The organism is Rhodococcus sp. LB1 (genome assembly GCF_001583455.1).
In the GTDB taxonomy this organism is placed as follows: Bacteria; Actinomycetota; Actinomycetes; order Mycobacteriales; family Mycobacteriaceae; genus Rhodococcus_F; species Rhodococcus_F opacus.
Window position 1 is genome coordinate 1 of record NZ_LTCZ01000148.1, and the last position, 41,449, is coordinate 41,449.

Annotated in this window: 37 protein-coding genes and 1 pseudogene; 27 read left to right on the forward strand and 11 right to left on the reverse strand. The window is 69.4% G+C overall.

Annotated elements, in window-relative coordinates:
• The 4 genes from AZG88_RS21015 to AZG88_RS21030 all read right to left on the reverse strand — a co-directional run.
• Positions 1-638: phytoene/squalene synthase family protein (locus AZG88_RS21015; protein ID WP_061698828.1), on the reverse strand; the 638-nt coding region annotated here is incomplete at its 3' end.
• A gap of 7 nt (positions 639-645) precedes the next feature.
• Positions 646-2,250: an alpha-(1->6)-mannopyranosyltransferase A gene (locus AZG88_RS21020; protein WP_005247659.1), complete on the reverse strand. Its 1,605-nt coding sequence runs from the start codon at positions 2,248-2,250 to the stop codon at positions 646-648.
• Positions 2,251-2,371: 121 nt separating this feature from the next.
• A complete protein-coding gene (crtI, locus tag AZG88_RS21025) occupies positions 2,372-3,997 on the reverse strand; it encodes a phytoene desaturase family protein (RefSeq protein WP_061698830.1) in 1,626 nt (541 codons plus the stop codon).
• Between the two features lie 9 nt (positions 3,998-4,006).
• Positions 4,007-5,104, reverse strand: a complete 1,098-nt coding sequence (locus tag AZG88_RS21030) for a polyprenyl synthetase family protein (RefSeq protein ID WP_179443394.1) — start codon at positions 5,102-5,104, stop codon at positions 4,007-4,009.
• Positions 5,105-5,293: 189 nt separating this feature from the next.
• On the opposite strand from AZG88_RS21030, the gene metF reads away from it, so the two are divergent.
• On the forward strand, positions 5,294-6,259 hold the full coding sequence (metF, locus tag AZG88_RS21035; protein WP_005247654.1) for a methylenetetrahydrofolate reductase [NAD(P)H]: 966 nt from the start codon (positions 5,294-5,296) through the stop codon (positions 6,257-6,259).
• Here metF and AZG88_RS21040 read toward each other — a convergent pair.
• From AZG88_RS21040 to AZG88_RS21060, 5 genes are read right to left on the reverse strand one after another with little or no spacing between them, the layout of a single operon-like run.
• Positions 6,252-7,412, reverse strand: coding sequence for a glycosyltransferase (locus AZG88_RS21040; RefSeq protein WP_061698834.1), 1,161 nt, complete (start codon positions 7,410-7,412; stop codon positions 6,252-6,254). The two genes, metF and AZG88_RS21040, sit on opposite strands and share 8 nt — an antisense overlap.
• On the reverse strand, positions 7,409-8,122 hold the full coding sequence (locus tag AZG88_RS21045) for an LppM family (lipo)protein (protein WP_005247649.1): 714 nt from the start codon (positions 8,120-8,122) through the stop codon (positions 7,409-7,411). Before AZG88_RS21045 ends, AZG88_RS21040 begins: the two co-directional genes overlap by 4 nt.
• A gap of 31 nt (positions 8,123-8,153) precedes the next feature.
• Positions 8,154-8,966: a carotenoid biosynthesis protein gene (locus tag AZG88_RS21050; protein WP_025432880.1), complete on the reverse strand. Its 813-nt coding sequence runs from the start codon at positions 8,964-8,966 to the stop codon at positions 8,154-8,156.
• Positions 8,963-10,537, reverse strand: a complete 1,575-nt coding sequence (locus AZG88_RS21055; protein ID WP_061698836.1) for a phytoene desaturase family protein — start codon at positions 10,535-10,537, stop codon at positions 8,963-8,965. The genes AZG88_RS21050 and AZG88_RS21055 overlap by 4 nt, the downstream gene beginning before the upstream one ends.
• Positions 10,534-11,145 (reverse strand): GNAT family N-acetyltransferase, encoded by a 612-nt coding sequence (locus tag AZG88_RS21060; RefSeq protein ID WP_025432878.1) that lies wholly within the window; start codon positions 11,143-11,145, stop codon positions 10,534-10,536. The genes AZG88_RS21055 and AZG88_RS21060 overlap by 4 nt, the downstream gene beginning before the upstream one ends.
• 173 nt (positions 11,146-11,318) lie before the next feature.
• Here AZG88_RS21060 and AZG88_RS21065 point away from each other — a divergent pair, with 173 nt between their 5' ends.
• The 24 genes from AZG88_RS21065 to AZG88_RS21180 all read left to right on the forward strand — a co-directional run bounded on the left by AZG88_RS21065 (position 11,319) and on the right by AZG88_RS21180 (position 38,850).
• A complete protein-coding gene (locus tag AZG88_RS21065) occupies positions 11,319-11,783 on the forward strand; it encodes an SAV_6107 family HEPN domain-containing protein (RefSeq protein WP_231914115.1) in 465 nt (154 codons plus the stop codon).
• A gap of 233 nt (positions 11,784-12,016) precedes the next feature.
• Positions 12,017-12,445, forward strand: a complete 429-nt coding sequence (locus AZG88_RS21070; RefSeq protein ID WP_005247640.1) for a DUF3040 domain-containing protein — start codon at positions 12,017-12,019, stop codon at positions 12,443-12,445.
• Positions 12,446-12,936: 491 nt separating this feature from the next.
• The gene (gene mraZ / locus AZG88_RS21075; RefSeq protein WP_005247637.1) at positions 12,937-13,368 is read left to right on the forward strand and encodes a division/cell wall cluster transcriptional repressor MraZ; all 432 of its coding nucleotides are present in this window, start codon (positions 12,937-12,939) and stop codon (positions 13,366-13,368) included.
• Positions 13,369-13,564: 196 nt separating this feature from the next.
• A complete protein-coding gene (gene rsmH, locus AZG88_RS21080; protein ID WP_005260190.1) occupies positions 13,565-14,581 on the forward strand; it encodes a 16S rRNA (cytosine(1402)-N(4))-methyltransferase RsmH in 1,017 nt (338 codons plus the stop codon).
• Positions 14,578-15,252: a hypothetical protein gene (locus tag AZG88_RS21085; protein ID WP_005247633.1), complete on the forward strand. Its 675-nt coding sequence runs from the start codon at positions 14,578-14,580 to the stop codon at positions 15,250-15,252. The genes rsmH and AZG88_RS21085 overlap by 4 nt, the downstream gene beginning before the upstream one ends.
• Positions 15,249-17,099: a peptidoglycan D,D-transpeptidase FtsI family protein gene (locus tag AZG88_RS21090; protein WP_005247630.1), complete on the forward strand. Its 1,851-nt coding sequence runs from the start codon at positions 15,249-15,251 to the stop codon at positions 17,097-17,099. Before AZG88_RS21085 ends, AZG88_RS21090 begins: the two co-directional genes overlap by 4 nt.
• Positions 17,100-17,268: 169 nt before the next feature.
• Entirely contained in the window at positions 17,269-18,882 is a 1,614-nt protein-coding gene (locus AZG88_RS21095; protein WP_061698842.1) for a UDP-N-acetylmuramoyl-L-alanyl-D-glutamate--2,6-diaminopimelate ligase, read from the forward strand.
• A complete protein-coding gene (locus AZG88_RS21100) occupies positions 18,879-20,393 on the forward strand; it encodes a UDP-N-acetylmuramoyl-tripeptide--D-alanyl-D-alanine ligase (protein WP_061698843.1) in 1,515 nt (504 codons plus the stop codon). The genes AZG88_RS21095 and AZG88_RS21100 overlap by 4 nt, the downstream gene beginning before the upstream one ends.
• Positions 20,390-21,469 (forward strand): phospho-N-acetylmuramoyl-pentapeptide-transferase, encoded by a 1,080-nt coding sequence (gene mraY, locus AZG88_RS21105; protein WP_005247625.1) that lies wholly within the window; start codon positions 20,390-20,392, stop codon positions 21,467-21,469. Before AZG88_RS21100 ends, mraY begins: the two co-directional genes overlap by 4 nt.
• 4 nt (positions 21,470-21,473) lie before the next feature.
• On the forward strand, positions 21,474-22,973 hold the full coding sequence (murD, locus tag AZG88_RS21110; protein ID WP_025432874.1) for a UDP-N-acetylmuramoyl-L-alanine--D-glutamate ligase: 1,500 nt from the start codon (positions 21,474-21,476) through the stop codon (positions 22,971-22,973).
• Positions 22,970-24,505, forward strand: coding sequence for a putative lipid II flippase FtsW (gene ftsW, locus AZG88_RS21115; protein ID WP_061698846.1), 1,536 nt, complete (start codon positions 22,970-22,972; stop codon positions 24,503-24,505). The genes murD and ftsW overlap by 4 nt, the downstream gene beginning before the upstream one ends.
• Positions 24,502-25,650 (forward strand): undecaprenyldiphospho-muramoylpentapeptide beta-N-acetylglucosaminyltransferase, encoded by a 1,149-nt coding sequence (gene murG, locus AZG88_RS21120; RefSeq protein ID WP_005247177.1) that lies wholly within the window; start codon positions 24,502-24,504, stop codon positions 25,648-25,650. The genes ftsW and murG overlap by 4 nt, the downstream gene beginning before the upstream one ends.
• Complete coding sequence (gene murC / locus AZG88_RS21125) at positions 25,647-27,158, forward strand: UDP-N-acetylmuramate--L-alanine ligase (protein ID WP_025432872.1); 1,512 nt, start codon at positions 25,647-25,649, stop codon at positions 27,156-27,158. The genes murG and murC overlap by 4 nt, the downstream gene beginning before the upstream one ends.
• Positions 27,155-28,042, forward strand: a complete 888-nt coding sequence (locus AZG88_RS21130) for a cell division protein FtsQ/DivIB (RefSeq protein ID WP_231914116.1) — start codon at positions 27,155-27,157, stop codon at positions 28,040-28,042. The genes murC and AZG88_RS21130 overlap by 4 nt, the downstream gene beginning before the upstream one ends.
• Positions 28,043-28,259: 217 nt before the next feature.
• A complete protein-coding gene (gene ftsZ, locus AZG88_RS21135) occupies positions 28,260-29,459 on the forward strand; it encodes a cell division protein FtsZ (protein WP_005247614.1) in 1,200 nt (399 codons plus the stop codon).
• On the forward strand, positions 29,456-30,199 hold the full coding sequence (pgeF, locus tag AZG88_RS21140) for a peptidoglycan editing factor PgeF (protein ID WP_061044199.1): 744 nt from the start codon (positions 29,456-29,458) through the stop codon (positions 30,197-30,199). Before ftsZ ends, pgeF begins: the two co-directional genes overlap by 4 nt.
• 38 nt (positions 30,200-30,237) lie before the next feature.
• Positions 30,238-30,972, forward strand: coding sequence for a YggS family pyridoxal phosphate-dependent enzyme (locus AZG88_RS21145; RefSeq protein ID WP_025432870.1), 735 nt, complete (start codon positions 30,238-30,240; stop codon positions 30,970-30,972).
• Between the two features lie 85 nt (positions 30,973-31,057).
• Positions 31,058-31,735 carry a cell division protein SepF gene (locus tag AZG88_RS21150; RefSeq protein ID WP_025432869.1) on the forward strand — a complete coding sequence of 226 codons (678 nt, stop codon included), beginning with the start codon at positions 31,058-31,060 and terminating at the stop codon, positions 31,733-31,735.
• A 133-nt stretch (positions 31,736-31,868) separates the two neighbouring features.
• Positions 31,869-32,171, forward strand: a complete 303-nt coding sequence (locus AZG88_RS21155) for a YggT family protein (RefSeq protein WP_005247609.1) — start codon at positions 31,869-31,871, stop codon at positions 32,169-32,171.
• Between the two features lie 102 nt (positions 32,172-32,273).
• On the forward strand, positions 32,274-33,119 hold the full coding sequence (gene wag31 / locus AZG88_RS21160; protein WP_005247608.1) for a DivIVA-like cell division protein Wag31: 846 nt from the start codon (positions 32,274-32,276) through the stop codon (positions 33,117-33,119).
• Positions 33,120-33,168: 49 nt separating this feature from the next.
• Positions 33,169-33,420, forward strand: a complete 252-nt coding sequence (locus AZG88_RS21165; RefSeq protein ID WP_005247607.1) for a hypothetical protein — start codon at positions 33,169-33,171, stop codon at positions 33,418-33,420.
• A gap of 261 nt (positions 33,421-33,681) precedes the next feature.
• Positions 33,682-36,816: an isoleucine--tRNA ligase gene (gene ileS, locus AZG88_RS21170; RefSeq protein WP_061698848.1), complete on the forward strand. Its 3,135-nt coding sequence runs from the start codon at positions 33,682-33,684 to the stop codon at positions 36,814-36,816.
• A 31-nt stretch (positions 36,817-36,847) separates the two neighbouring features.
• The gene (locus AZG88_RS21175; RefSeq protein WP_442971730.1) at positions 36,848-38,197 is read left to right on the forward strand and encodes a DNA polymerase IV; all 1,350 of its coding nucleotides are present in this window, start codon (positions 36,848-36,850) and stop codon (positions 38,195-38,197) included.
• 152 nt (positions 38,198-38,349) lie between these two features.
• Positions 38,350-38,850 (forward strand): hypothetical protein, encoded by a 501-nt coding sequence (locus AZG88_RS21180; protein ID WP_005247603.1) that lies wholly within the window; start codon positions 38,350-38,352, stop codon positions 38,848-38,850.
• A gap of 101 nt (positions 38,851-38,951) precedes the next feature.
• Here the strand turns inward: AZG88_RS21180 and AZG88_RS21185 are convergent, their stop codons facing one another.
• Both AZG88_RS21185 and AZG88_RS21190 read right to left on the reverse strand, forming a co-directional pair.
• Positions 38,952-39,704, reverse strand: coding sequence for a sensor domain-containing protein (locus AZG88_RS21185; RefSeq protein WP_005247601.1), 753 nt, complete (start codon positions 39,702-39,704; stop codon positions 38,952-38,954).
• The gene (locus AZG88_RS21190; protein ID WP_005247600.1) at positions 39,704-40,657 is read right to left on the reverse strand and encodes a hypothetical protein; all 954 of its coding nucleotides are present in this window, start codon (positions 40,655-40,657) and stop codon (positions 39,704-39,706) included. The genes AZG88_RS21185 and AZG88_RS21190 overlap by 1 nt, the downstream gene beginning before the upstream one ends.
• Before the next feature lie 51 nt (positions 40,658-40,708).
• On the opposite strand from AZG88_RS21190, the gene lspA reads away from it, so the two are divergent.
• Positions 40,709-41,305, forward strand: a complete 597-nt coding sequence (gene lspA, locus AZG88_RS21195) for a signal peptidase II (protein WP_179443385.1) — start codon at positions 40,709-40,711, stop codon at positions 41,303-41,305.
• Positions 41,302-41,449: pseudogene (locus AZG88_RS51870) on the forward strand (RluA family pseudouridine synthase); the annotation flags it as partial. The gene lspA and the pseudogene AZG88_RS51870, both read left to right, overlap by 4 nt.

The window sequence follows — 41,449 nt, forward strand, 5'->3', positions numbered from 1 at the left end:
ACTTCGGTGTCGACACCGAACGCGGCCAATTCGTCGGCCGGGAGGTAGACCCGGCCCCGATCCAGGTCCTCGCCGACGTCGCGAAGGAAATTGGTCAGCTGGAACGCCTCACCGAGAGCCGCAGCGTGCGGTTCGGCATCGGCGACGGGCCCGGTGGTTCCGAGGACGGGCAGCATCTGCAACCCGATCACGACGGCCGATCCGTACATGTACGTCCGGAGTTCGGTCATGGTGCCGTACTCGGCCCGATGCTCCGCGGTTCCCGGAACATCCATCCGCATGGACTCCAGGAACGCGAAGAAGTAGTCGTGGGGGATGTCGAAGGATGCCACGGTGTCGAGGAACGCGGGAAGGACCCGTCTCATCTCCGGTGCGCACGCATCCGGCCCGACCGCGTTCCGGTCGGTGAAGCCGAGTCGCAGTGCCGCATCGATCCGATCGAGTTCGGCGGCGCAGTCGCCCGCCGTCCGACCGGGATCGACGTCCACGATGTCGTCGACCGTGCGGGCGAACCCGTAGAGGGAATGCACGGCGGCCCGGCGGCGCTCGGGAAGCAACCGGGTCGCGAGATGGTAGGTGCGACCGTGCTCCGCCGTCACCGCGCCGCAGAACCGGTAACTGTCGGCCAGCTCGGTCATCGACCGGTCATTCGACGCGGGACGACGTCGCAGCACCTGCGAGGTCGTCGGTGCGCACTTCCTCGACGGGCCGGGGTGCGCGCAGCCGCAGCGGATCGACCGTGCGGAGCGAGACGGCCGCGACGACCGCGGCGAACGTCGCGAGCACGACGTGCGGGAACGTGTAGAGGCCGATCGAGCCGTCGGGCTGGAACACCAGCATCAACCAGGTGGACAACCCGACGAGGATCATCAGGGTCCGCGTCGACAACGCGAAGCCGGCCGCGATGGCGATCGGCCACGAGTAGTACCAGGGCAGTGCCGCGGGCGACAGGATCACGATCGCGACCAGGACGATGAGAATTCCGAGAATCGCGTCACGCTCGGTCTTCCGGTAGCGCCACCAGGCCGCCAGCACGATCGTGACAAGGGCCACCGCGCAGATCGGGCGGGTGATGGCCAGCACCTCACCCAGCCGCAGCTCCGCGAACCACGACGTTCCGACGGTCACGATGTGGGCGAGGATCGTCGGCAGCGACAACCAGTTGATGATCTTGTTCGACCCGGACAGCGCGGTCATCCAGCCGAGCCCGACACCGGCGACGGCGGACGCGGCCGCGAAGATCGCCACGAACACGGCGAATCCCGCGCCCGCGGTCTTCGCGAACGACGCGAGCGGCGACGCGGGTGTGCGCCCTTCCGCCTCGGCCTTCTCCTTCTCGTGGAGCATCCAGATCCACACCATGAAGGGCAGCGCGGCGCCTGCCGTCGCCTTGATCGCGACCGCGACCGCGACGAGGGCGATCCCGGCGAGATGGCGACGTTCGAGGACGAGCGCGATGCCGGCGATCATCAGGCCGACCATCAGCAGTTCGTTGTGGACACCGCCGATGAGGTGGACGAGGACCAGAGGATTGAGCACGGCGAGCCACAGGGCGATCGCCGGATTGCCGCCGAGGTGCCGCGCGAGGTGCGGGACTCCCCACACCATGAGCGCGAGTCCGGGCAGCATCGTCACGCGCAGGAGCATCGTCCCGGCGATCACGTTGTCGCCGGTCAGCCCGGTGATCCCCTGACTGAGGAGCAGGAACAGCGGACCGTACGGCGCGGTGGTGGTGGTCCACACGTTGCTGACGTTGTCGAGGAGCACGCCCGGGTTGACCACCGGCCCGACGGCGTAGGGGTCGAACCCGTCACGCAGGAGCGCACCCTGCGCCAGATAGGAGTAGGCGTCCCGGCTGAACATCGGCACGGCCAGCAGCAGCGGCGCCGTCCACACCGGGACCACCATCCGCAACTGCCGGAGGGTGACGTCGCCGCCGAGCGTCGCCCGGCCCAGCCGCACCCAGGCCGTGATCATCGCGACGACACCCACCCACACGATGACGGTCGACAGGATCTGACCGTGACCGAACCGGAGCCACGACAGGTGCATCGCCTCCAGGAGCGGATCCTCGCGGCGGACGCTGCCCGCACCGAAACCACCGAACGTCATCATCACGGCGCCCGCGAAACCGAGGATGGCGGCGTGCCCCTCCGGGCTGCGGAGGAAGTCGGCCGTGGTCTGGGGCCACGACCGCTGCGGCGTGGTCGTCGCAGCGGCGACGGTCGCCTGCCGGGCAGAGGACGTCATGAGTGCAGATTCCTCCCCCGAGGTGAGTTCGGTTGCGGTCGGTGCGCTCGTCGTCGTGCGCATCGCATGGTCGAGGAACCAGTTTAATTGCTGCCGGCACCAGTTCCCGCCACGCCTCGCCCTATCCTCCCGCACTTGATGCTTCCGGGTGTCTTTCCGCACTTCGTGCTGCGGTGGGTCTTTCCGCACTTCGTGCTGAGGTGGGCCCGGTGATGCGCGCGGCCGCGAGCTTCCCCGACAGCAGGACGGTCGGAACTCCGACGCCCGGGACGGTGCCGGAACCGGCGAGCACGACGTTGTCCAGCCCCCTGACCAGGTTGGGGCGCCGGAACGGTCCGGTCTGCCGGAACACGTGCGCTGCTGCGAACGGACTGCCCGCCGCCATGCCCTTGCCGAGCCAGGTCAGGGGGGTGTCGACGTGGTCGATCGTGAAATGCTCCGCGATCCCGGTGTACCCGCGCGTCTCGAGTTCGCGCAGCAGTTCGTTCACGTACGGGCCGGTCAGCGACGACCACTCCAGCGGTGCGCTGTGCAGGTTCGGGCAGGGCGCCAGCACCGACAGCGGTTCCGAGGGAGTGCCCGCGCGATCCACGGCGAGGCCCGGATCCGACAGGGCGGGCCGGGTGATCAGCAGCGACGGGTCCGTCATGAGCCGTCCGCGCCCCGCGCGAGCGGTGATCTCCGCGAACGTCCGTTTCCACGCGTGACCGAAGTCGATGGTGTGGTGCCGTTGGGCGGCCCACTGCGACGCGACCGCGGTGGGGACGGTCCCGTGCAGGACCACGGCGGACGGCGACACCCGCACCCGGCGGGGCGTCCGGCGTGTCACCGGGCGGAGCAGTGTGTCGACGACGGCGGTGTCCGGGGTGAGCACCAGCGCGTCGCAGTCGATGCGGTCACCCGCCGCCGTGACGACGGCGCCGACGCGGTCGCCGCTTCGCTCGAGTGCCGCGACCTCGGTGTCGAACCGGATCTCACCGCCCGCGGTGGTGAGGGCGTCGGCGAGGGCGAGCGCGATCGAGCGCATCCCGCCGCGGGGGAAGTAGACGCCGAGCGAGGTGTCCATGTGGGCGATCGCGCCGTACACCGCGAGTGCGTCGGCGGGAGCGACCCCGGCGTACAGGGCCTGGAACGTGAAGATCCGGCGGAGTCTCGGATCGGTGATCGTGCGGTCGACCCGGGCGCCGAGCCTGCCGAACCCGCCCAGGGCGGTGAGCGTCAGCAGATCCCGCGCGGCCGCGGGGGACGAGACGAGATCGAGCGGCGAGTCGAAGTTCGCGTCCATGAAGCGGTGGTACTCGGCGTCGAAGATCCGGCCGAGCCAGCGCCGCAGCCGCAGGTACCTGGCCGATTCCTCCGGCCCGCACACCCGGCTGACCTCGGCGACCATCGCATCGGGATCGGAGTGCACGTCCAGCGAGGAACCGTCGGCGAACCGCGCGTGATACGCCGGCGCCAGCCGCTCGAGGACGAGCGCCGGCCGGGTGGACTCGAAATCCGAGCCGACGGCGGCCAGGGCCTCGCCGACCAGTTCGGGCATCGTGAGGACGGTGGCACCGTTGTCGATGTCGTAGCCGGGACCACGGTAGGTGCCCACCCGGCCGCCCGGTGACGACTCTCGTTCGAGGACGGTGACGCGCCGGCCCGATCCGGCGAGGTACAGAGCGGCCGAGAGACCGGCGAGGCCGGCACCGACGACCACGACGTGATCGGTGCGGCCGGGAACCGTCCGGAGCGCGCGGGCCATCCCGGACCCTCAGTAGTCGCGGCGCGTCGCGGCGACGGCCATCTCGGTGAGCTGCTGCTTCGCCTCGGTGGTGGCGGTGCTCGCCGCCAGCGTCGACAGCGCGTTCCCGACGAGGTCCTCGATCTGCTTCTCCACGTCCGCGACCGCGCCGAGCGAGGTGATCGTGGTCCGGAGGGTGTCCACGTCCGAATCGGACAGATCGGTGCCGATGCCCTCGCGGAGGAGTTCGGCCGCCGCGGGGTCTTCGGCGTCGGCGCGCTGCAGCGACATCGCGAACAGGACGGTGCGCTTGCCCGCCCGCAGGTCGTCGCCCGAGGGCTTGCCCGTCACGGCCGGATCGCCGAACACGCCGAGCAGGTCGTCGCGGAGCTGGAAGGCGATACCGATGTCGGTGCCGAATCGGCGATACGCCGAGACCAGGGTCTCGTCGGCGCCTGCGAGCGCCGCACCGAGGTGCAGGGGCCGCTCGATGGTGTATGCCGCCGTCTTGTACCGATTCACCTTCATGGCGGCGTCGATCGACTCGTCCGCCCGGGCCTCGTTGCTGATGTCGAGGAACTGCCCGCCGAGCACCTCGGTGCGCATCGCGGACCAGACGGGGGAGATGCGGGCCGACGCGTCCGCGGTGATGCCCGATTCGCGGATCATGTCGTCGGCCCAGGCCAGCGCGAGATCGCCGAGGAGGATCGCGACGCCCTCGCCGAAGTGAGCGGAATCACCGCTCCACGCGCCCGCACGATGCTGTTCCGCGAACTCGACGTGGACGGTGGGGAACCCGCGGCGCGTCGTGGACGCGTCGATGATGTCGTCGTGGACCAGTGCGCAGGCCTGAACCAGTTCCAGCGCGGAGCAGGCGCGGAGCACGGATCCGGCCTCGGGGCCGCGAGCGTCGCCGCCCGCCCCGAGCCAGCCGGTCCACGCGAAGGCCGGACGGACTCGCTTGCCTCCGCGCAGGACGAAGTCTTCGAGGGTGGTCACGGCCTCGCGGTAACCACCGCCCACGGAGTCGACGAGGTCCTGCCGGCTGGTGAAGAAGTCGCGAAGCGCATTTTCGACCTCGGCCGCGAGTGCGGCGGGGCGCGTTCCAACGGACAGTGTTGCCTCCAGGATCGAATTCTCGCGTGCGCGCCGAGACCGGCGACAGGCGTCGACACCACCATAGTGGGCGCCCTCCCGGGTGGCCGGATACCCGGATCCCGCCGCTCGTGCAGACGCAGTGGGTGCATTGCCCCGGGCACTACCTATGCTGGACGGGTGACATTCGATTCCGTCAGGGGGCGGGCCAGCGAAGGTTGGGTGACCCGCACTCCGTCCATCGTCGACCGGATCCGGTCGTCCAGCGACGGCCGGGTCCCCTTTTCCGTCGAGTTCTCGCCGCCGCGTGACGAGGCCGCCGAGGCTCGTCTGTGGCGTGCCGTCCGGGAGTTCGAGCGGCTGGGTCCGGCCTTCGTGTCCATGACCTACGGTGCGGGCGGCTCGACGCGGGACCGCACGGTCCGCGTCACCGGCCAGCTCGCCGAGGAGACCACCCTCCTGCCGGTCGCGCACCTCACGGCCGTGTCCCACAGTGTCGACGAACTGCGGTCGATGGTCGGCGCCTACGCCGACCGCGGAATCAGCAACATCCTGGTCCTGCGCGGCGACCCGCCCGGCGACCCGCTGGGCGAGTGGGAGAAGCATCCGGACGGCGTCGAGTACGCCGAGGACCTCGTCCGGCTCGTCCGCGACCTCGGCGACTTTCACGTCGGCGTCGCGTCGTTCCCCGAAGGCCACTACCGCGCGCCCGATCTCGCGCACGACACCCGGTTCCTGGTGTCGAAGCTGCGCGCCGGCGCCGAGTACTCGATCACCCAGATGTTCTTCGACGTCGACGACTACCTGCGGCTGCGCGACCGGGTGTCGGCGTACGACCCCGAACAGGGTGCGAAGCCGATCATCCCCGAGATCATGCCGATCACGTCGCTGCGGTCGGTCCGCCGCGTGCTCGAACTGTCGGGGTCGCGTCTCCCGGCGCACCTCGAGAAGCGTCTGGCCACGGCCGCGGGGGACGGTCCCGAGGAGAACCGTGCCGCCGTGCGCGAGATCGGCATCGACGTCGCCACCGAGATGAGCGAACGTCTCATCGCGGAGGGTGCGCCCGGTCTGCACTTCATCACCCTCAACTTCGCGCGCGCCACGAGCGAGGTGCTGGCCCGGCTCGGCGACAAGGTCGGTTCGGGTGTCGCGGATCCCGCCCCGGTCACCCCGGCGCGGGTCAGCTGAGCGTCCGCCCCTTCCATCGGGTGCGCCCGCGGCGATGATTGCGGTGTGACGACACCGTCAGGGCCGTCACCGCGGCGACGGACAGCGGGTGCGCGACCGCGCCGGCCACGTCGGCGGCGGTGAGGCGGCCACCCCGTTCGAGTGCCCGGGCGCACAGCCGGGACGCCGTGGCGGCGAGATACCCCACCGCACCCCACCCGCGCACGCGTCCCCGTCCGGCCGCGAACGCGATCGGCGGCGCGAGGTACGCCACACTTGCCGCACCGAGGACCGCGACGGCACCGAGGCGGGAGCCGAATGCCGTCCACAGCCAGCGGTCGTAACCGCGGCGCAGCGCGTCGGCGTCCTCGTACATCCGGCACGACGCCGACCGGCCGGCCACGACGAGTGTGGTCGCATGCCCCCGCGTCCGGAGCAGGCGAGCGATATCGAGGTCCTCGGTCACGCTGTCCGCGACGGCCCGGTGACCCCCGCCCCTGCGGTACGCGGCGGAATCGAAGACCATGAACTGACCGCAGGCCACGGCCGTCGAGGGGCGTCGTGATCGGTTGGCCACGCGGATCGGCAGTGTCGCCGCCCACGACCACGCGAGCAGCGGCTGCACCAGGACCTCGGTCCCCGATCCCGCCTGCTGGAACGGCCACGGGCAGACCAGCGCTGCTTCGGACTCGCGCAGCGCGGCGCAGGCGGCATTCAGCGCGTCCGGACGCAACCGCACGTCGGCGTCGAGGAACACGAGTATCCCGCCGTCACCGCGGCCCTGCGCGAACGCGTGCTCACTCACCCGATGGCACGCCGCGGGTTTGCCCACCCAGCCCGGCGGCGGTTCCGCGGTTCCCCGCACCACGGAGAAGCGGGGGTCCGTGCCGCTCGCGGCTTCCGCGACCTCGGCCGTCCGGTCCGTGGAGGCGTCGTCGTAGACGAACACCCGCAGGTCGTCGACGCCTCGCTGCTCTCGCAGGTCGCCGATCAGGTCCGGCAACCGGTCACGCTCGTCCCGGGCCGGGATACAGACCGTGACGGGTTCGGTGACCGGGCGGTCCGCTGTGGGGAGCCGCGGCGCGCGGCGCAGGTTGGCGACGGCCGTGGCGAGACCGAGAACCGAGATCAGGGAGCCGATCCGGACGACCCGCTCGATCGGCGGAGCGGTCACACCTCCGAGTGGTCCCGTGCCCGACCACTGCCGATCACCGGATCCTTGTTGCGGGCCATCCAGGCCAGCGCACCGACGATCACGGCGACGCCCAGCGTCACGCCGGCCATGATGCCCGCCCAGCCCGCGAAGCTGCGGGTGCTGGGGTCCGAATACCGCACCTCGGCGCGGATCGTCGAGGTGTCGCCGGCGGGAAGTTTCCACGACACGATGGAGTCACCCTCCCGGGTGCCGTTGGTGGTGGCGACGCGCGCCGGGAAGGCGATCGTGAACTGCACGTCCGTGCCCTGGGCGGGTACCGAACCGAGATCGGCCTTCCCGTCGAGGGTCACGAGGTCGCCGGTCCGCTTCAGCGAGATCTGGAAACTTCCGTTGGCCTGCTCCGACATGGTGCCGAGCTGTTGCACGTCGCCGAAGGTGAGGTCGCTGAAGAACGCCTGGCTGCCGACGTACCCGTCCTTCTTGTACTCCTGGACGCGCACCTTGCCCGACAGCGAGTCGGGCGGAGTGAGTTGCGGGCCCTTGTCCTGATCGTTCGCCGGCACGGCGGCCGCGACGATCTGGCCGGAGACCCGGTCGTCGGCGGACACCCCCATCGACACCTGAACCCGCAGGCATCCCGCGAGGAGGGGCACGAGGAGGAGGCCGAGGGCCGCGAGGGACAAGGCCCTCCGCGAGCGGGTGGAGGTCGGAACTGAGGGCGGCTGCACAGTCGTATCGTGCCAGGGGAGTGGATCGGTGTCAGGCGTGAGGGTGCGTGTCGTGGGTCCGGGGTCGCCGGGCGCGCGGCCGAAGCAGCGATACGAGCAGGGGAACTCCCAGGATTCCCATCGCCAACCACCCGTAGATCGCCGAATACCGCAACTCGGGGGCGCCGAGGAACACCGAGTGCGCCAGCGCCGAACCGAGCCACGTCCACAGGAACAACCCGATCGGGACACCGTCAGGGTGCCGGGTCCCGGCGTCCAGGCGATGGTCGATGCGGTCCACGGCGACGGCCATCACGGCCGCGACGACGAACCACCCGGCGTAGTTGGTCAGCGGAATGTGTTCGATACCGGGCAGGCCGGCGTCGGTGACACACCAGTGCCACTGCCCGTCCGCGACCATCTGCGGGTCGAGGTACAGGTCCCAGCCGACGACACCGATCGTCGTCAGCGCGATGCGCGTCAGCCGTCGGTGCGGGCCGCGCGCGAGCACGGACGCCACGCACCACACCGGATAGAACCCGGCCGTCCAGGCGAACGGCACCACGAGAGGCACCCCGGCGAGTGCGGGCCCGAGCCGGTCGACGCTGTAGTCGTAGCAGCCGTAGGGGAAGCCGGTGGCCGTGCCGACGACCTCGGAGCACAGACCGAGCCCCGCAGTCACGAGCACCAGTCCCACCGTCCAGCGGGCACCCCGGGTCGCGGCCGCGTGCGCGACGGACGCCGCGGCGAGCAGCGCGACGACGAGCACGGTGACGACGTCGCGGGTCCCGCCGTGCACCAGCGGGTAGACGATCTGCGCCGCGATCGCCGTGCCCGCGAGCAGCAGGGGCAGGCGGGAGGTCATCGCCGGCGCCGCAGGCGTCCCATGCCCCACCGGTCGTCGTGGAGCGCGATGCGTGCGGCGCTGCGGCCACTCGCGCCGGACACCCCGCCACCCGGATGGGTCGAGGCGCCGGTGAGGTACAGGCGGTCGGCCCCCGGCACCCGGTGTCCGGACAGTTCGGGGAGGGGACGCCACATCATCATCTGGTCCAGCGACATCTCCACGTGCATGACGTTGCCGCCGAGCAACCCCATCTCGTCTTCGAGGTCCTGCGGCGACTGCACGTGCCGGTCGAGGACGGATTCACCGAAACCGGGTGCCAGAGCGTCGATCTCCGCGACGATCCGATCGGCCTCCGGCCCGGAGAGATCGCTCCAGCGCCGGCCGCCGGTCAGCCGGTACGGCTGCCACTGCGACCACAGCGTCACCTGGTGCCTGCCTTCGGGTGCGATGGTGGGGTCGAGGCCGCTGAAGCTCATTCCCAGCACCGCGGGCCGCGGCGGGAGTTCCCCGGCGAGTGCCGCGCCGTGCGCGAGCCGCAGGTGTGCGCGATCCGAGACGAGCAACTGGAGCCCGTGGGTGACCGAGGCGTCGGGCGCGCTCGGATAGGCGGGGAGGGCGTCGGTGGCCAGCCGCACGACCATCCCGATCCCCGGGCCGACGCGGATCCGGCGACGCCACCGGTCGAGGGTCTGCGCGTCGTACCCACCCCGTTCGAGCAGGCCGAGGGTGGTCAGCACGTGACAGCCCGCGACCACCGCACGCGAGCGGATCTCCCGCCCGGACGCCGTCTGCGTCGTCCAGGAGTCGCCGTCGCGGCTCAGCGAGACCACCGAGTCGCCGAGCGAGACGGTCCCGGAGTCGGCGCGCAGCTTCGCGGCGAGAGCCGCGGTCAGGGCTCCGCTGCCGCCGACGGCCCGGCCGGGCGGAATGGTGTGCATCAGGGCGGCGAATCCGACCATCGGCGCCGTCCCCGGCTCCGACATCGGCGGACCGGACTGGGCGCCGAACCACGCGAGGGCGGCCTTGAGGCGCTCGTCGTCGAAGTACTCGTCGAGCAGCGCGTCGCCGGAACCGAGGAACTGCCGGGAGAGGTCGCTGCCGCCGCCGCCCGTGTCGAGCCCCCAGAACGACGAGAGCAGCGCGGGCCCGGTCGGCGGATTCGAGAACGCGCGCATGACGCGTGCGCTGCGCGGACCCCACACCGCGACGAACCGTCGGTACGCGTCGGCGTCCGCGGCGCCGCAGGACTCCTCGATGGACCGGCACGTCGCGTCCAGGCTGCGGCGGAACACGATCCCCGGCCGATCCGAACCCGCGGGGGCGGGGGCGAACGCCCACGGATCGCAGTCGAGGTACCGCAGGCCGTGCGCGCCGAGGTCGAGTTCCTCGACGATTCCCGTGTGACGGACCATGATGTGCGCGGACGACCCACGGTCGACCTTGTACCCGGGGAAGCGTTCCACCGTGGACACCGCGCCACCGATGACGGTGTCGCGTTCGATCACCTCGACCGACCATCCGGACCGCGCGAGGTAACACGCCGACACGAGGGCGTTGTGTCCCGATCCCACCACCACCGCGTCGATCACAGGGGAAGCCCGCGTCCCAGCACGGCGAACGGCCGGTTGTCCCCGGCGAATCGGAAGTGGCGCAGGACATCTCTGAAGCCGAGGCGGCGATACAGCCGCCACGCGCGGTTGTCCTCGTCCGCCACTTCCGGGGTGGAGAGCAGCACCCCGCGTTCGGGCCTGCGGTCGAGGAGGCGGAGGAGCAGGGTTTCGCCGAGCCGATTTCCCTGGGCGTCCGGGTGGACGTGGAGTTCGGTGAGTTCGAAGTAGTTGCCGAGGATCACGTCGATCTGGTCCCGGGTCCACCCGGTGTGGCGCAGACCGGAACGGACCTGCTGGTGCCACCACTGTTCGGGCGCCCCGCGGTAGCCGTAGGCGACGGCGACGAGACGGGCGGCCGCGTTGTCGGCGGATCCGTCGCCGGCCGGGACGAGCGCGCCGACGCCACGCCACCCCGAGCGCTGCAGGTGCTCGTTCCACATCGGCGCCCGGTGGTATTCGGTGCCGTGGGGATAGCCCATGGCGGCGACGTAGATCGACAGCGCCTCGTGCAGGCGGTCGCGGAACTCGGTGGCCGTGAGTTCGACCACGAGTGGAGTCTGGTCAGCGTTCGTGTCGACCGGTCTCACCTTTCTCTTGACGACGTGTCGGTGGGTCCAGCTATATTGAATAGGTCGAACGGATGTTCGATAGCGGGGATCCGGCGATGCTCGAGGGAAGCGAGCATCGCCGGCCCCCGAACTCACGAACTGACTACGCCCGGCGGGGTGGTTGCACCGGGGTTTTGGAGGTGTTCGAAGTGATGACGAACCCGGTCACGGGACCGACCTCTGGGAACTCGCGCCGACCGGGTGACATACGCAACCCGGGCTCCAGGCGGGGTTCGGCGCTGCTCGATCGCGCCGACGCGCTCCTCGCCCAATCGGTGGGGGCCGGTGGGCCGGCGGATCGATTCCACAGTGCGTATCTGGCCGCGCTCCGCGGCGCGGGCGCAGTGCTGGCCGCCGTCGAGGGGCCTGCGGCGGGGAGCAGACGGACACGAACGCGTAACGCCTGGGTTCTCATGGCCGACGCGGCGCCGGAATTCGTGAACTGGGCCGACTACTTCGCCGGGCACTCGGCCACCCGCGCCGCGATCGAGGCGGGAATGTCGCGAACCCTCACCGATCTCGAGGCGGACGAGTTCTTTGTCGAGGTCGGGCGCTTTCTCCAGCACGTCGAAGATCACATCGGACGTGGCGCAGGTCTCGATCTGCGGGCGTCGTAGCCGGGCTGTGGGCCGGAAACAGCGGGAAAACGGTGAGGCGTCCGCGACATTGCGGTGCCCCGAACGGGGTTCGGTGCGGGAGTCCGTAAGGTTGGTGTCGAACTCGTACGTGGAGTAGGTGGTACGGGGATCGAACTGCTCGTATTATTAAATCTAGGTAGCCGCCAAAGTCGGTTACCCACCGTCTCGCACCGTGAGGCGGTGGCCAACACTCCAGTGCCGGGGGAGGTACCGTGCCACTCTCCGAGCACGAGCAGCGCATGCTCGACCAGATCGAGAGCGCTCTCTACGCCGAGGATCCCAAGTTCGCCTCCACTGTGCGAGGCGGTCGCATGCGTGCGGCATCGAGTCGTCGTCGATTGCAGGCGGTGGCCCTGTTCGTTCTGGGGCTGGTCCTGCTCATCGCCGGCGTCGCCCTACCGATCAAGCCGGGCGGTTTTCCCGTCATCAGCCTGATCGGCTTCATCGTCATGTTCGGTGCCGGAGTCCTCCTCCTGTGGGGTGGAGGAAAGAGCAAGTCCGGACAGTCCTCACGTGGTGGCTCGACCACGCAAGGCGAGACCGGCCGTGCCGATCGCGGTAAGCCCCGAGGCGGGCGCAAGAGTGGCGGATTCTCGTCGCGAATGGAAGACCGCTTCAAGAAGAGATTCGAGCAGGAGTAGTTCGACCCGCTCGGCAACACAGTGGCGGCGTGGCAGGTGATGCCACGCCGCCACTGCTGTGTCCGGTCCGTGCTCCGGTCGCCTGGGTGCGGTAGGTCAGGGTCGATCCGGTGGGGCCAGTGAACGTTCCGGCCCACGAATCCCCACCCTCACCCACCTCGTTTCCCCACTTTCCCCCCTGCGCCCCGCGATGAACCGCGAGGTGGGGGCGTCGGCCCCTCGTACTGTGCTTTCACCTGGGCTTTTGCTGCTTATTGGGCCGATGTGCGACCGAGCCCGATCGGCTCGGCTCGTGTCGGTGATCACGTCGGGAATTTTCCCCCACCTTCTGCAATAAGCGTTGACCAGCAAGTATTGGGCAAATTGGGCGACAACACGCCGTTATCCACCTTGTGAGTGGGGGAAAGTGGGGTACTGTGGTGCGCAGCGGGGAGCGAAGGTGAACCGCCCGGGCATACGGCGTTCGATACGAACGTGGTGGGAGGTGTCGAGTGTTTCTCGGTACCTACACGCCGAAGCTCGACGACAAGGGGCGGCTCACGTTGCCCGCAAAGTTCCGGGATGCGCTGGCGGGAGGGTTGATGGTCACCAAGGGTCAGGATCACAGCCTCGCGGTGTATCCCCGGGAAGAATTCACCGCTCTCGCACGCAAGGCCGCGGCCGCGTCGAGAAGCGATCCGGAGGCGCGAGCCTTCGTTCGCGGACTGGCGGCAGGTACCGACGAGCAGCACGCAGATGCCCAGGGGCGCATCACCCTCTCGGCAGATCACCGTCGTTACGCGGGTCTCTCCAAGGACTGCGTAGTGATCGGTTCGGTCGATTTCCTCGAAATCTGGGATGCGCAAGCCTGGCAGACCTACGTCGAGGCGAACGAGGAGAACTACTCGCAGGCAACAGGAGTCGCGCTCGGCGAGATCGTCTGAGCGTGACCGCGTCCCCGCGAATGCCGCGAGGCCTCTGTCCGACGGAACCCTGACGCACTTCCCCAGCGCCAGGTTTTCATTTCGGGCAGGGACCTCGAAGCATTCGCCACGGCAACTGGCCGACAAGAGAAGTTCGAGCAGTGAACCCCGGCTTCGGGCGCTTCACCCGCACCACAGAGCAGGAGCCGGAGGGATCATGGTGGATCACGAGGGGGAAGATTCCTCGCCCGCCGATGGTTTCGGTCACATCCCGGTTCTGCTCCACCGCGCAGACGAACTGCTGGGCCCCGCGCTCACCGTGAACGACCCGCAGGGCGGGGGAGCCGTCATGATCGACGCGACCCTCGGTCTCGGTGGACATTCCGAGCACTTCCTGCGGACCTACCCTCAGCTGAGGCTCATCGCCCTCGACCGTGATCCGCACGCGCTCGAGATCGCCGGTGGCCGGCTCGCTCCGTTCGCCGATCGCATCACGTTCGTGCACACCCGCTACGACGGCATCGAGGATGCGCTCGCCCAGGCGGGCCTCCCCGCGCAGGAGTCGGTGCACGGGATCCTCTTCGACCTCGGTGTCTCCTCGATGCAGCTCGACGAATCGGATCGGGGATTCGCGTACTCGATCGACGCGCCCCTCGACATGCGGATGGACCCGACCACCGGCATCACCGCGGCCGAGGTCCTCAACACGTACAGCCACGGAGACCTCGCTCGCATCCTCAGCACGTACGGCGAGGAGCGCTTCGCAGGCAAGATCGCGTCGGAGATCGTCCGGCAGCGCGCGAAGGAGCCGTTCACCACCAGCGCAGCGCTGGTCGAACTGCTGTATCGCTCCATTCCTGCGGCGACCCGCCGTACCGGGGGACATCCGGCCAAGCGGACGTTCCAGGCCCTTCGAGTGGAGGTCAACGGCGAGCTCGATTCACTGCGCGCCGCGGTCCCGGCAGCACTCGACGCGTTGACCGTCGGGGGACGCGTCGTGTTCATGTCGTACCAATCCCTGGAAGACCGGGTCGTCAAGCAGGAAATCACTCCCAGGTCGAAGTCGAAGAGCCCCGAGGGGCTTCCTGTCGAACTGCCGGGGATGGGACCGGAGTTCCGGATCCTCACACGAGGGGCGGAGCGGGCGTCCGAACAGGAAGTCGAAGAGAACCCACGATCAGCCCCGGTGCGTTTGCGCGCTGCAGAAAGAATTGCCAGGAGGTCGGCGGCATGACGGTTCAGGTGAGTTCCACCGAGATGCGGCCCGCGCGGGCGGCCAACCGGACGGGCGCGGCTGAGCGGGCGTACAAGAAGCGCACCCAGCGCGCGGCTGTGCACAGTGGATCCGCGATCGCCGTCTCCGGCAAGAACCGCACCGGCACCCTCACCGCCCGCATCCCGTTCGTGGCGACGATCCTCGTTCTGCTCGCGATGGGCCTGGCCATGACGCTGCTCCTGACCACCCGATCCGCCGAGGACTCGTACCAGTTGAGCGCCGCCCGCGCTCACAACCAGTCGCTCGCGGAGGAGAAGGCGGCGCTCGAGCGTGACGTCGAGACCGCCAACTCCGCCCCGAAACTGGCGGAGGAAGCAGCCAAGCTCGGCATGGTGCCCGCCAACGATCCCGCTCGCCTCGTCGTCCACCCCGACGGCAGCGTCGAGGTCGTCGGAAAGCCGGCCCCGGCGTCGGGTGCACCCGTGCCGCCGCTGGACGTCGCCGCTCCGCCCACCCAGCGCGGCAACGCTGTCGCGACCGCCCCCAACCGCGGGACGACGCAGTCGCCGCGCGCCACGCCGCAGCCCGGCAATGGCACGGAGATCCAAGCGCAGGGTGAACAATTGGTTCCCGTGATCCCCTCGACCACCGCTCCGACGACTGCTCCACCGTCCGGCGGTCGCCGGTGAGTCGAAGCGCACCGAGAAGTCGTCCCCGGCGCCCCAAGGGCGCCGGTACGGCGTCCTTTCCGTTCAGACAACGGTACGGACGCCTGGTGATGTTCTTGGCGCTCGGCCTCGCCGCAGTGCAACTTCTGTGGATCCAGGTCATCGACGCACCACAACTGTCCGCGGAGGCGGCGAACCAGCGCACCACCACCGAGGTGGATCCGGCGCTGCGCGGGTCGATCACCGACCGCAACGCCAACCCCATCGCATTCACGATGGAAGCGAAGGCCCTGACGTTCCAGCCCGCACGCGTGCGGAAGGAACTCGAGGAGGCGAAGGCCAAGAGCGACACCGCCCCCGACGTCGACTCCCGTCTCGACGCGATCGCGAAGGAGATCCACGACCGGCTCGGCGACGCCGCACCCGAGAAGGAGCTGAAGGAGAAACTGCACGGCGACGACACGTTCGTCTATCTCGCGCGCAGCGTCGACCCCAACATCGCCGCGCAGATCAGCGACAAGTTCCCGGAGGTCGGACTCGAACGCCAGGACATCCGCGAGTACCCCGGCGGATCCCTTGCCGCCAACCTCGTCGGCGCCACCGGCTGGGACGGTCACGGACTGCTCGGCCTCGAGGACTCGCTCGACTCCACTCTCGCCGGCACCGACGGCTCCCAGACCTACGACCGAGGCTCCGACGGCGCGGTGATTCCCGGCAGCTGGCGCGACAAGCAACCGGCGGTGGACGGGTCGAGCGTCGAGCTCACCATCGACTCCGACCTGCAGTACTACGTCCAGCAGCAGGTGCAGATGGCGAAGGACAAGTCCGGTGCGAAGGACGCGTCGGCGGTCGTGCTCGACTCCCACACCGGTGAGGTGCTCGCGATGTCGAACGACAGCACGTTCAATCCGGCGATCGGGGTGGGCAACAATCCGCGGACCGTGGAGATGGGCAACCTGCCGGTGAGCACGCCGTTCGAACCGGGCTCCGTCAACAAGATCGTCACCGCGGCGGCCGCGATCGAGTACGGGCTCACCACACCGGACGAAGTTCTCGAGGTCCCCGGCAACATTCAGATGTCGGGTGTGTCGGTGAAGGACGCGTGGGACCACGGGGTCGCCCCGTACACGGCCACGGGCGTGTTCGGTAAGTCCTCCAACGTGGGCACCCTGATGCTCGCCCAGCGCGTGGGGGAGGACCGCTACGCGGACATGCTGTCCAGGTTCGGTCTCGGCCAGCGCACCGACGTCGGGCTACCCGGTGAGAGCGCCGGCAACGTCCCCAGTCGCGACCAGTGGTCGGGGGGCACGTTCGCGAACCTGCCGATCGGCCAGGGCCTGTCGATGACACTGCTGCAGATGACCGGCATGTACCAGGCGATCGCCAACGACGGCGTCCGCATCCCGCCGCGCATCGTCAAGGCGACGGTCGACGCGTCCGGGAACCGGACGGAGACCGAAGCGCCCGAGGAGGTGACGGTCGTCAGCCCCCAGACCGCGTCCACCGTTCGCGACATGTTCCGGTCCGTCACCCAGAACGACACGGGCAACCAGCGGGGTACCGGGGTGCAGGCCGCCGTCGACGGATACCAGATCAGCGGCAAGACGGGCACCGCCCAGCAGGTCGATCCCGCCTGCAAGTGCTACTCGAACTCGAACTACTGGATCACGTTCGCCGGGATCGCCCCGGCCGACAACCCGCGGTACGTCGTCGGAATCATGCTCAACGCGCCGACACGCAGCGCCGACGGCTCCGGCGGGCAGTCCGCCGCACCGCTGTTCCACAACATCGCGTCCTGGATGCTGCAGCGCGACAGCGTGCCGATGTCCCCGGACCCCGGACGCAGGCTGGTGCTGCAGGCCGATTGAGCGAAGGTCGGCCGAATCGGGTTCCGAGAGCTCTCGCGGTAATCTGACACGTCGGCCGTTCAGTGGACACGGACTTTTCCGTGGACGCAGGGAACTGCCGAGGTAGCACGCTGTATCGATCCGTGCACTACGCCGTTGTCAATGAGAGTCGACATCCGAGAGGAGCCCGGTGCCTGTTCCGTCCCGCCCGCAGTCGGCGTCAGTGGAGGTGAAGGTCACAGACAGCCTTCGCCCCGCCCAGCCGGTCCGTACCACGGTGAGCGCTCTGGCAGCGCTCGCCGGAGCGAGGGTCGAGGCACCCACCGGAACCGCCGAGCACGTGATCGTCACCGGGGTGGATCTCCGCGCCCAGGGGATCATCGAGGGCGATCTGTTCGCGGCCCTTTCCGGGGCCCGCGCGCACGGCGCGGAGTTCGCCGCCGACGCCCTCGCACGCGGCGCGACCGCGATCCTCACCGACGAGGCCGGATTCGAGCTGGTGTCCGCACTGGGCTCCGACATGCCGGTGCTCGTCCACGACGACCCACGGGGCGTTCTCGGTGAGCTGTCCGCCACCATCTACGGCCGACCCTCGGAGAAGATGCAGGTCATCGGCATCACCGGAACGTCGGGGAAGACCACGACCTCGTACCTCGTCGAGGCCGCGCTCACCGCCGCGGGGCGGACGACCGGTCTCGTGGGCACCATCGAGACCCGGATGAGTGGCCGCCGGGTGCCGAGCGCACTGACGACCCCCGAGGCGCCGCAGCTCCACGCCCTGTTCGCCGTGATGCTCGAGCAGGGCATCGACACTGTGGTCATGGAGGTGTCCAGCCACGCGCTGTCGCTCGGCCGCGTCGACGGAGTCCGCTTCGATGTGGGCGCGTTCACGAACCTCTCCCAGGACCACCTGGACTTCCACCGCGACTTCGAGGACTACTTCGCCGCCAAGGCGCGGCTCTTCGCAGCCGATTCGTCCGTGCACGCACAGCACGCCGTCATCTGTGTCGACGACGTGTGGGGGCAGCGGATGGCCGACGTCGCGCGGGGCGCGCACTCGATGGTGACGACGGTGGCCACCACGCCCGAGGCCGAGGGCGCGGTGTGGACGGCGGGCCCGGCGACGGTGTCGCCCTCGGGCTCGCAGACCTTCGCGCTCACCACGGCCGAGGGCACCACACTCGACGTGGAGCTCCGTCTGCCGGGGCAGTACAACGTCGCCAACGCCTCCCTCGCCGTTGCGCTGTGCGCCGCGCTGGGTGTCGATCCGCGCGACGCCGTCGAGGGCATCGCCGGGGTCGACGTGCCGGGCCGGGTGCAGCGGATCGACCGAGGGCAGGACTTCCTCGCCGTCGTCGACTATGCGCACAAGCCTGCAGCGGTCGAGGCCGTGATCGCCACGCTGCGCGAGCAGGTGCACGGCCGCGTCGCCGTCGTCGTGGGTGCGGGCGGCGATCGCGACGCAGGCAAGCGGCCGCTGATGGGCGCCGCGGCCGCCCGCGGAGCCGACCTGCTGATCATCACGGACGACAACCCCCGCACCGAGGATCCGGCGAAGATCAGGGCCGCGGTCCGCGAGGGCGCTCTCGGAGTGCCCGAATCCGAGCGGGGACAGGTGTGGGAAGTAGCGGACCGAGCGAAGGCGATCGCCGACGCCGTCGGCTGGGCGCAGGCAGGCGACGTGGTTCTGGTCGCAGGCAAGGGACACGAGATCGGTCAGGAGATACACGGGGTGAAGTACCCATTTGACGACCGCGACGTACTGGGCGACGCGATCGAGCGACAGGTCGGAGGAGCGCGATGATCCCGATGACACTCGCTCGCATCGCCGAGATCGTGGGCGGCGAACTGCACGACGTCGCCGATCCGTCGGCCGAGGTGACGGGAACGGTCGAGTTCGACTCGCGGAAGGTCACCGCCGGCGGACTGTTCCTCGCACTGCCCGGCGCCCGAGTGGACGGCCACGATCACACGGCCTCGGCGGTCGAGGCCGGTGCGGTCGCGGTCCTGGCGGCACGCCCGGTCGGCGTCCCCGCCGTCGTCGTCACCCCGACACCGAGCGACGTCCCGAGCAAGGCGATGGCACTCGAACACGACACCGACGGATCGGGCGCCGCCGTGCTCGCGGCCCTCGCGAAGCTCGCGCGCGCATCAGTCGACGACCTCACCGCGAAGGGGCTCACCGTCGTCGGCGTCACCGGATCAGCGGGAAAGACGTCGACGAAGGATCTGCTCGCCGCCGTCCTGCGCCCCCTCGGCCCCGTCGTCGCGCCGCCCGGATCGTTCAACAACGAACTCGGCCACCCGTGGACCGCCCTGCGCGCGGACGCGGACACGGGATTCCTGGTTCTGGAGATGTCGGCCCGCGGCCGCGGCCACATCGCCTCCCTCGCGAACATCGCGCCCCCGAAGATCGGGGTCGTCCTCAACGTGGGCACGGCGCACCTCGGCGAATTCGGTTCGCGTGACGCGATCGCCGCCGCCAAGGGCGAACTCGCGGAGTCGCTGCCCTCGGCGGACGACGGTGGCGTCGCGATCCTCAACGCAGACGATCCGCTGGTGGCAGCCATGGCCCCGCGCACGTCGGCCCGGGTGGTCCTCGTCGGCCGGTCGGAGTCCGCGCACGTGCGGGCCACCGACATCGTGCTGGACGAGAAGGCAAGGGCGCGTTTCACTCTCACGGCGCCGGCGGGCAGTGTGTCCGTCGAGCTCGCCGTGCACGGCGAACACCAGGTCGGCAACGCGCTCGCCGCGGCGGCGGTGGCGCTCGAATGCGGGGCGGACCTCCAGCAGATCGCGCAGGCTCTCTCCGATGCCGCCGCCGTCTCGGCCCGCCGGATGGACGTCCGCGACCGGCACGACGGTGTGACCGTCGTCAACGATTCGTACAACGCGAACCCCGACTCGATGCGGGCGGCCCTGAAGGCGCTGGTATCGATGGCCAGGACCGGCCGGGGGGCGGCGCGCCGGAGTTGGGCGGTGCTCGGAGAAATGGCCGAGCTGGGTCCAGAATCAGTGGTCGAACACGACGCCATCGGCAGATTCGCCGTCCGGCTGGACGTGAGCAGGCTGATCATCGTCGGAACGGGCAGGCCCGCCCGCGCGATGCACCAGGGTGCGGTCATGGAAGGTTCGTGGGGTGAGGAGTCGATCCTCGTCCCCGACATCGCCGGTGCGGTCGCATTGCTCGAACAGGAACTGGCGCCGGGTGATCTGGTGCTGGTCAAGGCGTCGCAGTCCATCGGATTGTGGGAGGTTGCGGACACGGTGTTGGCGGGAAGCACGGGACAGAAGGGTTCGGAGGCTACGCGGTGAGACAGATCCTCTTCGCGGCGGGCATCGCGCTCGCCGTCTCGATTCTGCTGACCCCCGTTCTCATCAAGGCCTTCTCCCGTCAGGGGTTCGGCCAGGAGATCCGTGTCGAAGGTCCGGCGAGCCACCAGTCGAAGCGCGGCACCCCGACGATGGGTGGCGTCGCCATCCTCGCCGGACTGTGGGCCGGCTACTGGGGTTCGCACCTGATCGGCATCGGCTACAACGCGGACGGGCCGTCGGCATCGGGACTGCTGGTTCTCGGCCTCACGACGGCGCTCGGCGGGGTCGGGTTCCTCGACGACTTCATCAAGATCCGCAAGCAGCGCAACCTCGGTCTGAACAAGACGGCGAAGCTGGTCGGCCAGCTCATCGCGGCAGTGGCGTTCGGCATTCTCGCGCTGCAGTTCCGGGGCGCGAACGACCTCACGCCGGGCAGCGAGCACCTGTCGTACGTGCGTGACATCGCGACGGTCACGATGGGCTCCGTCGTGTTCGTCGCGTTCTGCTACCTGCTGGTGAGCGCGTGGTCGAACGCGGTCAATCTCACCGACGGCCTCGACGGTCTCGCTGCCGGTTCCATGAGCCTGGTGCTGGGGGCGTACGTGATCATCACGTTCTGGCAGTACCGCAACGCGTGCGAGACGAGTCCCGGCAAGGGCTGCTACGACGTCCGCGATCCGCTCGACCTGGCCCTGATCTGCGCGGCCGGTGCCGGTGCGTGCATCGGATTCCTGTGGTGGAACGCGGCGCCCGCCAAGATCTTCATGGGCGACACCGGTTCGCTGGCACTCGGCGGCATGCTCGCCGGACTGTCGATCACGACGCGCACCGAACTGCTGATGGTCGTGATCGGCGCGCTGTTCGTCGCCGAGGCGGCATCGGTCGTGATCCAGGTCGCGGTGTTCCGGTCGAGCCGAAGACGAGTGTTCCGGATGGCTCCGTTCCACCACCACTTCGAACTCGCCGGGTGGGCGGAAACCACGGTGATCATCCGGTTCTGGTTGCTGGCCGCCATCGCCTCCGCGATCGGGCTCGCGCTGTTCTACAGCGAGTACCTGGCAGCGATCGGGGGCTGACGACGTGGCAGAGGAACACGGCGGGCTCGACTGGTTGCGGGGTCGCAGCGTCCTCGTCGCCGGTGCGGGAGTCTCCGGCCGGGCCACCATCGAACCTCTTCGTGACCTCGGTGCGCTCGTCACCGTCACCGACGCGAACGTCGACGCCCTCGCCGAGTGCGCGCGACTCGGCGCCGCGACCGTCCCGATCGACGATCTGCTCGCCGAGCGGGACCGGGTCGCCGAGTTCGCGCTGGTCGTGACGAGTCCGGGGTTCCGTCCGGACGCGCCGCTGCTCTCGCTCGCCGCCGGGGACGGGGTGCCGATCTGGGGCGACATCGAGTTCTCCTGGCACGTCGACCGGGCCGGGCTCTACGGTCCGCCCCGGCGGTGGCTGGTGGTCACCGGAACCAACGGCAAGACGACGACGACCTCCATGTTGCAGTCCATCCTCGAGGCGGCCGAGCTGCCGAGTCTGGCCTGCGGCAACATCGGGCTTCCGGTACTCGACGCCCTGCGGCAGACCGAACCCCGGGCAGAGGTGCTGGCGGTCGAACTCTCGTCGTTCCAGCTGCACTGGGCGCCGTCGGTCCGGCCGACCGCAGGCGCGATCCTCAACATCGCCGAAGATCATCTGGACTGGCACGGCGGGATGCAGCCGTACATCGATGCGAAGGCCCGCGCCCTGACCGGTGAGGTCGCGGTGCTGGGGCTCGACGACGAAGTCGCGTCCTCTCTCTTCTCCTCGTCCCTCGCAGTCCGGACCCTGGGTTTCCGGCTCGGTGTGCCGGCGTCGGGCGAACTGGGTGTCGAGGACGGGTATCTCGTCGACCGCGCGTTCGGGGACGGCGAGCGGCTGGCTCCGGCCGAGGGGATCACCCCGCCCGGGCCTGCCGGACTGATGGATGCCCTGGCCGCGGCGGCTCTGGCCCGGGCGATCGGAGTTCCGCCGGATGCCGTCGCTGCAGGTCTGGCCGCCCACGTCGTGGGCCCGCACCGAGCGGCACACGTCGCCGACGTCGGGGGAGTGACGTTCGTCGACGACTCCAAGGCCACCAACCCGCACGCCGCCCGCCCGTCGATCCTCGCCCACGAGCGGGTGGTGTGGATCGCCGGTGGTCTGCTGAAGGGTGCGCGGGTCGACGACCTCGTCCGCGAGGTGGCCGGTCGCCTCGCCGGCGCCGTCCTGCTCGGCCGCGATGCGATGCAGATCGCAGAGTCCCTTGCGCGACACGCCCCCGAGGTTCCCGTGGTCACTGTCGAAACGGGAGACGATGCAGGTGTGAGTGCAGTCCCGCAGACCGCGACGCACCGGGTGGTGCTGCCGGCGGACACCGACAGCGACGCCGTGATGGGTGTCGTCGTGCGCGAAGCGGCTGCGCTCGCAACGGCAGGGGATTGCGTCGTCCTGGCGCCCGCGGCGGCCTCGCTCGACATGTTCGACAGTTACGGCCACCGGGGGCGCAGCTTCGCGGACGCCGTCGGCAGGCTCGACGAGTCGGACATCTCCAGGACGCTGCGATGACCTCCGCCGGAGCCCGCACCCGCCGCGTCCCCGAGGGACAGCGGTCCCCGGCCCGCACGGCGGCCGCCCCCGGGGTGGCGAAGCGTGCAGCGTCGAGTCCTCGCACGCGCACGGCACCTCCGCGCGGCCCGCGCACCCGGATCGGGGCCTGGCTGTCGCGGCCTCTGGCGTCGTTCCACCTCGTGGTCACCATCGCGTTTCTGCTGACGGTGCTCGGCCTGGTGATGGTGCTGTCGTCCTCGAGCGTGGAGGCCTACGCCTCCGACGGTTCGGCGTACACCCTCTTCACCCGGCAGGCGCTGTTCGCGGCTCTCGGACTCGGCCTGTTCTACGCGGCGCTGCAGATCCCGGTCCGGGTGATGCGCGCCCTGTCGTTCCCGGCCTTCGCGGTCACGATCATCCTGCTGGTCCTGGTCCTCATACCCGGCATCGGCACCGTGTCCCAGGGCACCCGGGGCTGGTTCGTCGTCGCGGGATTCTCGTTGCAGCCCGCCGAGCTCACGAAGATCGCGCTGGCAGTGTGGGGTGCGCACATCCTGGCGTCGCGGCGCAGCGACATCTCCAGTATCCGGGACATGCTCGTTCCGCTGGTGCCGGCCGCGCTCGTCGCGTTCGTCCTGATCATCCTGCAGCCCGACCTCGGAACGACGGTCTCGCTGGCCATCATCCTGATGGCGCTGCTGTGGTTCGCCGGCCTGCCGCTGAAGCTGTTCATCGCGATCGTCGGCACCGGCTTCGGCGGAATCGTGATCCTCGCGCTCACCGCCGGCTACCGCTCCGCTCGCGTGCGCGAGTTCCTCAATCCCGGTTCCGACCCGCAGGGCATCGGGTACCAGTCGCGGCAGGCGATGTATTCGCTCGCCGACGGCGGGATCCTCGGGCGAGGGCTGGGGCAGAGCCGCGCGAAGTGGAGCTACCTGCCGAACGCCCACAACGACTTCATCTTCGCGATCATCGGCGAGGAGCTCGGATATCTCGGCGGCGCCGCCGTGCTCGGCTTGTTCGGACTGTTCGTGTACACGGGCCTGCGCATCGCGGCCCGATCCGCCGACCCGTTCCTGCGCCTGCTCACCGGAACGGCGACGGTGTGGATCACCGGACAGGCGTTCATCAACGTCGGATACGTGATCGGGCTGCTGCCCGTCACCGGCCTGCAGTTGCCGCTGGTGTCGGCCGGCGGAACGTCGACGGCCACCACTTTGTTCATGTTCGGCCTCGTCGCCAACGCGGCGCGGCACGAACCGGAGGCGGTCGCCGCGCTGCACTCCGGACAGGACGGCCCGTTCGGTCGTCTCCTGCGGCTCCGCAAGCCGGAGGCGTATTCGCCGGTGCGGGCCGACGCGGCACGCGCCGAGGCCGTGCGCCGCGCCGAGGCCCGCCGGCGGGCCGGTCGCGAGATGGCCCCACGGACCCGCAGCGTCACATACGAGAAGGGCCGCCCCGAACGCGGCAAGGGCCGCACCCCCGAACGAGGTGCACGTCAACAGCGAAGCTCGGGTGGCCGAGCAGGAGAGCGAGGATTTCGTAGGTGAACGGCGACAAGTCCACCCTGTCGGTGATCGTGGCCGGTGGTGGTACCGCCGGGCACATCGAACCGGCTCTGGCAGTGGCCGATGCGATCAAGGCGATCGACGACACCGCGGTGGTGACCGCTCTCGGTACGGCGCGTGGCCTCGAAACCACCCTGGTTCCCGAGCGGGGCTACCCGCTCGAGCTCATACCGCCGGTTCCGCTGCCCCGTAAACCCACCCTCGACCTGCTGCGGCTTCCCGGCCGGGTGCGCGCGTCGGTGCGCCGCACCCGCGAGGTGCTCGACGCGACCGGTGCCGACGTCGTCGTCGGATTCGGCGGGTACGTCGCGCTGCCGGCCTATCTGGCGGCCGGCCCCGGACTGCTCCGCCGCCGGCGTCGCATTCCGATCGTGGTGCACGAGGCGAACGCCAGCGCGGGGATCGCGAACAAGATCGGTGCCCGCCGCGCCGCCCGGGTCCTGGCCGCGGTCGCTGGTTCCGGAGTCTCCGCACGCGGCCGCTCGGACGCGGAGATCCTCGGGATCCCGGTCCGGGCGTCGATCACCGGTCTCGACCGGGCGGCCCTGCGGGCGGAGGCGCGCGCACACTTCGGGCTCCCCGCCGACGGTCCCGTGCTGCTCGTGTTCGGCGGTTCGCAGGGCGCGCGGTCGCTCAACGAGGCCGTGTCGGGCGCGGCCGAGTCGCTCGCTGCGGCCGGTGTGGCCGTCCTCCACGCGCACGGACCGAAGAACACGCTCGACGTTCCCGCGACACCGGGCGGCCCGCCGTACGTGGCCGTTCCCTACCTGTCGCGGATGGACCTCGCGTATTCGGCCGCGGACGCGGTGATCTGCCGGTCGGGAGCGATGACGGTGGCGGAGGTGTCGGCGGTGGGACTTCCCGCGGTATACGTGCCGCTGCCCCACGGCAACGGGGAGCAGGAACTGAACGCGCGACCGGTGGTCGCGGCCGGAGGTGGAATGATTGTCGCCGACGGAGACCTGTCCGCCGGATTCGTCGCGGAGACCGTGATCCCTCTGCTGCGCGACCCCGCACAGCTCGAGGACATGGGACGACGTGCGGCCGGCGCGGGTCACCGCAGCGCAGCCACCGAGGTTGCGCGGATCGTGCTCGACGTGGCCGCGCTGACAAGGGGAACCCGATGACCGACCTGCCCGCGGAGTTGGAACGTGTCCACATGGTCGGGATCGGCGGCGCCGGAATGTCCGGAATCGCGCGGATCCTGCTGGCCAGGGGTGGGCAGGTGTCCGGATCGGACGCCAAGGAGAGCCGCGGCGTCCTCGCGCTGCGCGCCCGCGGCGCGCACGTCCGCATCGGCCACGACGCCGGCGCGCTCGACCTGCTGCCCGGCGGCCCGACGGTCGTGGTCACCACGCACGCCGCCATCCCGAAGGACAACCCGGAACTCGTGGAGGCGGCCCGGCGCGGGATACCCGTGATCCTGCGACCCGCGGTGCTGGCCTCGCTGATGCAGGGGCACCGCACCCTGCTGGTGTCGGGCACCCACGGCAAGACGTCGACCACGTCGATGCTGGTGGTGGCGCTGCAACACTGCGGTTTCGATCCGTCGTTCGCAGTTGGCGGCGAACTCAACGAGGCCGGAACCAACGCCCACCACGGCAGCGGCGACGTGTTCGTCGCGGAGGCCGACGAGAGCGACGGTTCGCTGCTCCAGTACGAACCGGACGTCGTCGTCGTCACGAACGTCGAAGCCGACCACCTCGACTACTTCGGCAGCACCGAGGCGTACATCCAGGTGTTCGACGATTTCGCGGCACGTCTGTCGCCCGGCGGTCTGCTCGTCTCCTGTCTCGACGATCCGGGGTCCGCGGCGCTCGCGCAGCGGGTGGCGGCGCGGGGACTGCCCGGTGTGCGGGTGCTGGGATACGGCAGCGCCGAGAACGCCGACGGGGCCTTCGCACCTGTCGACGGCGTCGAGGTCGGCGCGCGACTGCTGAGCTTCGAGGCCCGGGACGTCGGCGGAGTCCTGCAGTTCCAGCTGGCCGGCGAGCAGTCGCCGAGGACGGTCCGGATGGGTGTGCCCGGCAGGCACATGGCGCTCAACGCGCTGGCCGCTCTCCTCGCCGCCCGGGAAGCCGGCGCCGACGTGGACGAGATCCTCGAAGGCATTGCCGGATTCGGGGGAGTGCACCGCCGGTTCCAGTTCACCGGCCGCGAGCACGGGGTCCGCGTGTTCGACGACTACGCGCATCACCCCACGGAGGTGCGCGCCGTGCTCGGCGCCGCCGCCGATCTGGTGCGCCAGCCCCACGAGGCCGACCGTCGCGAATCCGAGGACTCGGTGCGCAGCGGCAAGGTCATCGTGGTGTTCCAGCCCCACCTGTACTCCCGTACAGCAACATTCGCGGAAGAATTCGGGCACGCGCTCGACCTCGCCGACGAGGTCGTGGTCCTCGACGTGTACGGCGCGCGGGAAGAACCGCTCCCGGGCGTCAGCGGCGCCCTGGTCGCGCTGTCGGTGTCGAAGCCGGTGCACTACCAGCCCGACCTGTCGCAGGCGCCGCGGCAGGTCGCGGCACTCGCGACCCCCGGGGACGTGGTGATCACCATGGGTGCCGGTGACGTGACGATGCTCGGCAACCAGATCCTCGACGCTCTGCGTGCGGCTCCGCACCACCACCCGTCGCGATGACGCGGGAGCGTCGGGGCCGGTCCGAGCGGCCGGACCGCCCTGTCCGCCGCGACGTCCAGAGCAGTCCGCGGCCGGGGCGTGCGGCCGGTGCCCGCGCGACGGCGAGCGATCGGACGTCCTCGCGCCGGCGCACCTCGACGGTCACCGACCCCGGAACACGGCGCACCCGCGAATCGGCTTCGGCGGCACGGAAGTCCGCGGCGGCGGAGACGCCGCGGCGGCCGTGGTACCGGCGGCCGGCGGTGATGGGCGTCGTCGGTGTCGTCGTGGTCGTGGCGCTCGGTCTCGTCGCCTGGTTCACGCCGCTGCTGTCGGTGCGGGAGACGGACGTCGCGGGGGCGACGTCGATCTCCGAGGAGCAGATTCGCCAGGTGCTGGCGGTGCCGCAGGGGCAGCCGTTGCTGCGTGTCGACACGGAGGGCGCGGCTCAGCGGGTCGCCGCGATCCCGAAGGTGGCGTCCGCGCGCGTCCAGCGGGTGTACCCGTCCACCATCCGGGTCACGGTAACCGAGCGGGTGCCCGTCGTGTTCGTCGACAGCCCCGGCGGTACCCATCTTCTCGACGTGGAGGCCGTGGATTACGAGATCGCACCGCCGCCGCCCGGGGTGCCGCGTCTGGTGACGGAGACGCCGGGGTGGGGCGACCCGTCGACGGAGGCGGCGATCGAGGTGCTGGAGTCGATGCCGCCTCAGCTCCGTGGTCAGGTGGGACAGGTTGCGGCGAAGTCGATTTCGGATATCTCGGTGACGCTGCTCGACGGCCGGACCGTGGTGTGGGGCGGCACGGAGAAGTCCGAGCGCAAGGCTGCGGTCACGTTGCCGCTGCTCACTCAGCCCGGGCAGACGTACGACGTGTCGAGTCCCGACCTGCCGACGGTGCGGTGAGGGGTCGTGACCCGGATGCGAAAGAGTTGCGGGCGAGTTCGTCAAATAACTCGGCGCGTCTCGGCGCGCCTAATGGCGTATCCGTATGGCGGTGCATAGCGTTTCGCTCTAGTCGAGCAGCACTTGACATAACCGTAACCCTATGGTTGAGGTTGAGGGTTCAGGCTGGACTGATCTGTACGAAAGCGTGATACACACTCATGGAAGGCGAGAGCCGATGACGCCCCCGCACAACTACCTCGCCGTAATAAAGGTCGTCGGCATCGGCGGCGGCGGCGTGAACGCAGTCAACCGGATGATCGAGCAGGGACTCAAGGGAGTCGAGTTCATTGCCGTCAACACCGACGCGCAAGCGCTGCTGATGAGTGACGCCGACGTCAAGCTCGACGTCGGCCGGGAACTCACCCGCGGGCTCGGAGCCGGCGCGGATCCCGAAGTCGGCCGCAAGGCCGCAGAAGACCACAAGGACGAGATCGAGGAAGTCCTCAAGGGTGCCGACATGGTGTTCGTGACCGCAGGCGAGGGCGGCGGCACGGGTACCGGTGGCGCACCGGTCGTGGCGAGTATCGCGCGCAAGCTCGGAGCCCTCACCGTCGGTGTCGTCACCCGCCCCTTCTCCTTCGAGGGCAAGCGCCGCGGCGGCCAGGCCGACACCGGCATCCAGTCGCTGCGTGAATCGTGCGACACCCTCATCGTGATCCCGAACGACCGCCTCCTGCAGCTCGGCGACGCCGCAGTCAGCCTCATGGACGCGTTCCGCAGCGCCGACGAGGTCCTGCTCAACGGTGTCCAGGGCATCACCGACCTCATCACCACCCCCGGTCTGATCAACGTCGACTTCGCCGACGTCAAGGGCGTCATGTCCGGCGCAGGTAGCGCGCTGATGGGCATCGGATCCTCGCGCGGCGAGGGCCGGGCCATCAAGGCCGCGGAATCGGCGATCAACTCCCCGCTGCTCGAGGCGTCGATGGAGGGTGCGCGCGGCGTGCTGCTCTCGATCGCCGGTGGCAGCGACCTCGGCCTGTTCGAGATCAACGAGGCCGCGTCGCTGGTGCAGGAAGCTGCCCACATCGACGCGAACATCATCTTCGGCACCGTCATCGACGATTCGCTCGGCGACGAGGTGCGGGTCACCGTCATTGCCGCCGGGTTCGACGGCGGCGCCCCCGCCCGTCGGCCGGTCGAGTCGGGCGCTGCCGGTCGCAGTGCCATCGGTGCCGGGCGGGCGGGCGAGGTCGGACAGCAGGCCGAGCAGCAGCACAGCGAGCCGATGTCGGTGACCCGCGAGACGATCAGCTCCCACCAGAGCCCGAGCAGTCTGCCGCCGCTTCCGGGAAACGGTCAGTCCCGCGCGGTGCCGGTGTCCGACGAGGAGGGTGAAGACGAAGTCGACGTGCCCTCCTTCATGCGTCGTTGAGTTCGTCGTCCGCCCCCGATTTCAGGGTTCGCCGGGTCGTCACCACCCGTGCCGGAGGACACTCCGTCGCACCGTACGACACGTTCAACCTCGGTGATCACGTCGGCGACGATCCGGCCGCGGTGGAGGCGAACCGGCGTCGGCTGGCCGACAGCATCGGCGTGGCCTTCGACCACCTGGTCTGGATGGAGCAGATCCACAGTCGCAACGTGACCGTGGTCGACGGGCCCACCGACGTGCCGGTTCCCGCCACGGACGCGCTGGTGACGACGGTGCCGGGGCTCGCACTCGCGACCCTCAGCGCCGACTGCGTCCCGGTGCTGCTGTCCGACGACGAGGCCGGGGTGATCGCCGCCGTCCACGCCGGCCGGATCGGCGCCCGCATCGGCATCGTTCCGCGGGTGCTCGACGTCATGGTCGAGCAGGGGGCGCGGGTCGACCGGATCGGCGCGTTCCTGGGTCCGGCGGCGAGCGGCCGACAGTACGAGGTCCCCGCGGCGATGCAGGCGGACGTCGAGAAATTCCTTCCCGGCAGCGCCATCCGCACCGTCAAGGGGACCCCCGGCCTCGACCTGCGGGCCGGTCTGCGGAAGCAACTGCTCGACGCGGGTGTCGCGGGAGTGGCGGAGGATCCGCGCTGCACCATCGAGGACCAGACGCTGTTCAGTCATCGCCGGCAGGCCCCGACCGGTCGGCTCGCGGCGGTGATCTGGATGGATACTGGGCAAGACAGCATGTGACGACGGCCGCCGGTGGGCGGCGAGGATTCGGTGTGGGAGTGGAAACGATGGGCAGGGTCGGGGAGATCGAGGCTGCGCTGGGCGCTGTGCGCGCACGGCTCGACGCGGCGTGCCGGGACGCCGGCCGCGACCCCGCGGAGGTGTCGCTGCTGCCCGTCACCAAGTTCTTCCCCGAATCCGACGCGCGGATCCTGTACGACCTCGGGTGCCGCGAATTCGGGGAGTCACGTGAGCAGGAGGCCACGGCCAAGATTGCGGAGTTCCGGACCGCGGTGACGGATCCGTCGGTGCGGTGGCACATGATCGGGCACCTCCAGCGCAACAAGGCGAAGGCCGTCGCGCACTGGGCGTACGCCATCCACTCGGTGGACAGCGAACGACTCGTCGGCGCCCTCGGCCGGGCGGCGACCACGGCTCTCGAGGCGGGGGAGCGGCCCGAGCCGCTGCGGGTGCTGCTGCAGGTCAGTCTGGACGGCGATCCGCAGCGCGGCGGTGCCGCGATCGACGACCTCGAACATCTTGCCGCGCAGGTGCAGTCGTCGCCGGGACTCGAATACCGCGGGCTGATGGCGGTTCCGCCGATCGACGCCGACCCCGACGCGGCGTTCGAGGAACTGGAGAAGATTCACGCGCGGCTCCGGCGCGACCATCCGGATGCGACGGACCTCTCAGCGGGCATGACGAATGATCTCGAGCACGCTGTCCGACACGGGTCGACGTGCGTGCGTGTCGGAACCGCGCTGTTGGGTTCGAGGCCTATAACCTCGAAATAGATCGCCCAGGTGATCGCCAACCCGTCCACACCGCTGCGACCGGTCGCAGTTGGATCCTGTCCGCCGCGCCAAGGAAGGTCGATCAATGAGCAGTCTGCACAAGTTCAAGGCTTACTTCGGCATGGTTCCCCTCGACGACTACGAGGACGAGTACCTGGACGAGCCGGAACCTGCGCGCAGGCCCGCTCGACCGGCGCGTGACAGTGGACGTGATCCATACCTCGACCGTGACGACCGTGACTTCGTGGAGCCGGCCTTCAGCAAGGCCGCCTACGCTCCCGGCCGCCGGGACGACCTCGACGACGACTTCGACCGGTACGACCCCCCTCGGCACTCGTCCCGGGTCGAACCCGTGGCCGTCCGGTCGGCCCGTCCCAGTGCGAGCGGTGCTGTGCGCGGCAGCACCCGTGGCGCGCTGGCCGTCGACACGCGGTCCGAGCGGGTGGAGAGTCGTCGCGGACCCCTCTTCGACGAAGGGGGCCCGCTGTCCAAGATCACTACGCTGCGGCCCCGCGACTACGGGGAGGCCCGGACCATCGGCGAGCGGTTCCGTGACGGCACCCCCGTCATCATGGACCTCGTCGAGATGAGCAACGCCGACGCCAAGCGCCTCGTCGATTTCGCCGCCGGGCTGGCATTCGCGCTGCGCGGGTCCTTCGACAAGGTGGCCACGAAGGTGTTCTTGCTCTCACCCGCAGACATCGACGTGTCCGCCGAGGAGCGTCGCCGCATCGCGGAAACCGGCTTCTACAGCCAGAAGTAAACCGGGGAGCGGGGGAAACGACCATCGGGATCCGAACGTCCGAAACGGCGCGGGCCGCGGCGGCTGTGGCGAAGAAAGCCCTGGCCACGCGGCTCGTTTTGATCGGCCGGACATTCTCAGGCAGAGTGAAGGTGTGGCCTTGTTCTCGGTGATCTACTTGATACTGTTTGTCTTTTGGCTGCTACTCATCGGCAGAATCATTGTCGAGTTCGTACGGACCTTCGCACGAGACTGGCGGCCAACCGGCGTCGTGGTCGTCATTCTCGAAGCGATTTTTACGGTCACCGATCCACCGGTCAAACTGCTCCGGCGGTTGATCCCCCCGATCAATCTCGGTGGGGTGCGGTTGGATCTATCCATCATGGTCTTGCTGTTCATCGTCTTCATCCTGATGTCGATCGTTCAGGGACAAGCGCGTGCCACGGGTCTGGTGTGACAGAATGGACCCCATTGATCCAGTCTTGTTTCACCGTTACGTAGACTGCGCTGTAACTGAATGCTTGCTAGACCGCCAAATGACGCGTGAAGGGATCCTTCCATGCCGCTGACTCCCGCTGATGTGCACAATGTCGCGTTCAGCAAGCCACCGATCGGTAAGCGGGGCTACAACGAAGACGAAGTCGATGCGTTTCTCGACCTCGTCGAGCAAGAGTTGTCGCGCCTGATCGAGGAGAACGCCGACCTTCGGCAGCGAGTAGGGGAGCTCGACAAGGAGCTCGCCGATGCGAAGAAGGCTCCACGCCCCGCGTCCGCGGCGCAGACTCCCGCTCCCAAGGCGGAGCCGGCTCGCGTCGTCGAGCAGCCCAAGGCTCCCGCGCCGGCACCGGCTCCCGCCGCTGCGGCTGCGGCCGCTCCCGCACAGGGCGCCGACGCTCACATGCAGGCCGCCAAGGTTCTGGGTCTCGCCCAGGAGATGGCGGACCGCCTCACGAGTGACGCGAAGACGGAGTCCGAGCAGCTGCTCGGCAATGCGCGCACCAACTCGGAGCAGCTGGTCAGCGATGCGCGGACCCGTTCCGAGACGATGATCGCGGATGCTCGCCAGAAGTCGGAAGCACTGATCACCGACGCTCAGACCCGTTCCGAGACCCAGCTGCGCCAGGCCAAGGAGAAGGCCGACGCGCTGCAGGCGGACGCGGAGAAGAAGCACACCGAGATCATGGCGACGATCAACCAGCAGCGTTCCGTGCTGGAGGGTCGCATCGAGCAGCTCAAGACGTTCGAGCGCGAATACCGTGTGCGCCTGAAGTCGTACCTGGAGTCGCAGCTCGAGGAACTGGAGCAGCGGGGATCCGCGGTTCCGGTGGACGGCGGTCAGGATTCGTTCGCGCAGGGTGGATCGCAGTCCAATTACAGCCAGTCCTACGCCAAGGGCAATAGCTGACTGAGCGCGCGGTAGTTGCCCAGCCAGCGGCCCGGATAGAGGTTGAGCCGTGCTGGTCGTGACACTCGCTCTTGCAGCGGTGGGGTTCGCTCTCCTGGTGGTGGCTCTCATGACCGGTTCGGTCGTGTGGGCCTGGGGATGCATCGTAGTGTGCGTCGCCGGAGCGGTCCTGCTGCTCGTCAGCGCCCTCGCGGGCAAGAAGGCGGCGGTCGTGCCGGGGCAACCCGCGAGCGGTGTCCCCGGTGAACGCGGTCCCGCACGGGACGCGGACACGGGGCCCGGACCCGACGAGGGCGACTGAGCTGCCGCACGCCGGTGGCGGCTAGACTGCATTCAGCGAATAAATCAGTAACCGAGTTTCGCGGCGACGATCCGGCCATCACCGGGGAGCCTTCGGAAGAACGGCCGGTACGCCGGCTCAGTAGAACCGAACGGGTGGGCCCGTCACAGCCCGGCACCGAGAGGCGCCCTCCGGGGTGCAAGCGGGGTGGTACCGCGGTGGTGACGCAGGAGGCGTCTCCGTCGTCCCCGTGCCGAGTACGTCAGGCACGAGGAGATCGCGGTGACCGACACCAGCAACGTGACCAGCAGCAACGAGTCCTACCCCAAGGTCGACTACGGCGTCTCCCAGGATGCGGGTGTCCGGTTCCCCCAGATCGAGCAGCGTGTGCTGGCCGGCTGGGACGAGGACGACACCTTCCGGGCATCGGTCGCCCAGCGTGACGACGCCCCCGAATTCGTGTTCTACGACGGTCCGCCGTTCGCGAACGGTCTCCCGCACTACGGCCATCTCCTGACGGGGTACGTCAAGGACCTGATCCCGCGGTTCCAGACCATGCGCGGCAACAAGGTCGAGCGCCGATTCGGCTGGGACTGCCACGGACTGCCCGCCGAACTCGAGGCGGAGAAGCAGCTCGGCATCAAGGACAAGTCCGAGATCGACGTCATGGGTCTCGAGAAGTTCAACGAGTACTGCAAGTCCTCCGTGCTGCGGTACACGGACGAGTGGCGCGACTACGTCACCCGTCAGGCCCGGTGGGTCGACTTCGACAACGATTACAAGACCCTGGACCTCGACTTCATGGAGTCGGTCATGTGGGCGTTCAAGGAACTGTTCGACAAGGGCCTGATCTACCAGGGCTTCCGTGTGCTGCCGTACAGCTGGTACGAGCAGACGCCGCTGTCGAACCAGGAGACCCGGCTCGACGACGCGTACAAGATGCGCCAGGATCCCGCCGTCACGGTCGACATGCCGCTGCACGGTGAGGGCCCGCTCGACGGCGCCAACGCGATCATCTGGACCACCACGCCGTGGACGCTGCCGTCCAACCTCGCTGTCGCGGTGCACCCGGACATCGACTACGTCCAGGTGACGGGCGCCGACGGCAAGCGCTACGTGCTCGCCAAGGATCGGCTGGGGCACTATGCCCGCGAACTCGGCGAGGCTCCCGAGGTGCTGTCCGAGCACAAGGGTTCGGACCTCGTCGGGCTCCGTTACGACCCGCCGTTCGACTTCTTCGTCGGTCACGAGAACGCGCACCGCGTCATCTCCGCCGACTATGTCACCACCGAGTCCGGTACCGGAATCGTCCACCTCGCACCGGCTTTCGGTGAAGAGGACATGGAGTACTGCACGGCGAACGGAATCGAGATCGTGCAGCCGCTCGACCCGGGCGGCAAGTTCACGGCGATGGTGCCGCCCTACGAGGGTCTCCAGGTGTTCGACGCGAACCCCGTGATCATCAAGGACCTCAAGGCTGCTGGAAAGTTGCTGCGGCACGAGACGATCGAGCACTCGTACCCGCACAGCTGGCGCAGCGGGCAGCCGCTGATCTACATGGCGGTCCCGTCGTGGTTCGTCGCGGTCACCAAGTTCCGCGACCGCATGGTCGAGTTGAACCAGGACATCACGTGGGTGCCCGAGCACATCCGCGACGGACAGTTCGGCAAGTGGCTCGAGGGCGCCCGCGACTGGAACATCAGCCGCAACCGGTACTGGGGCAGCCCGATTTCGGTGTGGGTGTCCGACGACCCGGCGTACCCGCGCACGGACGTGTACGGCTCGCTCGACGAACTCGAGCGCGACTTCGGGGTGCGGCCGACGGATCTGCACCGGCCGATGATCGACGACCTGGTGCGCCCGAACCCCGACGACCCCACCGGGAAGTCGATGATGCGGCGCGTGCCCGAGGTCCTCGACTGCTGGTTCGAGTCCGGGTCGATGCCGTACGCGCAGGTGCACTACCCGTTCGAGAACCGTGAATGGTTCGACGGTCACTTCCCGGGCGATTTCATCGTCGAGTACAACGGCCAGACCCGCGGCTGGTTCTACACGCTGCACGTGCTGGCGACGGCGCTGTTCGATCGTCCCGCTTTCAAGACCGTTGCGGCCCACGGCATCGTCCTGGGCGAAGACGGACTGAAGATGAGCAAGTCCAAGGGCAACTACCCGGACGTGAAGGAGGTGTTCGAGCGGGACGGTTCGGACGCCATGCGCTGGTTCCTCATGTCCTCGCCGATCCTCCGCGGCGGGAACCTCGTCGTCACCGAACAGGGCATCCGCGAGGGTGTCCGGCAGGCGCTGCTGCCGCTGTGGAACGCGTGGAGCTTCCTGCAGCTGTACGCGCCGACGTCCGGTGAGTGGCGCACGGATTCGACGAACGTCCTGGACCGGTACATCCTCGCGAAGCTGGCCGGAACCCGGGACGCCATCACCGGCGCGCTCGAGACGAACGACATCGCCGGGGCGTGCGACGAACTGCGCACGTTCTGCGACGCGCTGACGAACTGGTATGTGCGGCGGTCGCGTTCGCGCTTCTGGGACGAGGACAAGGACGCCGTCGACACCCTCCACACGGTGCTCGAGGTCGTCACCCGGCTCGCCGCTCCGTTGCTGCCGCTGGTCAGTGAGGTGATCTGGCGGGGGCTCACCGGCGGACGGTCCGTGCATCTCGCGGACTGGCCCGCCCAGGGTGAGCTGCCGGCGGATGCGGAGTTGGTGTCGGCGATGGACGAGGTCCGGTCGGTGTGCTCGACGGTGCTGGGACTGCGCAAGGCCCAGAACCTCCGGGTGCGGCTGCCGCTGCCCGAGGTGACGGTCGCGTCCGACGACGCGGAGCGCCTGCGCCCGTACCTGGGTCTCATCGCCGACGAGGTGAACGTCAAGAAGGTCGACCTCACCACCGACGTGGACGTGCACGGCCGGTTCGAGCTCGTCGTCAACGCCCGCGCCGCGGGGCCGCGCCTGGGCAAGGACGTGCAGACCGTCATCAAGGCCGTGAAGGCCGGTGACTGGTCGGAGAATTCGGACGGAGTCGTCGTCGCGGCGGGGATCGAGTTGCTGCCGGAGGAGTACACGCAGCGGCTGGTCGCCGCCGAGCCGGAGTCGACGGCAGCCCTGCCCGACGGGGCCGGACTGGTCGTCCTGGACTCGGCGGTCACCGAGGAACTGGAAGCCGAGGGGTGGGCGAAGGACCGTATCCGCGAGTTGCAGGACGCGCGGCGCGCCGCCGGGCTCGAGGTGTCCGATCGGATCACCGTCGTCCTCGACGTGCCCGCGGAACGGCGGGACTGGGCGCTCGCGCACCGGGAGCTGATCGCGGGCGAGATCCTCGCCGTCGAGCTGGAACTGGCCGAGGCGCCGGGCGACGCCGTCGAACTCGGTGAGGGTGTGCGGGCGGCGATCGCCAAGGCATGACCTGTCGGACCGGGCGGGTATTTTGCACCAGGTGAGTCGTCGGTGGGTGTTGCACCTCGACATGGACGCGTTCTTCGCGTCGGTCGAGCAGCTCACCCGGCCGACGCTCCGCGGCCGCCCGGTTCTCGTCGGTGGTCTCGGCGGACGCGGTGTCGTCGCCGGGGCCAGCTACGAGGCGCGGGTTTTCGGCGCGCGTTCGGCCATGCCGATGCATCAGGCGCGCAGGCTGGTGGGTCCGGGCGCAGTGGTGCTGCCGCCGCGGGGCCGCCTCTACGGCATGTTGAGCAAGTCCGTGTTCGACGCTCTCCGCGGCCCGATGCCGGTGCTCGAGCAACTGTCGATGGACGAGGCGTTCGGCGAACCCACCGAGCTGGCCGGGGCGGATGCGGCCACGGTGCAACGCTATTGCGAGGGACTGCGCGCCCTGGTGCTCGGGGAGACGGGACTGGTCGCGTCCATCGGCGCCGGGTCGGGCAAGCAGGTGGCCAAGATCGCCTCCGGTCTGGCCAAACCCGACGGGATCACGGTGATCCCGCCGGACGAGCAGCATGCCGTGCTGGACGAGCTTCCGGTGCGGAAGCTGTGGGGCATCGGCCCGGTCGCCGAGGAGAAGCTGAAGCGGCTCGGCATCGAGACCATCGGTGGGTTCGCGCGGACTCCGGAATCGGAGGTGGCATCCATTCTGGGCACCACGGTCGGACCGGGCCTGCACCGGCTGGCGCAGGGCATCGACAATCGGCCGGTCGCCGAACGCGCCGAGTCCAAACAGGTCAGTGCGGAGACGACTTTCGCCACCGACATCGTCACGATGGCGGAGTTGCGGGGTGCCGTCGAGTCGAGCGCGGCGTCCGCGTTCGTGCGCCTGCAAAAGGACGGCCGGGCCGCGCGGACGGTGGTGCTGAAGCTGAAGAAGGCGGACATGAGCATCGTGACGCGGTCGGTCACGCTGCCCTACGCGACCCTCGACCGTCAGATCCTCGTCGCGGCGGCACAGCGGCAGGTGATCGATCCGCTCGAACTCGGGCCGGTACGTCTGGTCGGGGTGGGATTCGCCGGACTGTCGACGGTCCGCCAGGGCTCGCTGTTCCCCGAACTGGACCTGGACGTCCCGGGTTATCAGGAGTCGAAGATCACGGAGGCGGGCCCCGACGACGGCCTCTCCGCGCCCGCTCCCGCACCCGCCCGGGCGATCGACACCCGGTGGCATCCCGGTCTCGACGTGACGCACCCGGACTTCGGCCACGGCTGGGTGCAGGGGGCCGGCCACGGTGTCGTGACCGTCCGATTCGAAACGCGCACAACGGGTCCGGGGAAGGCGCGGACCTTCAAGGAGGACGACGTGCAACTCGAACGGGCCGATGTGGAAGGCTCGCTCGAGTGACCGGACCCACCGCCCGGACGAAGGAGTGGAGACCGGCTCCACGAGAAGGTAGCCTCGGGCGCTGATGCTTACCCTTGGGTAATGTTGGCCCGGGTAGCGATAGATGCTCAGATCGTCCGAGAACGAACACCGAGAATGAAGAGGTTATTGAGTTGAAGCTTCGTAAGATCACGGTTGCCGGAGTAGCAATCGCCGCAGCCCTCACGATGTCCGCGTGTGGCTCCGACGAGAGCGACACGGCGACCAAGACCACGACGACGACTTCCGCAGCTGCCGAGACCTCGGAAGCCATCGAGGTGCCCACCGCGGCCGATCTCAACGCGCTTCTGGTGCAGGGCCTCGATCCGGCCACGCCGCTCGAGGTCAAGTCCGCCATGGTCGAGGGTTCGGAGCAGGATCCGGAGCTCATCAACCAGGTCGCCGCCGCCGCCAAGGCCAACAACGCGGAGGTCACCGTTCTCGACCCGGTCATCGACAACGGTGACGGCACCGCCAGCGGCCAGCTGCAGCTGACCGTCAACGGCCAGGTCCAGCAGGGTGGCGTTCCGGCCATCTTCGTTCCCGGCGAGAACGGAACGTGGAAGCTGTCGAAGATCACCGCATGCCAGATCGTGTCGCTCGCGCAGCTGACGTCGCCTGCATGCCCCGCCTGATTCCAGGCCGAACCGCGCGGTCCTGACGGATCGCCGCGTTCTCGCACCGATGCCGGTGTCCCCTCGGGGACACCGGCATCGGTCGTTCGTGGCCGGTCGGTTCAGCCGGCAGGGGCGGGCGCGAGCTTCGATACGGCGGTGCTCGTCAGGTCGTCGAAGACGCCGGCGTCGATCGGGTCCTGGCCCGTCGCGACCAGTTGGGTGACGGTGCTCCCGACGACGACCACCACCACGTCCGAGACCAGACTGACGCCCTCGCTGGTGGTGACGAGCCGAAACGCCACCGACGCGTCACCGGCGGGCTGCTGCTCGCGGCCGCCGACCCGGTACTGCACCTGCACGCCGTCGGCGTCCGTGCCGGTGTACTCGGTGCATCCCGCCAGCCGGTCCTGCACCGCCGCGAAGGCCTGGGATGCGTCGGCACCGGTGCCGTAGCTCGCCGCGTCCTGGTCGATGGTGGCGAAGTCCGGGCCGGTGAACCAGCCGGACGCCGACGCCACCGCGCCCGCACGCTGATCCGCGACGGGCGACAGCACCGCGCCGCATTCCGTGGGATCCGTGCTCGACTTGTCGGAGTCCGCCGACTCCGACGCCGGAGGCAGCCCCAGATCGTCCTCGGGGTCGGGCACGGGGGTGAATCCGACGGGAAGGTCGCCGACGTCGAGGAGCGCCGCCTTCAGTGCGGCCGGATCGGCGAACGGTGTGCCCGCCGCGTCCGGTGCTGCGGTCACCGCCGGTCCGAGCGGCGCAAGTGAGGCGGTGCCGCCGGCGTCGCCGGACGCGTTCGACGAGCACGCCGACAGCGCGAGCACGGCGAACAGGGAGCAGGAGGCGGCGACGGGTCCGCGGCGCATCAGGAACCCCACCGGACCGAGTTCGACGTGGTCTGGTGCAAGCGGGTGGCGCCGTCGGGGTCGCTGTACTCCTGGTCGCCGCCCACGGTCACCGTCCCGGCGACGGGCAGCGGCAGGCCGAGGTCGACGGTCATGGTGCCCGAACCGTGCATCACGTACTGGTCGACGTTCAGCGTGCCTGCCTCCCCGGGCAGCTCCCACACGGGGGACTTCGGCTTCTGGTCGATCGTGTAGTCGACGGTGAGGCGGTTGCCGTCCCGGGCGGTCAGGGTGGCCACGGTGGTCTGGTCGAGGGCGATGCCGCTCATCACCTGCTGTCGGATCGTCCACTGCGCGCCCACACCGACGGGCTCCGCCGGAAACGGGACCGTGCGATACACGGCCTGGTAGAACGCCTGCTCGATCGCGGAGCGCGCGATGTCCTGGGCTTCGGCGTCCGGACGCAGTCGCAGCGCGGTGATCGCACCGGTGGGGTCGACCGTGAAGCCGGCGCCCGAACCGGCGCTGGCTTCGAGCGCGCTGCCGAGGCGGTCGTCGGGGCTGGTGACGTCACCGAGCGTGAGGTCGACGGTGGTGCCGCCGTCCGTGTCGTCGGTGGCCTGCCCGACGGCGGCGGTGAGGGGGAGTGTGATCTCGGGTGAGGAGAAGTCCTGGGCGGGCTGGTCGTCGATCTGCTGGAACACCTGCGCGCCGGTGGTCAACTGCACCTGCTGCGTGACCCCCACCGGCGGTCTGCGCTGGATCACCTCGCGCGGCTCCTCGCCGGGCTGGATCAGTTCGACGGTGGTCGCGGAGATCGGGACGGTCACTTCGGCGGGAGTGGACGTGGACCCTGCGGGGTTCGACTCCGAGGGGTCGCCGTCACCTCCGCACCCGGCGGTCAGGGCGACCAGGGAGAGGGTTGCGGCGAGTAGGCAGAATCCGGGTCGCAGAGCTTTCGAGAACAGTGGCACGCCCCCAGGTTAGTGCGCGCGGGAGCGCGTGAACGGAGGCTTGCCTCCGTAGTGGATGATGAACGGGTGAGTCAAGACCCCACGGCAGAGAACGAGACCGACGCAGAAGACCGAAACGACGGTGACACGTCCGGCACCGCAGCGCCCCGGCCGGTGAAGCATCAGCGCAGGCTGCTCCTGTTCGTGATCGCCGGTGCCGTCCTGGCGACGGACCTGCTGACGAAGATCCTCGCCGTCGCCAACATCGAGCCCGGCCGGCCGGTCTGGCTGATCGGGGACATCGTCTCGCTGCGGCTCGTGCGCAACCCGGGTGCGGCGTTCTCCATGGCCACCGGCATGACGTGGCTGCTCACGCTCGTCGCCGTGGGTGTGGTGATCGGCGTCGTCCGCATCGGCCGCACGCTGCGGTCGCCGTGGTGGGCGCTCGGTCTGGGGCTGGTACTCGGGGGCGCCCTCGGCAACCTCGTCGACCGGTTCTTCCGGGCGCCGGGAGTGATGCAGGGTCACGTCGTCGATTTCGTGTCCGTCGGCTGGTGGCCGGTGTTCAACGTGGCAGATTCCGGCATCGTGTGCGGTGCGATCCTGCTCGTCGTGCTCACACTCATAGGGCTGGAACCGGACGGAACACGTAAGGGGGTAGAGAAGTGAGGGAAACACGGTCGATGCCGGTCCCGGACGGGCTCGAATCGATGAGGGTCGACGCCGGCCTCGCTCGACTGCTCGGTCTGTCGCGCACCGCGGTGGCTCAGCTCACCGAGGAAGGTTCGGTGCTCGTCGACGGCGCACCCGTCG

Coding starts and splice junctions, on each gene's coding strand:
- AZG88_RS21020 (WP_005247659.1), bottom strand. CDS start 2,250: ATGACGTCCTCTGCCCGGCAGGCGACCGTCGCCGCTGCGACGACCACG.
- crtI (WP_061698830.1), bottom strand. CDS start 3,997: ATGGCCCGCGCGCTCCGGACGGTTCCCGGCCGCACCGATCACGTCGTG.
- AZG88_RS21050 (WP_025432880.1), bottom strand. CDS start 8,966: ATGACCTCCCGCCTGCCCCTGCTGCTCGCGGGCACGGCGATCGCGGCG.
- AZG88_RS21065 (WP_231914115.1), top strand. CDS start 11,319: ATGACGAACCCGGTCACGGGACCGACCTCTGGGAACTCGCGCCGACCG.
- rsmH (WP_005260190.1), top strand. CDS start 13,565: ATGGTGGATCACGAGGGGGAAGATTCCTCGCCCGCCGATGGTTTCGGT.
- AZG88_RS21085 (WP_005247633.1), top strand. CDS start 14,578: ATGACGGTTCAGGTGAGTTCCACCGAGATGCGGCCCGCGCGGGCGGCC.
- AZG88_RS21100 (WP_061698843.1), top strand. CDS start 18,879: ATGATCCCGATGACACTCGCTCGCATCGCCGAGATCGTGGGCGGCGAA.
- ftsW (WP_061698846.1), top strand. CDS start 22,970: ATGACCTCCGCCGGAGCCCGCACCCGCCGCGTCCCCGAGGGACAGCGG.
- murC (WP_025432872.1), top strand. CDS start 25,647: ATGACCGACCTGCCCGCGGAGTTGGAACGTGTCCACATGGTCGGGATC.
- AZG88_RS21130 (WP_231914116.1), top strand. CDS start 27,155: ATGACGCGGGAGCGTCGGGGCCGGTCCGAGCGGCCGGACCGCCCTGTC.
- ftsZ (WP_005247614.1), top strand. CDS start 28,260: ATGACGCCCCCGCACAACTACCTCGCCGTAATAAAGGTCGTCGGCATC.
- AZG88_RS21150 (WP_025432869.1), top strand. CDS start 31,058: ATGAGCAGTCTGCACAAGTTCAAGGCTTACTTCGGCATGGTTCCCCTC.
- wag31 (WP_005247608.1), top strand. CDS start 32,274: ATGCCGCTGACTCCCGCTGATGTGCACAATGTCGCGTTCAGCAAGCCA.
- AZG88_RS21185 (WP_005247601.1), bottom strand. CDS start 39,704: ATGCGCCGCGGACCCGTCGCCGCCTCCTGCTCCCTGTTCGCCGTGCTC.